This is a genomic window from Saccharopolyspora oryzae (assembly GCF_027853915.1).
GTDB lineage: Bacteria > Actinomycetota > Actinomycetes > Mycobacteriales > Pseudonocardiaceae > Saccharopolyspora > Saccharopolyspora oryzae.
Genome location: NZ_JAQGLA010000052.1, coordinates 1 through 50,375, shown reverse-complemented (window position 1 = coordinate 50,375; position 50,375 = coordinate 1). Strand labels below are relative to the sequence as shown.

Annotated in this window: 42 protein-coding genes and 1 pseudogene; 26 read left to right on the top strand and 17 right to left on the bottom strand. The window is 71.3% G+C overall.

Annotated features, from left to right (window positions below):
- Positions 1–240: pseudogene (locus OU415_RS25365) on the bottom strand (hypothetical protein); the annotation flags it as partial.
- A 282-nt stretch (positions 241–522) separates the two neighbouring features.
- On the opposite strand from OU415_RS25365, the gene OU415_RS25360 reads away from it, so the two are divergent.
- Positions 523–1,689, top strand: a complete 1,167-nt coding sequence (locus OU415_RS25360) for a fumarylacetoacetate hydrolase family protein (protein ID WP_270951704.1) — start codon at positions 523–525, stop codon at positions 1,687–1,689.
- Positions 1,690–1,743: 54 nt separating this feature from the next.
- Here OU415_RS25360 and OU415_RS25355 read toward each other — a convergent pair whose 3' ends face one another.
- Complete coding sequence (locus OU415_RS25355; RefSeq protein ID WP_270951703.1) at positions 1,744–1,920, bottom strand: hypothetical protein; 177 nt, start codon at positions 1,918–1,920, stop codon at positions 1,744–1,746.
- Positions 1,921–2,090: 170 nt separating this feature from the next.
- Between OU415_RS25355 and OU415_RS25350 the strand changes: the two genes are divergently transcribed.
- The 8 genes from OU415_RS25350 (at position 2,091) to OU415_RS25315 (ending at position 11,792) form a co-directional block, all read left to right on the top strand.
- Positions 2,091–2,474 carry a DUF5313 family protein gene (locus tag OU415_RS25350; protein ID WP_270951702.1) on the top strand — a complete coding sequence of 128 codons (384 nt, stop codon included), beginning with the start codon at positions 2,091–2,093 and terminating at the stop codon, positions 2,472–2,474.
- A 6-nt stretch (positions 2,475–2,480) separates the two neighbouring features.
- On the top strand, positions 2,481–3,878 hold the full coding sequence (locus OU415_RS25345; RefSeq protein ID WP_270951701.1) for an NAD(P)/FAD-dependent oxidoreductase: 1,398 nt from the start codon (positions 2,481–2,483) through the stop codon (positions 3,876–3,878).
- Between the two features lie 41 nt (positions 3,879–3,919).
- Complete coding sequence (locus OU415_RS25340; RefSeq protein WP_270951700.1) at positions 3,920–5,401, top strand: amidase; 1,482 nt, start codon at positions 3,920–3,922, stop codon at positions 5,399–5,401.
- A gap of 334 nt (positions 5,402–5,735) precedes the next feature.
- Positions 5,736–6,578 carry a nitrilase-related carbon-nitrogen hydrolase gene (locus OU415_RS25335; RefSeq protein ID WP_270951699.1) on the top strand — a complete coding sequence of 281 codons (843 nt, stop codon included), beginning with the start codon at positions 5,736–5,738 and terminating at the stop codon, positions 6,576–6,578.
- Between the two features lie 10 nt (positions 6,579–6,588).
- On the top strand, positions 6,589–7,887 hold the full coding sequence (locus OU415_RS25330; protein ID WP_270951698.1) for an aspartate aminotransferase family protein: 1,299 nt from the start codon (positions 6,589–6,591) through the stop codon (positions 7,885–7,887).
- On the top strand, positions 7,884–9,284 hold the full coding sequence (gene hydA / locus OU415_RS25325; RefSeq protein ID WP_270951697.1) for a dihydropyrimidinase: 1,401 nt from the start codon (positions 7,884–7,886) through the stop codon (positions 9,282–9,284). The genes OU415_RS25330 and hydA overlap by 4 nt, the downstream gene beginning before the upstream one ends.
- Before the next feature lie 19 nt (positions 9,285–9,303).
- Positions 9,304–10,302 (top strand): TIGR03842 family LLM class F420-dependent oxidoreductase, encoded by a 999-nt coding sequence (locus tag OU415_RS25320; RefSeq protein ID WP_270951696.1) that lies wholly within the window; start codon positions 9,304–9,306, stop codon positions 10,300–10,302.
- A gap of 134 nt (positions 10,303–10,436) precedes the next feature.
- Positions 10,437–11,792, top strand: coding sequence for a uracil-xanthine permease family protein (locus tag OU415_RS25315; protein ID WP_270951695.1), 1,356 nt, complete (start codon positions 10,437–10,439; stop codon positions 11,790–11,792).
- Here OU415_RS25315 and OU415_RS25310 read toward each other — a convergent pair.
- On the bottom strand, positions 11,777–12,433 hold the full coding sequence (locus OU415_RS25310) for a TetR/AcrR family transcriptional regulator (protein ID WP_270951694.1): 657 nt from the start codon (positions 12,431–12,433) through the stop codon (positions 11,777–11,779). The genes OU415_RS25315 and OU415_RS25310 overlap by 16 nt on opposite strands.
- Before the next feature lie 139 nt (positions 12,434–12,572).
- Here OU415_RS25310 and OU415_RS25305 point away from each other — a divergent pair, with 139 nt between their 5' ends.
- The 3 genes from OU415_RS25305 (at position 12,573) to OU415_RS25295 (ending at position 14,885) form a co-directional block, all read left to right on the top strand.
- Positions 12,573–13,769 carry a cytochrome P450 gene (locus OU415_RS25305; protein WP_270951693.1) on the top strand — a complete coding sequence of 399 codons (1,197 nt, stop codon included), beginning with the start codon at positions 12,573–12,575 and terminating at the stop codon, positions 13,767–13,769.
- 11 nt (positions 13,770–13,780) lie between these two features.
- Positions 13,781–13,978: a ferredoxin gene (locus OU415_RS25300; protein WP_270951692.1), complete on the top strand. Its 198-nt coding sequence runs from the start codon at positions 13,781–13,783 to the stop codon at positions 13,976–13,978.
- A gap of 88 nt (positions 13,979–14,066) precedes the next feature.
- Positions 14,067–14,885 (top strand): SAM-dependent methyltransferase, encoded by an 819-nt coding sequence (locus tag OU415_RS25295; protein WP_270951691.1) that lies wholly within the window; start codon positions 14,067–14,069, stop codon positions 14,883–14,885.
- A gap of 117 nt (positions 14,886–15,002) precedes the next feature.
- Here the strand turns inward: OU415_RS25295 and OU415_RS25290 are convergent, their stop codons facing one another.
- A complete protein-coding gene (locus OU415_RS25290) occupies positions 15,003–16,058 on the bottom strand; it encodes an NAD(P)-binding domain-containing protein (protein WP_270951690.1) in 1,056 nt (351 codons plus the stop codon).
- A 265-nt stretch (positions 16,059–16,323) separates the two neighbouring features.
- On the opposite strand from OU415_RS25290, the gene OU415_RS25285 reads away from it, so the two are divergent.
- The 3 genes from OU415_RS25285 (at position 16,324) to OU415_RS25275 (ending at position 18,641) form a co-directional block, all read left to right on the top strand.
- Positions 16,324–16,473, top strand: a complete 150-nt coding sequence (locus OU415_RS25285; protein ID WP_270951689.1) for a hypothetical protein — start codon at positions 16,324–16,326, stop codon at positions 16,471–16,473.
- Between the two features lie 416 nt (positions 16,474–16,889).
- On the top strand, positions 16,890–17,447 hold the full coding sequence (locus OU415_RS25280) for a class I SAM-dependent methyltransferase (protein WP_270951708.1): 558 nt from the start codon (positions 16,890–16,892) through the stop codon (positions 17,445–17,447).
- 225 nt (positions 17,448–17,672) lie between these two features.
- Positions 17,673–18,641, top strand: a complete 969-nt coding sequence (locus tag OU415_RS25275) for a hypothetical protein (RefSeq protein ID WP_270951688.1) — start codon at positions 17,673–17,675, stop codon at positions 18,639–18,641.
- A 153-nt stretch (positions 18,642–18,794) separates the two neighbouring features.
- Here the strand turns inward: OU415_RS25275 and acnA are convergent, their stop codons facing one another.
- Positions 18,795–21,611, bottom strand: a complete 2,817-nt coding sequence (gene acnA, locus OU415_RS25270; RefSeq protein ID WP_270951687.1) for an aconitate hydratase AcnA — start codon at positions 21,609–21,611, stop codon at positions 18,795–18,797.
- Between the two features lie 252 nt (positions 21,612–21,863).
- On the opposite strand from acnA, the gene OU415_RS25265 reads away from it, so the two are divergent.
- Entirely contained in the window at positions 21,864–22,802 is a 939-nt protein-coding gene (locus tag OU415_RS25265) for an EamA family transporter (RefSeq protein WP_270951686.1), read from the top strand.
- A gap of 22 nt (positions 22,803–22,824) precedes the next feature.
- Here OU415_RS25265 and OU415_RS25260 read toward each other — a convergent pair whose 3' ends face one another.
- From OU415_RS25260 to OU415_RS25215, 10 genes are all read right to left on the bottom strand, one after another.
- Complete coding sequence (locus OU415_RS25260) at positions 22,825–22,983, bottom strand: hypothetical protein (protein WP_270951685.1); 159 nt, start codon at positions 22,981–22,983, stop codon at positions 22,825–22,827.
- A 297-nt stretch (positions 22,984–23,280) separates the two neighbouring features.
- Positions 23,281–27,594: a cation-translocating P-type ATPase gene (locus OU415_RS25255; protein WP_270951684.1), complete on the bottom strand. Its 4,314-nt coding sequence runs from the start codon at positions 27,592–27,594 to the stop codon at positions 23,281–23,283.
- 16 nt (positions 27,595–27,610) lie between these two features.
- A complete protein-coding gene (locus OU415_RS25250) occupies positions 27,611–27,937 on the bottom strand; it encodes a hypothetical protein (protein WP_270951683.1) in 327 nt (108 codons plus the stop codon).
- Positions 27,938–28,049: 112 nt separating this feature from the next.
- Entirely contained in the window at positions 28,050–28,730 is a 681-nt protein-coding gene (locus OU415_RS25245; RefSeq protein WP_270951682.1) for a sirohydrochlorin chelatase, read from the bottom strand.
- A complete protein-coding gene (locus OU415_RS25240) occupies positions 28,715–29,851 on the bottom strand; it encodes a uroporphyrinogen-III synthase (RefSeq protein ID WP_270951681.1) in 1,137 nt (378 codons plus the stop codon). Before OU415_RS25240 ends, OU415_RS25245 begins: the two co-directional genes overlap by 16 nt.
- Positions 29,848–30,174 carry a nitrite reductase small subunit NirD gene (gene nirD / locus OU415_RS25235; protein WP_270951680.1) on the bottom strand — a complete coding sequence of 109 codons (327 nt, stop codon included), beginning with the start codon at positions 30,172–30,174 and terminating at the stop codon, positions 29,848–29,850. Before nirD ends, OU415_RS25240 begins: the two co-directional genes overlap by 4 nt.
- Entirely contained in the window at positions 30,171–32,684 is a 2,514-nt protein-coding gene (gene nirB, locus OU415_RS25230; protein ID WP_270951679.1) for a nitrite reductase large subunit NirB, read from the bottom strand. Before nirB ends, nirD begins: the two co-directional genes overlap by 4 nt.
- Before the next feature lie 135 nt (positions 32,685–32,819).
- Positions 32,820–34,187 (bottom strand): FAD-dependent oxidoreductase, encoded by a 1,368-nt coding sequence (locus OU415_RS25225; protein WP_270951678.1) that lies wholly within the window; start codon positions 34,185–34,187, stop codon positions 32,820–32,822.
- Positions 34,184–36,250 (bottom strand): molybdopterin oxidoreductase family protein, encoded by a 2,067-nt coding sequence (locus OU415_RS25220; protein WP_270951707.1) that lies wholly within the window; start codon positions 36,248–36,250, stop codon positions 34,184–34,186. The genes OU415_RS25225 and OU415_RS25220 overlap by 4 nt, the downstream gene beginning before the upstream one ends.
- A gap of 1 nt (position 36,251) precedes the next feature.
- Entirely contained in the window at positions 36,252–37,646 is a 1,395-nt protein-coding gene (locus OU415_RS25215) for a nitrate/nitrite transporter (RefSeq protein ID WP_270951677.1), read from the bottom strand.
- Positions 37,647–37,832: 186 nt separating this feature from the next.
- On the opposite strand from OU415_RS25215, the gene OU415_RS25210 reads away from it, so the two are divergent.
- From OU415_RS25210 to OU415_RS25175, 8 genes are all read left to right on the top strand, one after another.
- Positions 37,833–38,639, top strand: coding sequence for an SIR2 family NAD-dependent protein deacylase (locus OU415_RS25210; protein WP_270951706.1), 807 nt, complete (start codon positions 37,833–37,835; stop codon positions 38,637–38,639).
- A 191-nt stretch (positions 38,640–38,830) separates the two neighbouring features.
- Positions 38,831–40,156, top strand: a complete 1,326-nt coding sequence (locus tag OU415_RS25205) for an NlpC/P60 family protein (protein WP_270951676.1) — start codon at positions 38,831–38,833, stop codon at positions 40,154–40,156.
- Between the two features lie 102 nt (positions 40,157–40,258).
- The gene (gene mobA, locus OU415_RS25200) at positions 40,259–40,831 is read left to right on the top strand and encodes a molybdenum cofactor guanylyltransferase (RefSeq protein ID WP_270951675.1); all 573 of its coding nucleotides are present in this window, start codon (positions 40,259–40,261) and stop codon (positions 40,829–40,831) included.
- Positions 40,832–41,057: 226 nt separating this feature from the next.
- The gene (locus tag OU415_RS25195; protein WP_270951674.1) at positions 41,058–42,173 is read left to right on the top strand and encodes an AAA family ATPase; all 1,116 of its coding nucleotides are present in this window, start codon (positions 41,058–41,060) and stop codon (positions 42,171–42,173) included.
- A gap of 11 nt (positions 42,174–42,184) precedes the next feature.
- The gene (locus tag OU415_RS25190) at positions 42,185–43,138 is read left to right on the top strand and encodes a DUF58 domain-containing protein (RefSeq protein ID WP_270951673.1); all 954 of its coding nucleotides are present in this window, start codon (positions 42,185–42,187) and stop codon (positions 43,136–43,138) included.
- Positions 43,139–43,140: 2 nt separating this feature from the next.
- Positions 43,141–44,121 (top strand): VWA domain-containing protein, encoded by a 981-nt coding sequence (locus tag OU415_RS25185; protein ID WP_270951705.1) that lies wholly within the window; start codon positions 43,141–43,143, stop codon positions 44,119–44,121.
- Between the two features lie 104 nt (positions 44,122–44,225).
- Positions 44,226–44,807, top strand: coding sequence for a class I SAM-dependent methyltransferase (locus OU415_RS25180; protein ID WP_270951672.1), 582 nt, complete (start codon positions 44,226–44,228; stop codon positions 44,805–44,807).
- Positions 44,808–44,836: 29 nt separating this feature from the next.
- Positions 44,837–45,562 (top strand): MgtC/SapB family protein, encoded by a 726-nt coding sequence (locus OU415_RS25175; RefSeq protein ID WP_270951671.1) that lies wholly within the window; start codon positions 44,837–44,839, stop codon positions 45,560–45,562.
- Positions 45,563–45,641: 79 nt separating this feature from the next.
- On the opposite strand, the gene trxA is transcribed toward OU415_RS25175, so the two are convergent.
- The gene (gene trxA, locus OU415_RS25170; RefSeq protein WP_270951670.1) at positions 45,642–46,001 is read right to left on the bottom strand and encodes a thioredoxin; all 360 of its coding nucleotides are present in this window, start codon (positions 45,999–46,001) and stop codon (positions 45,642–45,644) included.
- Positions 46,002–46,080: 79 nt separating this feature from the next.
- Complete coding sequence (locus tag OU415_RS25165; protein ID WP_270951669.1) at positions 46,081–48,942, bottom strand: FAD-binding and (Fe-S)-binding domain-containing protein; 2,862 nt, start codon at positions 48,940–48,942, stop codon at positions 46,081–46,083.
- A 175-nt stretch (positions 48,943–49,117) separates the two neighbouring features.
- Here OU415_RS25165 and fabG point away from each other — a divergent pair, with 175 nt between their 5' ends.
- A complete protein-coding gene (fabG, locus tag OU415_RS25160) occupies positions 49,118–49,822 on the top strand; it encodes a 3-oxoacyl-ACP reductase FabG (protein WP_270951668.1) in 705 nt (234 codons plus the stop codon).
- Positions 49,823–49,916: 94 nt separating this feature from the next.
- A partial coding sequence (locus tag OU415_RS25155) for an SDR family oxidoreductase (protein WP_270951667.1) occupies positions 49,917–50,375 on the top strand: 459 nt, incomplete at its 3' end.

The window sequence follows — 50,375 nt, the reverse complement described above, 5'->3', positions numbered from 1 at the left end:
GGCGGTGCGCGTGGGCCGGCTGGTGGTCTCCGGAGCGTGCGGCTCGGCTTCGACGGTTGCGACCGGTTCGGGCTCCGCGATGTGCAGCTTCGGCGCGGTCGAGGTGGCCTCGGCGGGCAGGAACTGGGCAGCCGGGGCTGGGGCCGGGGCAGGTGCTGCGACCGGGGCGGCGGCGGTGCCGTGGTGCGCGCTGCTGACCGCGATCGCGGTCACGAACACCGCGACGGCGTAGCCGAGCAAGCGCGGGGGAGTCCTGCGGTACCACGTCTTGGGTTGCGCCCGCCGGTGACGTCCTCGCCCGCGGATCGGAGGCAACGACGAACTGCCCACTGGTTGTCACCCCAACTGGTCGGTCGACACGGTTCCGCCGCATCACTCGAACGGGTGATGCGGTCGGTCGCACCCTACGTGACCGCTGATCGGCGTCGCCAGCCCCCGGGCAAGATCATCACTGGTCAGCGGATCGGAAGGGCGCGTTCGGCCGGGTATGTTGCCGATCATCGACGACCGTGAGGGGTGCGCGTGGAACTGCTCGAAAACGCCCTCGACGTCCTGCCCGCCGACCGCACCGCGGCCACGCTGGTCGGACGGCTGCACGATCCCGACGAGGGCGGACCCGCCGTGGTCGCGGTCCGGGGCGACCAACTCGTGGATCTCACCGCCGTGGCCCCGGCCCTCTCCGACCTGCTGGAACGGCCCGACGCGGTGGGCCTGGCCCGATCGGCGCCGGGCCGCAAGAGCTGGCCGCTGGCGCCGGTGCTCGCCGAAACCCTCGGCGGTGGCAGCGGGGCGCGACTGCTGGCGCCTGCCGACCTGCAGGTCCTCAAAGCGGCCGGGGTGACCTTCGTCAAGAGCATGCTGGAACGGGTCATCGAAGAGCGCGCCGGTGGTGATGCCGCGCGTGCGGCCGAAACCCGGGTCCAGGTCGAGCGGGCCATCGGCGGTGCGCTCGCCGCGGTGGTGCCCGGCTCCGAGGAGGCGCGAGCGGTCAAGGAGGTGCTGGTCCGCGACGGGCTGTGGTCGCAGTACCTGGAGGTCGGCCTCGGCCCGGACCCGGAGATCTTCACCAAGGCGCCGCTGCTGGCCGCGGTCGGCGTCGGCGCCGAGGTCGGCATCGCGGGCGGATCGGAGTGGAACAACCCCGAGCCCGAGGTGGCGCTGGCGATCCGCTCCGACGGCCGGATCGTCGGCGCAACGCTCGGCAACGACGTCAACCTCCGCGACGTGGAGGGACGCAGCGCGCTGCTGCTGCCCAAGGCCAAGGACAACAACGCCTCGGCCGCTCTCGGACCGTTCCTGCGGCTGTTCGACGGCTCGTTCGGGCTCGACGACGTGCGCGCCCTGGAGGTGCGCCTGGAAGTCGTCGGCGAGGACGGCTTCGTGCTGGACGGGGCCAGTTCGATGCGCGAGATCAGCCGCGACCCGGAGCAGCTGGCCCGCGCTGCGGTCGGCCCCCATCACCAGTACCCGGACGGCCTGATCCTCTACACCGGCACGATGTTCGCGCCCACCGAGGACCGCGGCGCGCCCGGCGCGGGATTCACCCACCGCATCGGCGACGTGGTCCGCATCTCGGCTCCCGGGCTGGGCACCCTGGTCAACCGGGTGGCCCGCTCCGAGGACTGTCCGCAGTGGACGTTCGGGGTGCGGGCGCTGATCGCCGACCTCGCCCGGCGCGGCCTGCTGTGACGGCGAAGGCCCGGCCGGGAGCACCCGGCCGGGCCTTCGTCCACTTCGGACGTCTCAGCGATGGCTGGGAGTCCGCACCGCCCGCTTCAGCTGGGCCACCACGTCCTTGAAGTTCCGGCGCTCGGCCGAACCCTTCCCGTCGAACGCGTCGGTGAACATCACCGCACCCAAGATCACGACCAACAGCAGCGCCACCACGACCACGAACACGTCACTCACCCCTTCTGCCATGAACATCGGTCCCCGACCGCTTTCGTTACCGGTGTGACGCACTTCGGCGCCAGGTGTGACGCGGAGCCGATCGCCGGGTGCGGGAAGCGAGGTGTCTAGGATTCGGCGGCGAGGGCGGAGCCGCGAAACGGCGGATCCGGTCGAACCCCGCGAAGACTAGCCTGGAGACCATGGCGACCAATCGACCCAATCCAGCGCAATGGGTCTGGTACGCCTTCGGTGGCAGGCTTCCGGACCGCTGCGCCGAGTGGGTGCTGCACGACGTCACCTGCCGCACCTGGGTGCTGCGCCACGTCCTGCGCGCGCTGACCCAGCTGGCGCCGTTCTGCTTGCTGGTGCTGCTGCCCGGCCCGCTGGACATCCGGGTGAGCGCGATCGCGCTCGGTCTGATGGTCGGCCTGTTCTACTCGCTCTGCTACATGGGGGAGACCGCCGAGCACCGGTCGATCAAGCACGGGTTCCCGCCGGGAGTGGCGCGCGAAACCCGGGAACTGCGCCGGGACGTCCAGCGCGCGGCCCGGCACGGCATCGGTTACCGCCCCTGGTGGGAGTAGCGCCGGATGCGCGAAGCACCACTCGAGGCCGCGCTGGCCGAGGCCGAGGTCGCCGTGCACTGGACCGATCGTGCCGATCGACCGTCGCCGCGCGAACCCCTGACCGGTGACGCTCGCGCGGACCTGGTGGTCGTCGGCGGCGGGTTCACCGGGCTGTGGGCGGCGATCGAGGCCAAGCAGCGGCGCCCCGAGCTGGACGTGCTGCTGCTGGAAGCCCACCGGCTCGGACATGGTGGCAGCGGCCGCAACGGCGGATTCCTGTCCGAGTCCCTGACCCACGGCCTCGCCCACGGCGCGCTGCACTGGCCGTCCGAGCTCGACCGGCTGGTCGAGCTGGGACGGGAGAACCTGCTGGCGATCGAGGAGTTCGTCCGGGAGCAGGGCATCGACGCCGATCTGAGGCTGTGCGGCAAGACCAGCGTCGCCATCGAGCCGCACGAGGTCACCGAGCTCAGCGAGGAAGCCGAGCTGTACCGGGAGCACGGGATGACCGCGCGCTTCCTGGGTGCCGGGGGAGTCCGCGCGGACGTCGACTCGCCGACCTACCGCGCGGGGATCCGGCTGCCCGACGCCGGCGGTCTGGTCGACCCGGCGCGCCTGACCTGGGGCCTGGCCGATGCAGCGCAACGCCTCGGCGTGCGCGTGCACGAGAGCAGCCCGGTGCGCGGCGTGCGCGAGCGCGGCGGCGAGGTCCGGCTGCGAACGCCCCGAGCAGAGGTCCGCGCCAACGGTGTCGTGCTGGGCACCAACGCATTCCGCGCCCCGCTGCGCACGATCCGCAGGCGCGTGCTGCCGATCTGGGACTACGTGCTGGTGACCGAACCGCTGTCCGAGCAGCAGTGGGCGGAGCTGGGCTGGCGCGACCGCCAAGGCATCACCGACAGCGCGAACCGCTTCCACTACTACCGCCCCACCCCTGACGGCCGGATCCTGTGGGGCGGCTACGACGCGGTGTACTACTTCGGCGGCCGCACCGACCAGTCCCTGGCCGGCCACGACGCGGCGCACCGCCAGCTGGCGCGGAACTTCTTCCGCACCTTCCCGCAGCTGGAGGGCGTGCGGTTCACCCACCGCTGGGGCGGTCCGATCGACTCCACGACCCGGTTCACCCCGCTGATCGGTCGCACCGGCCGGATCGCCTACGCCGTCGGCTACACCGGGCTCGGCGTCGCCGCGTCCCGCTTCGGCGCGCGAACCGCGCTGGACCTGCTGTGGTCCGAGGACACCGAGCGCACCCGCCTGGAGCTGGTGCGGCGCAAGCCGATGCCCTTCCCGCCGGAACCGCTGCGCTGGCCGCTGGTCCAGCTGACGCGCCGGGCCCTGGCGCGCGCCGACGAGAACGCGGGCCGCCGGGGCCGCTGGCTGAGCTTCCTCGACCGCCGCGGCATCGGTCTGGGAAGCTGAAACTGCTTCATAAACAAGATCGTCCGTGCGAGCGTGGGGCCATGGAATACGCGGAATACCGGCGTTTCGACGCCGTGGGGTTGGCCGAACTCGTCAGCAGCGGCGAGGTCGCGCCGGGTGAGCTGCTCGAGACGGCGATCGAGCGCGCCGAGAAGGTCAACGGCCGGATCAACGCTATCGTGCGGCCGATGTTCGACATAGCCCGGGCACGGGCGGCGCAGCCGCTGACGGGCGCGCTCGCCGGGGTCCCGTTCCTGATCAAGGACCTGCACCAGGACTACGCCGGAGTCCGCACCGGCGGCGGATCCCGGTCCACCCGCAACCACACGGCCACCCGCCACAGCGCGACGGTCCAGCGCTGGCTGGACGCCGGTCTGGTGATCTTCGGCCGCACCAACACTCCCGAGCTGGGGGCGAAGGGGATCACCGAACCCGAGGTGAACGGCCCGACCCGCAACCCGTGGCACACCGACCACACGCCCGGTGGCTCGTCCGGCGGCGCGGCCGCCGCGGTCGCGGCCGGGGTGGTGCCGGTGGCCGGGGCCAGCGACGGCGGCGGTTCGATCCGCATCCCGGCGGGCAGCTGCGGACTGTTCGGGTTGAAACCGGGGCGCGGCCTGGTCCCCGCCGGACCGGACCACGCCGAGCTGATGCACGGCGGCGCCACCGACGGAGTGATCTCCCGGACGGTGCGCGACACGGCGGTCATGCTCGACGTCCTGACCGCCCGGCCGGACCCCGGCGGCCCCTACCTCGCCGCCCGGCCGGACCTGCCCTACGCCGAGCTGGCCCGCCGCTCCCCGGGAAAGCTGCAGATCGGGTTCACGTGCCGCTCGCCGCTGGGATTCCCGGTGAGCCCGCACGCGATCGCGGCGGTCGAGAACACCGCGGCCCTGCTGGCCGGGCTCGGCCACGACGTGGAGGAGGCCGAACCCGAGATCGACGGCCGCCAGCTGTCCCGCGACTTCCTCTCCACCTGGTACGTCCAGCTGGCCCAGGGCGTGGAGGCGCTCAAGCGCGAACTCGGCGCGGCGGACGAGGACTTCGAACTCGACACCAGGCTGCTCGCCGCCGGGGGACGCGAGACGAAGGCGACCGAGTACGTCGAGCTGCTCGGCCGGTGGAACGGCTACAGCCGCGCGCTCGCCGACTTCCACGGCCGCTACGACCTGCTGCTGACGCCGACGCTGGGCCACCCGCCCGCGAGGATCGGTGAGCTCGAGATGCCCCCGGCCCTGCGCAAGGCGATCGAGCTGCTGCTGCGGGTTCGGCTGGCGGGCAAGGTGGTGCGCACCAAGGTCGTCAACGACGTGGTGCTGAAGAACCTGGAGAAGGTCCCCTTCACCCAGCTGGCGAACATCACCGGCCGACCGGCCATGAGCGTGCCGCTGCACACGACCCCGGAGGGCCTGCCGCTGGGCGTGCAGTTCGTCGGCGGCCTCGGCAGCGAACCGACGCTGCTGTCCTTGGCCACCCAGCTCGAGTCCGAACACCCGTGGGCCCACCTCGAGCCACCGCTCTGACACCGCATCCACAGTGGATCCTTGGGGGACCGCACAGCGATCGGATTGCTGCCTGGTGCGGTCAGCGGTACCGGCCGTTCGTCCGGGTTACCGGGCGGATGCCTGCCCGACATGCCGACGCTTCGCCTGTTCGAAGGAATTCGGGCGGCGGGGCGTCGGCGCGTTCCCGACATCGGTGCATGCCCGGGGCGTGCGGCGGGCGCCGTTGGTCCGAACGGGAACACTGGGTAATCGTTCGATCATTGCGAGTGCTCAGCGCTGGTCATACCTTCGACGAACGGGCCGATCGGCTCGTCTGGGGGTGTCCTCCCTACCGAAGGGGTGCAGCGCAACCATGTCCAACATCGTTCGTGCGGCGCTGGTCCAGGCGAAGTGGACCGGGCACACCGGCTCGATGGTCGACCAGCACGAGGCGCACGCCCGCGCCGCCGCAGCGCAGGGCGCGAAGATCATCGGCTTCCAGGAGGTCTTCAACGCTCCGTACTTCTGCCAGGTGCAGGAGACCGAGCACTACCGGTGGGCCGAGGCCGTACCGGACGGGCCGACCGTGCAGCGGATGTGCTCGCTGGCGCGGGAACTAGGCATGGTGCTGGTCGTCCCGGTCTACGAGGTCGACGGGCCAGGCTTCTACTACAACACCGCGGCCGTGATCGACGCCGACGGCAGCTACCTCGGCAAGTACCGCAAGCACCACCTGCCGCACCTGCCCGGGTTCTGGGAGAAGTACTACTTCCGCCCCGGCAACCTCGGCTGGCCGGTGTTCGACACCGCGGTCGGCCGGATCGGCGTCTACATCTGCTACGACCGGCACTTCCCGGAGGGCTGGCGGGCGCTCGGGCTGGCCGGTGCGCAGCTGGTCTACAACCCGTCGGCGACCAGCCGCGGGCTGTCGTCCTACCTGTGGAAGCTGGAGCAGCCCGCCGCGGCGGTGGCCAACGAGTACTTCATCGCGGCCATCAACCGGGTCGGCGTCGAGGAGTACGGCGACAACGACTTCTACGGCACCAGCTACTTCGTCGACCCCTACGGCCAGTTCGTCGGCGAACCGGCCAGCGGCACCGACGAAGAACTCGTGGTGCGCGACCTCGACTTCGACCTGATCGAGGAGGTCCGCCAGAAGTGGGCGTTCTACCGCGACCGGCGCCCCGACGCCTACCAACCGCTGACCGAGCCGTGAGGGGGAGCCGATGACGAGCACGCACGCAGAGCTGGCCAAGCGGCACCGCGCGGTGCTGCCGGAGTGGCTGGCGCTGTACTACGACGAACCCATCGACGTCGAGCGCGGCGAGGGCCGGCACGTCTGGGACGCCGAGGGGAACCGGTACCTGGACTTCTTCGGCGGCATCCTCACCACGATGACCGCGCATGCGCTCCCGGAGGTCACCGCCGCGGTCAGCGAGCAGGCGGGCAAGGTCCTGCACACCTCGACGCTCTACCTCAACCGGCCGATGGTCGAGCTGGCCGAACGGGTCGCGGAGCTGTCCGGCATCGACGACCCGCGGGTGTTCCTCACGACCAGCGGCACCGAGGCCAACGACACCGCGCTGCTGCTGGCCACCGGCTACCGCGGCTCAAACCAGGTGCTGGCGCTGCGCAACAGCTACCACGGCCGTTCGTTCTCGTCGATGGCGGTGACCGGCAACCGGACCTGGTCGCCGACGAGCCTGTCGCCCGTCCAGACCGCTTACGTGCACGGCAGCCGCCGGCGCGGCACACCACTCGCCGGCCTGCCCGACGAGGAGTTCACCGCCGCCTGCGTGGCCGACCTGGAGGACGTGCTCGGGCAGCTGCACGGCAACGTGGCGTGCCTGATCGCCGAGCCGATCCAGGGCGTCGGCGGGTTCGCAGTGCCACCCGACGGGTTGTTCGCGCAGTTCAAGGAGGTGCTCGACCGGCACGGCATCCTGTGGATCAGCGACGAGGTGCAGACCGGCTGGGGCCGCACCGGCGAGCACTTCTGGGGCTGGCAGGCGCACGACGCGGCCGGCCCGCCGGACATCGTCACCTTCGCCAAGGGCATCGGGAACGGCCTGTCGATCGGTGGCGTCATCGCCCGCGCCGAGGTCATGAACAGCGTCCGGGCCAATTCGATCTCGACCTTCGGCGGCAGCCCGATCACCGCGGCAGGCGCGCTGGCCAACCTCGACCACCTGATCGCGAACGACCTCCAGGGCAACGCCGCGCGCATCGGCGCGGTCCTTCGCGGCGAGCTCGACGGTGCGGTGGGGCGGATCCCCGCCGTGGCGGAGGTGCGGGGCAAGGGACTGATGATCGGCATCGAGCTCGTGCACACCGACGGCACACCTGCTCCGGAGCTGGCGGGTGAAGTGCTCGAGGAAGCGCGCCGCGGCGGTGTGCTGATCGGCAAGGGCGGGCTGGACGGCAACGTGCTGCGCATCGCGCCGCCGCTGAGCCTCACCGAACAAGAGGCGCGGGAAGGCGCCCGGATCCTGCTGGCAGCACTGGAGAAAGCGGGGCAGCGATGAGCCGGACGGTCATCCGCGGTGGCCTGGTGATCACCGCGACCGAGGAGATCCGCGCGGACGTGCTGGTCGAGGGCGAACAGGTCGCCGCGATCGCTGCGCCCGAGGTCGCCGAGCAGTGGGTGCCGGACGCCGACACCGTGCTCGACGCCGACGGCCACTACGTGATCCCGGGCGGGGTCGACGGGCACACCCACATGCAGATGCCCTTCGGTGGCACCTTCGCCTCGGACACCTTCGAAACGGGGACCAGAGCGGCGGCGTGGGGCGGCACCACCACCATCGTGGACTTCGCGATCCAGCCGGTGGGCGGATCGCTGCGCGAGGGGCTCGACGCCTGGCACGCCAAGGCCGATGGCCAGTGCGCCATCGACTACGGCTTCCACATGATCCTCTCCGACGTCGGCGACGACGCGCTCAAGGAGATGGACGCACTGGTCGCCGAGGGGATCACCAGCTTCAAGATGTTCATGGCCTATCCCGGCGTGTTCTACAGCGACGACGGGCAGATCCTGCGCGCCATGCAGCAGGCCGCCGACAACGGCGCGCTGACCATGATGCACGCCGAGAACGGCATCGCCATCGACGTGCTGGTGCAGCAGGCGCTGGCCGCAGGCCGCACCGATCCGAAGCACCACGGCCAGGTCCGCCACCCGCTGCTGGAAGCCGAAGCCACCCACCGGGCGATCCAGCTGTCCAAGGTGGCCGGTGCACCGCTCTACGTCGTGCACGTCTCGGCCGCTGAAGCGGTCGCCGAACTCTCCCGGGCAAGGGACGACGGGCTCAACGTCTTCGGCGAAACCTGCCCGCAGTACCTGTTCCTCAGCTTCGACGACCTGGCCCGGCCGGAGTTCGAGGGCGCGAAGTACGTCTGCTCGACACCGCTGCGTCCCGTCGAGCACCAGGCCGACCTGTGGCGGGCGCTGCGCACCAACGACCTGTCGGTGGTCTCCACCGACCACTGCCCGTTCTGCTTCAAAGACCAGAAGGAGCTCGGGCTCGGCGACTTCTCCAAGATCCCCAACGGGATACCGGGCGTGGAGAACCGGGTCGACCTGCTGCACCAGGCGGTGGTCGACGGCCACATCAGCCGCCGCCGGTGGATCGAGCTCGCCTGCACCACCCCGGCGCGGATGTTCGGCCTGCACCCCCGCAAGGGGACCATCGCGCCCGGCGCCGACGCCGACATCGTCATCTACGACCCGAACCGCGAGCAGGTCCTGTCGGCGCAGACCCACCACATGAACGTCGACTACAACGCCTACGAGGGCAAGCCGGTCACCGGTGCGGTGCGCACGGTGCTGTCCCGCGGCCGCGTCGTCGTCGACGGCGGCGAGTACCTCGGGCAGGCCGGTCACGGCCGGTTCCAGCGCCGCGACACCTGCCAGTACCTGATCTGAGCCCGGAAAGGGGTCCACGATGGACTTCGGTCTCGTCCTGCAGACAGATCCGCCCGCCTGGTCGGTCGTGGACCGGATGCGCCGGGCCGAGGAGCTCGGCTTCAGCCACGGCTGGACCTTCGACTCCTGCGTGCTGTGGCAGGAGCCGTTCGTCATCCACAGCCAGATCCTGTCCGCCACCGAGCAGCTGCGGGTCGGCACGATGGTGACCAACCCGATCACCCGGGACTGGACGGTCACGGCCTCGGCATTCGCCACGCTCAACGACATGTTCGGGCCGCGCACGGTGTGCGGCATCGGCCGCGGCGACTCGGCGGTGCGGGTGACCGGCGGGCACCCGACCACGCTGGCCAACCTGGAACACGCCATGCACGTGATCAAGGAGCTCGCCGAGGGGCGCGAGGCGCAGGTCGACGGCACTTCGGTGCGGCTGCCGTGGGTGCGCGACGGGCAGCTGCCGATCTGGATGGGCGCCTACGGCCCCAAGGCGCTGGAACTGGTCGGACGCCAGGCGGACGGGTTCATCCTGCAACTGGCCGACCCGTACCTGACCCGCTGGATGGTCGACCACGTCCGGCAGGCGGCGCGCGACGCGGGACGTGATCCGGCGTCGATCACCGTGTGCGTGGCGGCCCCGGCCTACGTCGGCGACGACCTCGCGCACGCGCGCGAGCAGTGCCGCTGGTTCGGCGGCATGGTCGGCAACCACGTGGCCGACCTGGTCGCCCGCTACGGCGACACCGCAGCGGCGGTGCCGACCGCGCTGACCGACTACATCAAGGGGCGGGAGGGCTACGACTACTCGCACCACGGTCGAGCCGGCAACCGCAGCACCGAGTTCGTGCCCGACGAGATCGTGGACCGGTTCTGCCTGCTCGGCCCACCCGACCAGCACGTCGCGAAGCTGCACGAACTCCGCGAAGCCGGAGTCGACCAGCTGGCGATCTACGCGATGCACGACGCCATCGACACCACGATGGACGCCTACGGCGAGCAGATCATCCCAGCCGTGAACTGAGCCGCTGCGGTCCGTTACCCCTGGTCAACTCCTGGTGACATCGCCGTTGCGATGCCGGTCACAGCGCATCGGCTTTGTAGAGTTCCGCGCGACACGACGGGCCCGCGCGGCGGGGTGGAGCAGGAAGGCACGCCATGCGGCAGGGACTCGGCGCCAAGCTCGGCATCGGCTGGCGGCTGCACGGAGACGGCAGCACCCCACGACCCGGAGAGGCGGTGGCCCCGGACGAGCGGTTGTCGTGGGGACGCACGATCGGGCTCGGCGCCCAGCACGTCGTCGCGATGTTCGGTGCCACGTTCGTGTTCCCGGTGCTGATGGGCCTGGACCCCAACCTGGCGATCATGATCTCCGGGGTGGCCACGATCCTGTTCCTGCTGATCGTGCAGGGCAAGATCCCCAGCTACCTGGGCAGCAGCGCTTCCTTCGTCGGCGTGGTCACGGTCATCCGCGCCGGGGGAGGGGACAGTTCGACGGTCACCGGCGCGCTGCTGGTGCTCGCCCTGGTGCTCTCGGCCGTGGGGCTGCTGATCCACTTCGTCGGCGCGCAGCTGGTGCACCGGATGCTGCCGCCCGCCGTCTCCGGCGCCGTGGTGATGCTGATCGGCTTCAACCTCGCCCCGGTGGTCGCCTCCACCTACTGGCCGCAGGACCAGTGGATCGCACTGCTGACGATGCTGGTCGTGCTCGGCTGCAGCACGCTGCTGCGCGGGTTCTGGTCGCGCATCGCGGTGTTCATCGGGCTGGTCTTCGGCTACGTCCTGTCCTGGCTGTTCGACCTGGGCTTCGGTCCGATCACCGCGCCGAACGCCAGCGGCGAGGTCAGTACGCACCCGCGGGTCGACCTCAGCGCGGTCGCGGACGCGCCCTGGTTCGGGCTGCCCACGCTGCACGGTCCGACGTTCGACCTGGCCGCCGTCATCGTGGTGCTGCCGGTGGTGATCGCGCTGATCGCCGAGAACGCCGGCCACGTCAAGGCGGTCGAGGAGATGACGGGCGCCAAGCTGGACGGCAGCATGGGCCGCGCGATCTTCGCCGACGGCTTCGCCAGCACCCTGTCCACCGCCGTCGGCGGTCCGCCCACCACCACCTACGCGGAGAACATCGGCGTCATGGCGGCCACCCGCGTGTACTCCACCGCGGCGTACTGGGTGGCGGCGTTCGTGGCGATCCTGTTCGGGCTGTGCCCCAAGTTCGGCGTGGTCATCGCGGCGACCCCGGGCGGTGTGCTCGGCGGCATCACCGTGGTGCTCTACGGCATGATCGGCCTGCTGGGCGCCAAGATCTGGGTGGAGAACAAGGTGGACTTCGGCAACCCGGTCAACCTGCTGCCGCTGGCCGCCGGTCTGGTGATGGGCATCGGGGGAGTGTCGCTGAAGATCACCCCGCAGTTCAGCCTCAACGGCATCGCGCTGGGCACCATCGTGACGCTGGTCGGCTACCACGTGCTGCGACTGCTGGTGCCGAAGCAGCACGATCAGTCGGCGGTGTAGACCCGCGCCATCGAAATGTCCTCGGCGGTGACCGGGCGCCCCGGGAGCGGGGTGCCCGGTCGTGCCTGCAGGCCGTCGAGCACCAGCGTCAGATAGCGGGCCGGAGCTTCGCGGCGGACGTCGTCGGGGACGTCGCGCACGCCCTGCAGCACGATCGACAGGATCATCGCGATGTCGCCGCTGCTGACGTCCGCGCGCAGCGCACCGGACTCCTGCGCGGCCCGCACCATCGAATCCAGGATGGACAGCAGCTCGCCGCGGACCTGGGTCAGCTCCGGGTCGGCGCCGAGGACTTCGCGAGCGCGCGGTGAGTGCATCGACAGCCGCAGCACGGTGTGCATGTCGGTGGCGGTCAGCAGGAACTCCGTCAGCGCGCGCCACGGATCGGATTCCCGCGCGGCGATGGCCCGCGCTTCGTCGAGGACCCGGCCGAAGACGTGCTGTCCGACCGCTCGGATCAGCGAGTCGCGGTCCGGGAAGCGCCGGTAGAGGGTGCCGGTGCCGACTCCCGCTGCCCGCGCGATCTCCTCCATCGGCACTTCGGGGCCGCGCTCGGCGAACACGACCCGCGCGGCGTTGATGATCCGGTCGCGGTTGCGGCGCGCGTCGGCCCGGAGTTGCGGCGTGGCGTCGGTGCTCATGGTCCTCGCTCGTGGTGCCGGCGGCTGTTCGGGCGGATTGTCGCATGGTCGTCCGAGAACTATCTGGACGAATTCCTTCCGGTTCACTATAACTGGAGGAGAAGCTTCCATTTGTTCGCTCGGTGATCAGGGGGTCACGATGACCGAACCAACCGCCTACCCGAAGCCCCGCACCTGCCCGTTCTCCGTCGATCCGGACTACGCCCGGCTGCGCGAGGAGCGACCCGTCGAGAAGGTCCCGATGATGGGTGGCGACCACGCCTGGCTGGTCACCCGCCACGACCTGGTCCGCCAAGTGCTCGGCGACCCGCGGCTGAGCTCGGACCGCCGCCGACCGGGATTCCCGCAGTTCTCGGCGAACCAGCAGAGCGTCTTCCGGGACCTGCCGCCGGCGATGATCGGCATGGACGCGCCGGAGCACACGGCTGCTCGGCGAGCCGTGCTCGGCGAGTTCACCGTGCGCCGCATCGAGGCGATGCGGCCGCGGATCCAGCAGATCGTCGACGAGTGCATCGACGGGATCCTCGCCGGGCCCAGGCCGGTCGACCTGGTGTCGACGCTGTCGCTGCCGGTGCCGTCGCTGGTGATCTGCGAACTGCTCGGCGTGCCCTACGCCGACCACGACTTCTTCCAGCAGCGCAGCTCTCGGCTGGTGCACCGCACCACACCGCTCGAGCAGCGGATCAGCTCCGCCCGGGAACTGCGGGCGTACTTGGAAGAACTGGTGTCGGCCAAGGAGCGGGACCTGCCGGACGACCTGCTCGGCAGGCAGGCCCGCAAGCAGCGAGAATCCGGCGAGATCGACCACTCGGCCCTGGTCAGCTCGGCGTTCCTGCTGCTGGTCGCCGGGCACGAGACGACCGCGAACATGATCTCGCTGAGCACCCTCGCCCTGATCGAGAATCCCGAGCAGCGCGCGGAGATCGTCGCGGATCCGGCCAAGACGCTGCCCGCGGTCGAAGAGCTGTTGCGCTACTTCAGCATCGTCGAGGGCGCGACCTCGCGGGTCGCGGTGGCGGACGTGGAGATCGGCGGCGTCCTGATCCGCGCGGGGGAGGGCGTGATGGCGCTGACGTCGGCGGCCAACCGCGACCCGGAGGCGTTCGAGCGCCCCGACGAGCTCGACATCGACCGGAAGGCCCGCCACCACGTGGCTTTCGGCTTCGGCCCGCACCAGTGCCTCGGGCAGAACCTGGCGCGGATGGAGCTGCAGATCGTCGTCGACGCGCTGTTCCGGCGGGTGCCGAACCTGCGGTTGGCCGTCCCGGTCGAGGACCTGCCGGTGAAGTCCGAGGCGAGCGTGTTCGGCCTCTACGAACTGCCGGTGACGTGGTGAGGGGAGTGGCCGTGCGGATCGAAGCGGACCTGGACCGCTGCGCCGGAGCCGGGCAGTGCGTGCTGAGCGCGCCGACGTGGTTCGACCAGGACGAGGAGGACGGCCGGGTGATCGTGCTGGCCGCCGAAGTGGACGGGAGCGGCGCTGAGGAGGTGCGCGAGGCCGTCCGGTTGTGCCCGGCGCAGGCACTCGCTCTGGTTGACCAATGAGGTATCACCAGTAGTAATCGATCAAAGCCTTGCGATCGCGATGTTCATCCGGTGTGGTGTAGCAAAACGCCACTGATGGAGGTACTTCGTGGACACGCAGTCGTGGTGGGCGAAGGGCGTGGACATCGGCCAACCGAGCTCGGCTCGTGTCTACGACGTGCACCTGGGCGGCTCGCACAACTTCCAGGTGGACCGGGATCTGGCCGAGAAGGCCGCGCAGATGATGCCGACGCTGCCCGCGGTGCTGCGCGCCAACCGGTCGTTCCTGCGGCGGGCGGTGCAGCACCTCGCCGAGCGCGGGGTGCGCCAGTTCCTGGACCTGGGTTCGGGCATCCCGACCGTCGGCAACGTGCACGAGATCGCCCAGCGGGTCGATCCGGACAGCCGGGTCGTCTACGTCGACCGCGATCTGGTCGCGGTGGCGCACAGCCAGGCGATCCTGCGCGACAACGACCGGGCGGTGGCGGTCCGCGCCGACTTCCGCGACGTCGACGAGGTGCTCGCCACCGACGAGGTCCGCTCGATGCTGGACTTCGACGAGCCGATCGCGGTGCTGTTCTTCGCCGTGCTGCACTTCGTGCCGGACAGCGACGACCCGGCGGGCATCGTGGCCCGCTACACCGAGCAGCTGTGCTCGGGCAGCTACGTGGCGATCTCGCACGCGGGCAGCGACGGCGTCGACGAGCCGCGCAAGCAGGCGTCAGAGCTCTACAGCGAACGCATCGGCGGGTTCTTCCTGCGCTCCCACGCCGAAGTCGCCCCGATGTTCGCCGGCCTGGAGCTGATCGAACCCGGCCTGGTCGACCTGCTCGACTGGCACCCGGATCCGGGGGGAGCCGTGGCACGGCGAGCCGGACACCACCGGCCCCGGCGGCGTGGGCCGCAAGCCCTGACCGCACGCGTGTAGAAGCGGCGCCACCTCCCCCTCTCCTGGAGATGGCGCCGCTTCGGCGCGTTGACTCGCCACCGTGCAGCTTGCTGGTCGAGGCGCGCGGTTCACAGGGGATTTGGTCCCTGGACAGGGTCACTTAAGCCAATCTTGATCTCCGGCCCGGAGCAGCGCGCGCACTTCGCGGGCAGCGGCCCGGCCCGCGCGGTTGGCGCCGATCGTGCTCGCCGACGGCCCGTACCCGACCAGGTGCAGCCGCGGCTCGCGGACCGCGCGAGTGCCGTCCAGCCGGATGCCGCCGCCGGGGCCGCGCAGGTTCAGCGGTGCCAGGTGCGCGATCGCCGGCCGGAAACCGGTGGCCCACAGGATCGCGTCGGCGCGCTGCTCGCTGCCGTCGTCCCAAGCGACCCCACCGGCGGTGATCCGCTGGAACATCGGCAACCGGTCGAGCACACCGCTCTCGCGCGCCGCGATCACCGCCGGGCTGTTGGGCAGCCCGGTCGCGCTGACCACGCTGCCGGGCGGCAGGCCCTCCCGGACCCGGCGCTCGACCTCGGCGACTGCGGCGCGACCGTCCTCCGGCGTGAACGCGGCGTCGGTGAAGTGCGGAGGTCGCCGCGTCACCCACGTCGTCCCGGCGACCTCGGAGATCTCCAGCAGGTGCTCCACCGCGGAGATGCCGCCGCCGACCACGACGACGTGCTGACCGCGGAACTCCTCCGGGCCGCGGTAGTCGGCAGTGTGCAGCTGGCGCCCGGTGAACAGGTGCTGGCCGGGGTAGTGCGGCCAGAAGGGGTTCTCCCAGGTGCCGGTCGCGTTGATCACCGCGCGCGCCGCCCACGTCCCCGCCGAGCTCTCCACCACGAGCCGCTCGCCGCCATCGCGGACCGCATCGACCTTCACCGGCCGCAGCACCGGAAGCTCGAGCTCCTGCTCGTAGCGGCCGAAGTACTCCGAGACGACCTCCGAGGCGGGGCGCGCGCCGTCGGTCGCCGGCAGCGCACTGCCCGGCAGGGAGTGGATGCCGTGCACGCCGCCGAGGCGCAGCGACGGCCAGCGATCCCGCCAAGCGCCACCCGGGCCGGTGCCGCGGTCGAGCAGGACGTGGTCGGTTCCGCTCCGCTGCAGGTGGTACGAGGCGGTCAGCCCGGCCTGACCGGCTCCGATCACCACGACGTCGATGAGCTCCACATCCGGCAGAACAGCTCGCGAGCCGGATTCTTCCCGCTGCCGGAGTGGTCTGGGCCACCCATTAGCACTTTTGGCGGATACGTCCAAGAGGGGGAGACGCAAGACACCCCGGGGTCCCTTTAATTCCACCGAAACAAAGGCCTACGATTGTTGGTGCAAGCACGGTTCCCCAAACCTTCTTCCGTTCGTCCTGCCCGCTGTTGCGGTCGGGTGCTCTTGCGCGCGCGTGCGGAAGACGGGGAGGTTCGCAGAAGGGAGGCAAGAAGTGACAACGGTGTGGGTGGCCCTGGCGGCTGAGGCGGTTGTTCTGCTGGCGGTGGCGGGAGCGATGGTCAGGTGGGTGAGCCGGCCTCAGGCGGGTGCCCCTGACCAGGCGATCGAGCCGGTCGGCCCGGTGGCCGAGCAGATCGCCTGAGCGGACGCGCGCGCGGGCTCGGCGGTCGGTTCCGCTCGGGCCCGTAGTCCTTCGGACCGGTGGTCGGCGGAAACTGTTCCAATCGTCGGCCAGCCGGTTTTCGTTACACAATTCCTCGCGGATTTTTCGCGTTATTCGGCACGTTCCCCTTTCCCGTTTTCGGGCATGATCCATTCGTTCCGTAATGGTTCGGTCGCGGACGGTGTCGAAGCGATCGGCATGTGATGCGGCACATGCCCGAGCTCCGCGCCGAGCTGCCCGATAAGGTGACCTGAACGAGGTTGAACCACCTATCGGGAAGGGCATCCGTGACTCCAGCCGAACAGACCCGCGGTCGGCAGCGGAGCGCTGCGGCGCTGTCCCGGGCCGGCGCCGGATCGACGCTGGCCAACTACCGGGCCTTCATCGAACGCGCGGTGCGCAAGCCCAACCTGGTGGGTGCGGTCGCCCCCAGCTCGCCGAGCCTCGCCCGCGAGATGGCGTCCGTGGTGCCGACGTCGGGCACGCCGGTGGTGGTGGAGCTCGGACCGGGCACCGGAGCGCTCAGCGGCGCGATCGCCGAGCGGCTCCCCGAAGGCGGCCGCCAGGTCGCCATCGAGCTGGACGGCGGCATGGTCGAGTACCTGCGCGCCGAGCTGCCGTGGCTGGAAGTCGTCCAAGGCGACGCGGCCCGGCTCGGCGATCTGCTCGGCGAGATCGGCATCGACAAGGTCGACGCGGTGGTGAGCGGCCTCCCGTGGTCGATCTTCCCCGCGGAGCTGCAGCGCGACATCCTGAACCAGGTCGGTTCGGTGCTCGCCCCCGGCGGCGCCTTCACGACCTTCGCCTACGTGCATGCCCTGGGCATGACGGGAGCCCGCCAGTTCCGCCGCCGCCTGGACCTGGCCTTCGACGAAGTCCTGACGACCCACACGGTCTGGCGAAACGTCCCCCCAGCCCGAATCTACGTCTGCCGCCGCCCCAACCAGAACTGACGACCTCGAAGGCTCCGACGTGGGGCCATCAGTCGTGCGTACTTTGGGGTGCCATCACGCCCCAAAGTGCTCACGAAACCTGCGCAGCCCTGGCGACCGGTGATGTTTGCTCTGCGCCACTTGCGGTCAGTCGACTGCCGTTCCTCGTGCGCACTTTGAGGTGCTATTGCGCCCCAAAGTGCGCACGACTGTATCCATATCGCTGGTTCGCGTCTCTACAAGTACATGAGTCTTGTTATCAGCGAACCAGATCTGGCGGAGTGGGAGCTGCTGAACCGCGCGCAACACGCCGTCTTTACCCGCGAGCAACTGAGGAAGTTCGGGATCAGTCACGACGCTGTGCGGGCCAACATCAGGGCGAAGCGCTGGCAGCGTGTCCATCGTGGAGTGATCGCCTTGTTCAGCGGTCCGCTCTCGCGCGCCGCCAGAATCAGCGCCGCGCTGCTGTACGCCGATCTACCTGCCTCGCTCAGTCATCGGACTGCTGCGCAGGAGTGGGGATGGCTGAGGAAGGACGGCGGTCCGATCCACGTCACGGTGCCCTATGGGACTTCTGCGGTGCCGCAGGAGGGTGTTGTGATCCACCGCAGCCGCGCTTTCCGGCACATCGTCGTTGCCCGTGATCCACCACGAACCTCACGCGCGGACACTGTCATCGATCTGGCTGTTGCGGAACCCGACGAGAGGTCAGCTGAGCGAACTCTGCTGACCGTGGCCTCTGCGAACGGAGTAGCCGCCGACGAGATCAAAGCTCAGCTGGCCGCAAGACCCGCATACCGCTACCGGACCGCGCTGGATCGCGCTGTTCGGTTGCTGGGCGAAGGCCTCACTTCGATGCTGGAGACCAGGTACTTCCTCGACGTCGAGCGGGCGCACGGCATTCCTCGGGCGCTGCGCCAGGTGCCGGTTTCGGTGTTCGGGCGAAAACTCTTGGAGGACTGCAGTTACGAGAGCGTCGGGGTCCCGCTGATCGTCAGGCTGGACGGGCGGGCGTATCACAGCGATGCCGAGACGGCCTTCCGAGATCGGAGGAGGGACAACTCCGCTGAGCTCAGCGGAATGGCGCGACTCGTCTACGGGTGGCAGGACGTCGATAGCAACCCTTGCGCGGTCGCACGGGAGGTCACGACAGTGCTGCGCAGGGAAGGGTGGCAGGGACCGATGAAGAGGTGCCGCAAGTGCCTGGGAACGTGAGTGTTTTGGGGCGCTAGAGCACCCCAAAACACTCACGACCTCACCGCACCAACCGCAGCGGTGCATGCTTGGTGTGTGCCGATGGGAACGGGCCCGGTGCGCTTGTGGCGCACCGGGCCCGTTCGGTACTGCACCCGCCGGATCGGCAGGGGATCAGGAGCGGATCATCTTGCGGAGGACGTACTGCAGGATGCCGCCGTTGCGGAAGTAGTCCGCTTCACCGGGGGTGTCGATGCGGACCTTGGCGTCGAACTCCACCTTGGAGCCGTCGGCCTTGGTCGCGGTGACCTTGACCGTCTCCGGGGTCTCACCGTCGTTGAGCTTGGTGATGCCCGCGATGTCGAAGGTCTCGGTGCCGTCCAGGCCCAGCGACTTGGCCGACTCGCCCTCCGGGAACTGCAGCGGGATGACGCCCATGCCGATCAGGTTCGAGCGGTGGATGCGCTCGAAGGACTCGGTGATAACGGCGCGGACCCCGAGCAGGCTGGTGCCCTTGGCCGCCCAGTCGCGCGAGGAACCGGAGCCGTACTCCTTGCCGCCGAGCACCACCAGCGGGGTGCCCTGCGCGGCGTAGTTCTGCGCGGCGTCGTAGATGTACGCCTGCGGGGCGCCTTCCTGGGTGAAGTCCCGGGTGTAGCCGCCCTGCACGTCGTCCAGCAGCAGGTTGCGCAGCCGGATGTTGGCGAAGGTGCCCCGGATCATCACCTCGTGGTTGCCGCGGCGGGAACCGTAGGAGTTGAAGTCCTTGCGGTCGATGCCGTGCTCGGTGAGGTACTGGCCCGCGGGCGAGTCCGGCTTGATCGCACCGGCCGGCGAGATGTGGTCGGTGGTGACCGAGTCGCCGAGCAGCGCCAGCACGCGAGCACCGGAGATGTCGGTGACCGGCGCCGGGTCCATCGCCATGCCCTCGAAGTACGGGGGCTTGCGCACGTAGGTGGACTCCGCGTCCCACTCGAAGGTCTGACCCTCCGGGGTGGGCAGCGAACGCCAGCGCTCGTCGCCCTTGAAGACGTCCTCGTAGGACTTGGCGAACATCTCGTTGGTGATCGCCGAGTCGATGGTCTGCTGGACCTCCTGCGGCGACGGCCAGATGTCGCGCAGGTAGACCGGCTTGCCCTCGGGGTCGGTGCCCAGCGGGTCGTTCTCGAAGTCGAAGTCCATCGAACCCGCGAGCGCGTAGGCGATGACCAGCGGCGGCGAGGCCAGGTAGTTCATCTTGACGTCGGGGTTGATCCGGCCCTCGAAGTTCCGGTTGCCCGACAGCACCGAGACGACCGACAGGTCGTTGTCCTGCACCGCGGCGGAGATCTCCTCCGGCAGCGGGCCGGAGTTGCCGATGCAGGTGGTGCAGCCGTAGCCGACCAGGTGGAAGCCCAGCTTCTCCAGGTACGGCCAGAGACCGGCCTTCTCGTAGTAGTCGGTGACGACCTGCGAGCCAGGGGCCATCGAGGTCTTCACCCACGGCTTGCGGGTCAGGCCCTTGTCCACCGCGTTGCGGGCCAGCAGCGCCGCGCCCAGCATCACCGACGGGTTCGAGGTGTTGGTGCAGGAGGTGATCGAGGCGATCACCACGGCACCGTGGTCGAGCTCGAACTCGCCCAGCTCGTCGGAGGACACCGTGACCGGCTTGGAGATCCGGCCGTGCGAGCCGTTGGCGGCCGAGACGACGGCCGGCGCGGACTCGTGGTGGGTGACCGCCGGGGCGTCGCTGGCCGGGAAGGACTCCTCGCCGGCCTCGTCCACGGCGCGGTCGTCAGCGGTCTCGACCTTGACGTAGTCGGTCAGCGTGTTGCGGAACGACTGCTTGGCCTCGGAGACCACGATCCGGTCCTGCGGGCGCTTCGGGCCGGCGATGGACGGGACCACGGTGGACAGATCCAGCTCGAGGTACTCGGAGTACTCCGGCTCGTGGCTCGGGTCGTGCCACAGGCCCTGCTCCTTGGCGTAGGTCTCGACCAGGGCGACCTGGTCGGCCGGACGGCCGGTGAGCTTGAGGTAGCGGACGGTCTCCTCGTCGATCGGGAAGATCGCCGCGGTGGAGCCGAACTCCGGGCTCATGTTGCCGATGGTGGCGCGGTTGGCCAGCGGGACCGAAGCCACGCCGGAGCCGTAGAACTCGACGAACTTGCCGACGACGCCGTGCTTGCGCAGCATCTCGGTGATCGTGAGGACCACGTCGGTGGCGGTGGCACCGGCCGGGATCTCGCCGGTCAGCTTGAAGCCGACCACGCGCGGGATCAGCATCGACACCGGCTGGCCGAGCATCGCGGCCTCGGCCTCGATGCCGCCGACGCCCCAGCCCAGCACGCCCAGGCCGTTGACCATGGTGGTGTGCGAGTCGGTGCCGACGCAGCTGTCCGGGTAGGCCTGGCCGTTGCGGGCCATGACGGTGCGGGCCAGGTGCTCGATGTTGACCTGGTGCACGATGCCGGTGCCCGGGGGGACGACCTTGAACTCGTCGAAGGCGCCCTGGCCCCAGCGCAGGAACTGGTAGCGCTCCTTGTTGCGGCCGTACTCGAACTCGACGTTGCGCTCGAAGGCGTCCGGCTTGCCGAACACGTCGATGATCACCGAGTGGTCGATGACCAGCTCGGCCGGAGCCAGCGGGTTGACCTTGGAGGTGTCGCCGCCGAGATCGGCGACGGCCTCGCGCATGGTGGCGAGGTCGACCACGCACGGCACACCGGTGAAGTCCTGCATGATCACCCGGGCCGGGGTGAACTGGATCTCGGTGGACGGCTCGGCCTTGGCGTCCCAGTTGGCCAGCGCGCGCACGTGGTCGGCGGTGATGTTCGCGCCGTCCTCGGTTCGCAGCAGGTTTTCCAGGAGGATCTTGAGGCTGTAGGGCAGCCGCTGGGCCCCGTCGACCGCGCTGAGCCGGAACACCTCGTAAGAGGCGTCGCCGACGTTCAGCGTGCCGCGGGCGCTGAAGCTGTCCTTGCTCGCAGGTGCAGTCACGTTCAACTCCATCTCGCGACGGGCGCAAGTTCGGGAACGATTGCGAGTCTCGCGCACGTCGGCCGAGCGTGCGCGCAGAACCCGCTCTCTTCGACGCTAACAGTACGCTTGTCCTGCAATGGCTCTCAACTAAGGGTTGGCAAACTCTCGATCACATGTACCACTCCGTGCAAAACCGCTGTTTTTCCGGGGGTTCCCACGGATTGGGACGTCGGTACCGGAATCGGGTTCAGGACGGTCGGGGACGCGTGCTTCGATGGGTGGGTGCGCAACCTGACCAGCAATGCGAAGTCCGCCGGGGTGGCGGTCGCGATCGCCTCCGCGTTCTGCTTCGGCGGATCCGGACCGTTCGCCAAACCTCTCATCACCGCGGGGTTCAGCCCGCTGCAGGTGGCGTGGTTGCGGTTGGCCGGTGGCGCGCTGCTGATGCTGCCGTTCGCGCTCCGGCACGCGGCGGCCGCGAAGCAGGTGCCCAAGCTGCTCATCGCGTACGGGTTGTTCGCCATCGCCGGTGTCCAGGTCTTCTACTTCGCGGCGATCGCCAGCGTGCCGGTCGGGGTCGCGCTGCTGATCGAGTTCCTCGGACCGGTGCTGGTGCTGGGCTGGATCCGGTTCGTGCGGCGCAGCCCGGTGAGCCGCTCGGCGGCGATCGGCGTGGCGATCGCGCTGGTCGGGCTGGCGTGCGTGGTGGAGCTGTGGTCCGGGCTGAGCTTCGACCCGATCGGCCTGCTGCTGGCGCTGGGCGCCGCGGGCTGCCAGATGGCCTACTTCCTGCTCTCCGACAGCGGTCCCGAGGTGGACCCGTTCGCCCTCGCCGGCTTCGGCCTGCTGCTCGGGGCTGTCGTCGTGACCTTGATCGCGCAGCCGTGGGACATGGACTGGTCGATGCTGCTCGGCGACGTCGAACTGGCCGGCAGCCAGTTCCCGGCGCTGGTGGCGGTGGCCTGGATCGTCGTGGTCAGCACGGTGGCGGCGTACCTGACCGGCATCATCGCGGTCCGCCGGTTGTCGCCGCAGGTGGCCGGAGCCGTCGCGTTCCTGGAACCGGTGGTGGCCACCCTGCTGGCCTGGGCGCTGCTGTCCGAGGCGCTGGGGCCGATCCAGCTGCTCGGCGGAGCGCTGATCCTCGCCGGTGCCTACGTCGCCCAGCGCTCCGCTCCGGCGAAGGTCCAGGAGGCGGAGCTCGCCGGGGTGCGGTCCTGATCCGCCAGCACCGCCTCGCTGTTCAGCGGAACCGCAGTTCGGCCGCGGTGATGGTGTTGAGGTGCAGCAGGATGTCGTAGGACCTGCCGAGGGCCACCGGGTATTCGCCGGCTCCTGGCTTGGCGGGGTTGGAATGACCGCCCATGTACTGCTCGAGGCTCGTGCCGGGTTCGGGCGCCATTCCGGCGTAGCGCTCGGTGAACTCGCCGGCCGGCCCGCGGAGCTGATCGGGGTGTCCTGCACCGATCTGCGGGCTTCGGGATCAGCGGGCTGCGCGCAGAGCGGAGCCGACCAGGTTGACCAGAAGCTTCTCGAGGAGGGCGATGGCCACGCCGGTCAGGACGGTGGTGAGGAACTGGGGCATCGTGCAGGTTCTCCCGGTATCGCTGGTGCGTTCAGGTCCGACTGTCCGCCGGCCGGGTTAGCCGGGCTCCAGCCGGAGGTGTCGAAGAGGTGAACCGGGGCGTAACAGTGCAGGTCAGACGGTTTTCCGCGACCACTTCTGCCACACCAGCACCGCCAGTGTCGCAGCGATCGACGTGGCCGCCGCGATGCCCCAGTGGTGCGGGAGCAGAGGACTGCTGCCGAAGAACTGGCTGACGCCGGGCAGCTGCACGAGGCCGAACAGCACCACCAGCGATCCCGCTCCCGCGGCGAGGACCAGCGGGGTGCGGCCCCGCACCGCGAGGGTCTGCGCCAACTGCGCGGAGACCAGCGCGACCAGGCCGGTGGTGCGGGCTTGCGCGGCGGTGGACAGCGGCCGGGCGAGCTGCCAGGCGCGTCCGGCCGCACCGGCCGTGGCCGCGGCGCGGGCGTAGACGTCGTGCGCCAGCGCCGTGCCGAGCGAAGCCTCCGGTCCCTCGGCGAGCAGCTTCTCCGGGGTGGCGTGCGGCGGTGGCCGCACCGCGATCGCGATGGCGGGCATGATGTCGGTGAGCAGGTTGACCACCAGCAGCTGGCGGGCGTTGAGCCCGGCCGCGGGGCTGATCAGCCCGGTGCTCAGCGCGTAGCCGATCTCGCCGAGGTTGCCGCCGAGCAGGATCGACAGCGCGTCGCGCACCGACGTCCACATCCCGCGGCCTTCGACGATGCCATCGGTCAACGTCTCGATGCGGTCCTCGGCGACGACCAGGTCCGCGGCCTCGCGCGCGGCCGGGGTGGCCCGGGAGCCGAACGCGATCCCCACCTGGGCCAGGTTGATCGCCGGGACGTCGTTGGCGCCGTCGCCGGTCATCGCCACCACCCGGCCGCCGGCCCGCATCCGGCGCACGATGCGCGCCTTCTGCGCCGGGCTGACCCGGGCGAACACCGAGATCTTCGGCAGCTCGCCGGTCAGCTGCTCGTCGTCGAGCTGGTCCAGCTCGGCTCCGGTGAACACCCGCTTCTCGCCGAGCATGCCGAGCTCGGCGGCGATCGACTCGGCGGTGCTGGGGTGATCGCCGGTGATCATGATCACGTCGACGCCCGAGCGGCTCAGCTGCGAAACCGCTTCGGCCGCGGCCGGGTGCACCGGATCGGCCAGGCCCAGCAGGCCGACGAGCTCCAGGTCGTCCACATCGGACTCGGCCAGATCGGTCGCGGCGGAGGGAGCGGCGCGCTCGGCCACCGCGAGCAGCCGGTAGCCGTCCATCGCCAGCCGCTCGACCTCGTTCTCGACCTCCGCCCGCGCTTCGGCGTCGAACACCTCGCTGCCCTCCGGGCGCCGCCAGCTGACGCACCGTTCGAGCACGACCTCCGGGGCGCCCTTGACCGACAGCAGGCCGTCGGTGCGCACCGCGTGGAAACCCCGCGACGGTTCGAAAGGCAGCTCCGCCAGCACGATTCCGTCCGCAGCGACACCAGCGGCGCGCGCCCCGTCGAGCACCGCCTGGTCGGTGAGGTGGGGGAGCGGGTGCTCGTCGGTCGGCCGGGGCGTGGCCCGCACTCCAGCCGCCACGACCTCCCGGTGCTGTTCGTCGAGGTCCGAAGTGGACTGAGCGGTGCGGCCGTCGGAGACCTGCCCGAGCGCGATCCGGCCCTGGGTGAGGGTGCCGGTCTTGTCGAAGCACAGCGCGTCGACCCGGCCCAGCGCCTCGATGGTGGCGGGACTGCGCACCAGCACGCCGCGGCCGGCCAGGCGCCGGGCCGCCGCGAGCTCGGCGAGCGTGGCGACGAAGGGCACCCCTTCGGGGACGGCGGCCACCGCGAGCCCGACGGAGCGGGCGACGGTCCGGCCCAGCGGCACACCGCGCAGCAGGTCGGCGGCGAACAGCGCACCGCCCGCTCCGATGGAGACGGGCAGGATCTTCTTCGTCAGCTCGCCGAGCCGGGCCTCGACGCCGTTGCCGGTCTCCGGTGCGCTGGTCTGGGCGGTGCGCCCGAGCTCGGTGCGCGTGCCGACCGCGACGACGACGGCGGTGCCGGTCCCGCTGGCGACGGCCGTTCCCTGGTAGAGCATGCAGGTGCGGTCGGCGACCACGGGTGCGGTGGTGGCGGCGATGTCCTTGACGACCAGCTGGGACTCGCCGGTGAGGCTGGACTCGTCGACCTCCAGGCCGTCGACGGACAGCAGCCGGGCGTCGGCGGGCACCCCGTCGCCGGCGCGCAGCTCGATGACGTCGCCGGGCACGAGCTGGTCGGCCGGGACCACGTCGGTGGTGCCTTCGCGCTTGCGCCGCGCGGGCATCTGCCCGGCATCGAGCAGCCGGGTCAGCTCCCGGTCGGTGGTGACCCGCTGGACGCCGTCGACCAGCGCGCTGGCCAGCAGAACCCCGACGATCAGCGCCGCGTCGACCACCGATCCGAGACCGGCGGAGATGACCGCACCGGCGCCCAGCACCGGCGTGATCGGGGTGATCAGGCCTTCCACGGTCGCCCGGGCCACTCCGGGCCGCGGGCGGTCCCGTTCGCGGTCCTGGCGCCGGCTGGCGGCGATCGACTCGCTCAGCCCCCGTTCCGAACTGGCCAATGTGGACAGAGCTGCGTCCGGGGGCATGGCGTGCCAAGGCGTTCGCTCCTGCGGGACCGGGGGAGCGCGGTTGGCCGCGCACATCCCGGCCCAGGTGCCGGTGATCAGCGCCGACAAGGTCGCCGCTTGCACCGGCATCGAAGCGCGCCCCGGCGCCCCGAGTGCAGGGCCGAAGGCGGCGAACAGCGCTCCCAGGCAGGCACCGGCGACCGACAGCAGGACCGCGTTGCGGCTGGCCGAGCGGGCGTTCTCGGTGGCGGCCAGCAGCAGGTGGACGACGTCGGCTCGCGGGCACAGCACATCAGCGCCCCAAGGGGCGTGGTCCGGTGTGGACAGTCCGAGGCCGACGTCTGCCGCGGCCAACGCGGCGTTTGCCCGGGCCGAGACGACCGCGACCACCGCGCCGTCGGCCTGCAGCCGCCGCACCGAACCGGCCAGCCGGTTCCCCCCGGCCACGACCTGGTCGAACGGAAGCCGGTGGTCCAGGCGGCTGCTGATTCCGGCCACCACCGCCGCCCCGTTCTCCCGGGCCGTTTCGACCAGCGCTTCGGCGAGCGGATCGAGCTCTTCGACGACGTTGGCCAGGGCCACGACCTCGCCGCGGTGGCGCAGCACCACCGCCGAACCGCGCGCGGACGCTTCCGCGGCGGCGCCGCGAGCGGCGTCCGGGAGGTGTTCCGGTACGGGGCCGGTCGACCAGTCGCCGAGAACCTGCTCGGCCGTCGGGTCCTGCAGATCGATGAGTCGGCTCGCGCGGGCGAAAAGCTCCGCGACGTCGGCCTCCGAGTCCAGCGGGACGACGACGTCGAGCGAGCGACGGCCGGTGAGCAGCGCAGGGGCGTCGAACACGACGGTGTCGACGCGGTCGAGCCGCCGCAGCGCGTCGGGCTCCAGGACGAGCCCACCGCGGGCCGAGACCGCGGTGGACAGGTGGGTGGCGAAGCCCTCGCGCCCGGACTTGGCCGGACGCGGCACTCCGGCCAGCAGCATGGCCAGCGCGCGCTGCGGGTTGCGCGTGGCGGCGAGCACGGTGCCGTAAGCGGCCAGGGCTGTTCCACCGGAGACGCTCGCGACCCGCTCGACAGGTCCGCTCGGAACCGGTTGCGGGCGCGGCTCGACGACCACCGGATCGCACCGGTGCACCGAACTCCGCTCCCACTCGTGCCAGGCCTGCTGCCGGGCGAGCGTCTCGCGCGAGGCGCAGAACCGGCCGCACAAGTGGGTGAACACGCCGAGCGGGTTCCGGGACAACCCGTGCGAGACGGCGCCACCGAGCACGAGCAAGCTGTCCGCCGGTGCTCGGCCGAGCTTGCGCTCCAGACCGTTGCGCAGCCACGGCACGGAGTCGACCAGCGAGATCACGGCGGGGAACAGCGGTGGCACCGTGCGCACCGGCAGCAGCGAGGCCGCTGCGGAGTAGCCGAGCCCGGCCAGGCTGATGACCAGCGCTGCCGCGTCGCGGAGCACCGGTTCGGTGTTGGCCGGGTGGGCGGTGCTGCGCGGGGACATCACCGCGTCGTCCAGACCGTGCTCGTGCTCGGCCTCGGAGATCAGCCGCGACAGCTCCGCGATGTCCACCACGTCGGGATCGTGCTCGACGACCACGCGTCCGAGCACGCTGTTGACCTCGGCGCTGCGCACGCCGTCGGCGGCGAGGACCCGGGCTTCGATTTCGCGCGCGGCGGCCTCGGAGCCGGGTTCGTGCACGCCCCGGATCTCCAGGTGGCTGCGGCGTCGGCCGGCCCAGACCCGTCGACCGGTGGGAGCGGCCGCCTTGGTGCGGGCTGCGTGCAGCACCGGTGCGGCGACCTCGGCTGCTTTGGTGAGCAGCCAGCCCAGTGGCATCGGCGGTTCCTCGCGATCAGCCCTCGCCGCGCTCCTTGTGCACGCTGCGCTGGACGAGTGCGTTCCCGATGCCGATCGCCGCCGCCACCGGCCATTCGATGACGCTGAAGGCAGCGGCCGCGGTCAACCCGCCGTAGAACAGCAGCTGGTCCGCGGAGGGCAGCTGACCGCGCACGGTGTCGACGGCGGAGGAGACCTCCTTGCCGCCGGGCAGCGGGATCTTGGCGGTGTGCAGCTCCGCCGTCACGTAGGGCACGGGGATCGTCGGACCGGCCTGGCCGCTCTTGCTCGAGGGCTGTCGACGGGTCCGGTGGGCGGTGCTGGAACTGGTGGTGCTGGACATCTGGAGAACCCCCTCGACACACCCGCGACCGAGCGCGGTCGCGGCCTCGTACGCGATCCCGTTGCAGTTGGGGTACCCCGTCGCGGCCGCCGGAATCACCCGGCGGCCAGTTTCACGCGGCGAGCGCCTGCCGCCGGGCCTGCCGGTAGCGGCGCGTGATCAGTTCCACCACGGCCGGGTGGTCGCCGATCGGCTGGGCGACACCGGCGACCGGCAGCTCCGCCAGGCGCCGGTGGAACAGCCCCGGGGCCAGCAGGTACGGGGCGATGAAGTCGGCGGGGCCGCAGACCTCGGCGGTGGCGGGAGCCGCTGTGGTGACGTAGCTCGGGGTCAGCCACTGCCCGCAGCGGCGGCCCAGCAGCTGCGCCGCCGCGCGCACGTCGGCCAGCGCGTGTTCGTCGGACGACCCGGCGGCGGAGAACGCTATGCGAGCACCGGGCTGCCACCCGGCGGTGATCAGCCGCTCCCGCATCGCTTCGACGAGTTCCGGGGCAGGCCCCAGCGCCCGGCAGACCACGACGCCGGTCCGGTCGCTGGCGGCGATCTGCGCAGGGAGATCGGTGCGCACGTGGTACCCGGAGGCCAGGAAAGCGGGCAGCACGACCACCGGGCCGTCGAGGTCGCGCAGCACTTCGACCGCGGTCGGCCCGATGACGTCGACGTAGCCGACGTGCACCGGCACGTCCAGGCGTTCGGCCGCCGCTGCTGCGAGGCGCTCGACCACCCGGGGCCCGGCCGGGTCGCGCGTGCCGTGGGCGACCAGCAGCAGCGGTGGGTTCACGGTTGCGCGCATCGCGGAGCGCCTCCCATCGGTTCCAGCGGAAGTCGGTATCCGCGTTTGATCACGGTCTGCACCAGCTGCGCAGCGCCCAGCGCCGCCCGCAAGCGCGCCACCGCCTGCTCCACGGCGTGTTCGTCGGCCGGGCTCCCGGAGCGGCGCAGCGCCTCGGCGAGGTCCTGGCGCGACACCACCCGCCCCGGCCGCTCGGCCAGCACGCCCAGCAGCGTTCTGCCCTGCGGGGAAAGCGGTCTGACCACTCCGTCCACCACGGCGGCGTGCCCCCGCACCTGCAGCTCCCGGCCACCCACCGGCAGCGTCGGCGCCCTGTCGGGCAGCGCCTCGCACAGCGAACGCACCAGTGCGCCGAGGCGGAACCGCCGGGGGATCACCGCGGGAACGTCGTGGTCGGCCAGCGGCGCGTGCGTCACCGGCCCGACGCAGGCCACCAGCACCGGACCGCGCAGCGCGGCCAGCAGCTCCTCCTCGCAGCGCAGTCTCGCCGCCAGCGACAGCAGGCCTGCCGCGGCGGGCGCGCTGGTGAAGGTCACCGCGTCGATCTCCCGCGCGCACACCGACCGCAGCAGGTTCTCCAACGCGGTGGTGTCCGCCGGTGCGGTCCAGCGGTAGACCGGCACCTCGACGACCTCCGCACCGGCGCAGCGCAGCGCCTCGGCGAAGTCCGGCAGCGGCTGCCCGTGCAGCTGCACCGCGATCCGAACCCCGGCCAACTCCTGTTCGAGCAGGTGGGACAGCAGTTCAGCGGACGACTCCGACGCAGGCGACCACGGATCGGGCAGCCCGGCGGCACGCACCGCTCCGCGCGCCTTCGGCCCGCGCGCCAGCAGCTGCGCCGGGCGCAAGGCGTCGAGCAGCTCCGCACCGATGCCCCACCCGTCGGCGGCCTCGATCCAGCCGCGGAAACCGATGCCGGTCGTGGCCACCACCACGTCGGGAGGCGCGTCCAGGCAGCGCAGGCTGACCCGCCGGAGCTCGGCGTCGTCGGACAGCGGGAGGATCCGCAGCGCCGGGCCGTGCATGACCCGCGCGCCGCGGTTCTCCAGCAGGGTTCCCAGCTCGTCGGCCCGTCGCGCCGCGGTCACCGCGACGGTGTAACCAGCGAGTTCGTCGGTCAAGGAAGAGCGACCTCCACCACGTCGTCGGCGCGGCGGCGGACCGGGTAGATCGGCAGCTGCGCCGCCGGGTCGTCCAGGCACTGCCCGGTGCGCAGCGAGAAGACCTGCTTGAGCATCGGGGAGGCGACGGTGGGCTCGCCGCCGCGGTCGCCGACGATGCCGCGGCTGATCACGCCGGCCCCGCAGAACGGGTCGACGTTGCCCACCGCGTACAGCTCGTCGTCGCGGGTGCGGAACACCGCCACCGGCTGGTCGTGGACCAGCGCGGGCACCCCGTACTCGGGCAGCAGCAGGTCGAGTTCGCAGATCCGTTGCCAGGTCATCCGGACACCTCCTGGGTTGCGAGAGCGGGCATCGGCAGCGCCACCGGACCGGGCCGGATCTGACCGCGCTCCTGGACGAAGCGGATGGTCGGGTCCGGTGCTTCCGGGGCGTTGACGAAGGAGACGAAGCGGGCCAGCTTGGCCGGATCGGCCAGCACCCCGGCCCACTCGTCGGTGTAGTCCTCGACGTGGCGCCGCATCGCCGCTTCCAGCTCGTCGGCGATGCCCAGCGAGTCCTCGACGACGACCTCGCGCAGGTGCTCCAAGCCGCCGTCCAGCGACTCCAGCCAGGCCGAGGTGCGCTGCAGCCGGTCGGCGGTGCGCACGTAGAACATCAGGAACCGGTCGACGAGCTTGATCAGCTGCTCGTCGTCGAGGTCGGCGGCCAGCAGTTCGGCGTGGCGCGGGGTGAACCCGCCGTTGCCGCCGACGTAGAGGTTCCAGCCGCGGTCGGTGGCGATCACGCCGAAGTCCTTGCCGCGCGCTTCAGCGCACTCCCGGGCGCAGCCGGACACCCCGGCCTTGATCTTGTGCGGTGCCCGCAGCCCCCGGTAGCGCAGCTCGAGCCGGATGGCCATGCTCACCGAGTCCTGCACGCCGTAGCGGCACCAGTCGTCGCCGACGCAGGACTTCACGGTGCGCAGCGCCTTGCCGTAGGCGTGGCCGGATTCGAACCCGGCGTCGACCAGCCGCCGCCAGATCAGCGGCAGCTGCTCCACCCGCGCGCCGAACAGGTCGATGCGCTGCCCGCCGGTGATCTTGGTGTACAGGCCGAACTCCTTGGCCACCTCGCCCAGCACGATCAGCTTGTCCGGGGTGATCTCCCCGCCGGGCACCCGGGGCACCACCGAGTAGGTGCCGTTGCGCTGCATGTTGGCCAGGAACCGGTCGTTGGTGTCCTGCAGCGCGGCCTGCTCGCCGTCGAGGATGTGGCCGTGGCCGAGGCTGGCCAGGATGGAGGCGACCGCGGGCTTGCAGATGTCGCAGCCGTGCCCGTTGCCGTGCTTGCCGATCAGCTCGGAGAACGAGTCGACGTCGGTGGCCCGGACCACCTCGAACAGCTCGCTGCGCGACTGCGGGAAGTGCTCGCACAGCGCCTTGGAGGTGACGACTCCGCACTCGCCGAGCAGGTTCTTCAGCATCGGCACGCACGAACCGCAGCTGGTGCCGGCCTTCGTGCAGGCCTTGACGCCCGGTACGTCGGTGAGCTGCTGCGCGGCGATGGCGGAGGTGATGTCCTGCTTGGTCACGTTGTTGCAGGAGCACACCGTGGCGTCCGCGGGCAGGGTCCCGGCGTCCACACCGGACCCGGCGGGCAGCAGCAGCTGCTCGGGCGGTGCGGGCAGCTCGCGGTCCACCAGCGGCCGCAGCACGGAGTACGCACTGGCGTCGCCGACGAGCACACCGCCGAGCAGCACTCGCGCGTCGTCGCTGAGCACCAGCTTGGCGTAGGTGCCCGCGGCGTTGTTGGCGTAGACGACCTCCAAAGCGCCCTCCGCCCGCGCGTGCGCATCGCCGAAGCTCGCGACGTCGACGCCGAGCAGCTTGAGCTTGGTGGACAGGTCGGCCCCGGGGAAAGCGCCGTCGCCCAGCTCCAGCAGCTGCTCGGCGACGCCTTCCGCCATGCTGTAGCCGGGCGCGACCAGCCCGTAGCAGCTGCCCTGCACCGCGGCGCATTCGCCGATGGCCCAGATGTTCTCGTCCCCGGTGCGGCAGAACTCGTCGACCAGGATCCCGCCGCGCTCGGCCCGGTCCAGCCCGGCGACCTCGGCCAGCTCGTCGCGCGGCCGCACCCCGGCGGAGAACACCACGAGCTCGGTGTCGATCACCGTGCCGTCGGCCAGCGAAACACCGCGGACTCGGCCGTCGCCGTCGATGGACTTCGTCGCCGCACCGCAGTGCACCGCCAACCCGAGGTCGCCGACCAGACGGCCGAGGACCTGGCCACCGCCCTCGTCGACCTGCAACGGCATCAGCCGCGGCGCCATCTCGACGACGTGCGCGCGCATCCCCAGCAGCCGCAGGGCGTTCGCCGCCTCGAGGCCGAGCAGGCCACCGCCGATGACCACGCCGTTCGCGCCCTCGGTCGCGGCGTCGCGGATGGCGTCGAGGTCGTCGATGGTGCGGTAGGTGAAGCAGCCGTCGAGGTCGTGGCCGGGCACCGGCGGCACGAACGGCCGCGACCCGGTGGCCAGCACCAGCGCGTCGTAGCCCAGCACCGAACCGTCCGATGTGGACACCGTGCGGGCGGCGCGGTCGATGCCGGTCACCGCGGTGTTCAACCGCAGTTCGACCAGCGGATCCTCCAGCAGCTCGTGGTCGGCCAGGCTCAGGTCCTCGGCGCTCTTGCCGTCCAGGTAGGACGACAGCGCCACCCGGTCGTAGGCAGGCCGGGATTCCTCGCCCAGCACGACGATCCGCCAGGTACCGGTCGCATCGCGCTCCCGGAGCGACTCCACGAGCCGGTGCCCGACCATCCCGTGGCCGACGACGATGAGCGTGCGGGTCATGCGCAGTCCGCCTCTCCGCGTTTTTCAGTGGTGGTTGCGTCCGGGATCGATCTCGCGTTCCGCGGTTTCTCGTGGCTGGGTTGCATCACGGTCCCCTAAGGTGCGGTTGAGCAGGACTCCGGTTGGCACAAGGCGTCATGCGACGCCCTTCTTCTGGTGTTCAGTGCGGTGGGCCAGTGCTGCGCAGAGGCGTGCGACGTCGTCGGCGCAGCCTCCGCAGCCCGTGGTCGCCCGCGTTGCCCTGGCCAGCTCGCGGACCGAGCGAGCACCGCCGTGCCAGGCGGCGGTCAGGGACTTCTCGGTGACGTTGTTGCAGCGGCAGAGCACCGCGTCGTCGGACGGTTCGACGCGGGCGGACGTGGTGGCGGGGTTGCCCAGCAGCAGCGCGAGGCGATCGGCGGGCACCGGCAGGTCGCGGTCGTGCAGCTGCGTGACCGATGCGATCGCCTGCGAGAAGCCGATGACCACCGCACCGGAGATCCGTTCCTCCCGCAGCGCCAACTTGGCGTAGCGGCCGCGAGCGGGGTCCGAGAGCGTGACGATCTCGGCCTCCGCGCTGGCCAGGGACTCCACCGCGCCGACCGAGACCAGCTCGATACCGCGCGCGTTGAGCCGGGTGACCGCGCGGGTGCCGCGGTAGCGGCGCTCGCCGCCGCACAGCAGGTCGGCGAGCGCGTCGGCCTGCTCCCACGCCGAGTCGATCCGCCCGGGCGTGCTGCCGTCGTGCTCGGCGCAGTCGCCGATGGCGTGGATGTGCGGATCGCTGGTGCGCAACCGGTCGTCCACCACGATCCCGTGCCGCACCGCCAACCCGGCCCGCACCGCCAGCGCGGTTTCCGGCGTCACTCCGGTGCAGGAGACCACCAGCTCGGCCGGAATCGCTTCGCCGCTGTCCAGGAGCAGTCGACCGCGCCGGTGCTCGACCGCCCGGCGCTCCAACCGCAGCGCGAGCCCGAGCCCGCGGAGCCGGTCGGCGAGCAGCCGACCACCGGCCGGGTCCACCTGGCTGTCCATCAGGTGCGGCTGGGGGTGCACCAAGGTCACGTCGTGGCCGCGGGCCAGGAGCGCCTGCGCTGCTTCGACCCCGAGCACCCCGCCACCCAGCACGGCCACCGGACCTGCGACGCCGTCGATGCGTTCGCAGTCGCTCAACGTGCGAAGCGGCTGGATCCCGCGGATCCCGGGCGACCGCGGGCGGGAACCGGTGGCCAGCACCAGGACGTCGTAGGCGAGCTCTTCGCCGTCGCCGGTGCGCACTTTCCGCCGGCTGCGGTCGATTCGCGTGGCGGTCGTCCCCAGCCGGACCTCGGCGTCCACATCGGGCAGTCGCACAGCTGCGGGCGACAGCTCCCGCGCCAGCACCGAGCCCAGCAGCACCCGGTTGTAGGCGGGGTGCCGTTCAGCGCCCAGCACCGTGATCCGACCGGTGTGCCCCTGCGCCCGCAGCCGCTCGACCAGCCGGTGGGCGGCCGGGCCGTTGCCGACGACGACGATCCGGGTCATCCGGGCACCACCTCCCGGGCCGGTTCGATGCGCACCGCGCTGACCTTGAACTCCGGCATCCGGCTGCGCGGATCGAGCGCGTCGCCGGTGAGCAGGTTCGCCCGGCCGGTGCCGGGGAAGTGGAACGGCAGGAACACCGTGTCGGTGCGCATGGTGCCCACCACCCGAACCCGGGCGACCGCGCTGCCGCGCGCCGACGTCACCCGGGCCAGCTCGCCGTCGGTGAGACCGGCGCGGTCGGCGGTGTCCGGGTGGATCTCCACGAACGGTTCGGGCGCGGCCTCGTTGAGCTCGTCCACCCGCCTGGTCTGCGCCCCGGACTGGTACTGCGCGAGCACGCGGCCGGTGGTGGCGGTCAGCGGGAAGGTCCGCTGCGGGGTCTCGGCGGGATCGCGGTGTTCGACCGCGGCGAATCGGGCCAGCCCGTCGGGGTGGGCGAAGGAGTCCAGGAACAGCCGCGGTGTTCCGGGGTGCTCGGTGTCCGGGCAAGGCCAGTGCAGGGCTTGTCCGGCGTCGAGCCGCTCGTAGCTGATCCCGGAGTAGTCGGCCTTGCCGCCGGCCGAAGCGCGGCGCAACTCCTCGAAGACCTCCCGCGGCCGGGTCGGGTAGCGGTGGCCCGGTTCGCCCAGCCGCACCGCCAGGCCATGCAGGACCTCCAGATCGCTGCGCGCGTGACCGGGCGGCACCTGCAGCCGGCGCCGGCGCAGGACCCGGCCTTCGAGGTTGGTCATGGTGCCCTCCTCTTCGGCCCACTGCGTGACCGGCAGCACCACGTCCGCCGACTGCGCGGTCTCCGACGGCACGAAGTCAGCCACCACCAGCAGGTCCAATGCGGACAGCCGCCGTGCCACGTGCGCGGCGTTGGGAGCCGAGACCACCGGGTTGGAACCGAAGACCAGCAGCGCTCGCGGCCCGTTCGCGGTGCCCAGCGCGTCCAGCAGCTCGTACGCGCTGCGTCCCGGCCCCGGCAGCGTCTCGGGCGCAACGCCCCAGACCCCGGCCACGTGCTCCCGGGCGTCCGGGTCGTCGATCATCCGGTAGCCGGGCAGCTGGTCGGCCTTCTGGCCGTGCTCGCGACCGCCCTGCCCGTTGCCCTGCCCGGTCAGGCAGCCGTACCCGCGACCGGGGCGCCCCGGCAGTCCGAGTGCGAGGGCCAGGTCGATGAATCCCGCGACGGTGTCCGCGCCGTTGCTGTGCTGCTCCGCGCCTCGACCGGTCAGCACGTACGCGCTCCCCGCCTCGGCGAGCATCCGCACCGCCTGCCGCTGCGCGGTCACCGGAACCCCGGTGACGCGCTCTACGCGTTCCGGCCACCAGGTCATCGCCCGCTGCCGGGCCGCTGCGAACCCGGTGGTGCGGGTGTCGACGTAGTCGTCGTCCACCCAGCCGTCGACGACCGCGATGTGCAGCAGACCCAGCGCCAGCGCCAGATCGGTGCCGGGCGCGGGCTGCAGGTGCAGCGCGGCGCGCTCGGCCGTGGCGGTGCGGCGCGGGTCGATCACCACCAGCCGCGCCGACCGCAGGTGCTGCATCAGCGGCGGCATGGTCTCGGCCGGGTTGGCCCCGGCCAGCAGGACCACGTCGGCCCCGCCGAGGTCGGTGACCGGGAACGGCAACCCGCGGTCCACCCCGAACGCGGCGTTGCCCGCTGCCGCGGCCGAGGACATGCAGAACCGGCCGTTGTAGTCGATCTGGCTGGTGCCCAGCGCGAGCCGGGCGAACTTGCCGAGCAGGTAGGCCTTCTCGTTCGTCAGCCCGCCACCGCCGAACACCCCGACGGCGTCCGGCCCGTGCTCGCCGCGGATGCGTTGCAGACCGTCGGCGACGACGCGCAGCGCGGTGTCCCAATCGACCGGGACGAGCTCGCCGTTCCGGCGCACCAGCGGGTGCTGCAACCGGTCCGCCACGTCGAGCAGGGCGGGTGCGGTCCAGCCCTTCTGGCACAACCCACCGCGGTTGACCGGGAAATCCGTCGGCCGCACCGACACGCCGCGCCGTTCGCGCGTCAGCCGGGTCCCGCACTGCAAGGCGCAGTAGGGGCAGTGCGTGGCCACGGTCCGCAACTCAGGCACGGGTGGCCTCCGCCTTCGACCGCGCCTCGACGGACTGCGGGCCAGCAGCGCTCCCGCGGGATCCCCGGAGGTAAACGGCCCAGGTGACGAGCGCGCAGAGCACGTAGTAGCAGAGGAAGACCAGCAGTGCCGCGTCGCCGTTGGCCGCCTCGCCGCCGTAGGAGGCGCGGAACGCCAGGTTGATGCCCACACCGCCGAGCGCGCCGACGGCACCGGCGATGCCGATGACGGCGCCGGACAACCGGCGGGCGCGGGAGAAGGCCGCGACGGCCTCGCCGCCGTCGGTGACCGCGTCCTCGGCCTCCTTCGCGAAGATCGCCGGGATCATCTTGTAGGTCGAACCGTTGCCGACCCCGGTCAGCACGAACAGCGCGATGAACGCCACCAGGTACATCGCGAAGGAGCCCCGCGACGAGGCGAACAGCAGCGCCCCGGTGCCGGCGGTCATCCCGGCGAACGCCCACAACGTCACCCGGCCACCGCCGAAGCGGTCGGACAGCCAACCGCCGACCGGGCGGGAGACCGAACCCAGCAGCGGGCCGAGGAAGGTCCAGCTGGCCGCCTGCAGCGGCGTGAACCCGAACTCGGTCTGCAGCACCAGGCCGAAGGCGAAGCCGTAGCCGATGAACGAGCCGAAGGTCCCGATGTAGAGCACCGAGATCCACCAGGTGTGCTTGTTCGCGGCGGCCTCGCGCAGCGCCCCGGGACGGGCCCGAACCGCGTCCACGTTGTCCATGAACAGCGCCGCGCACAGGGCGGCGACCACGATCAGCGGCAGGTAGATCGCGGCCACGTAGGCCGGGTTGGTGCCACCGGCGACGGCGATCACCAGGAGGCCGACGACCTGCACCGCCGCCACGCCGAGGTTGCCGCCCCCGGCGTTGAGCCCCAGCGCCCAGCCCTGGTGGCGCTGCGGGAAGAAGGTGGTGATGTTGGTCATCGACGAGGAGAAGTTCCCGCCGCCCAGGCCCGCGGTCGCGCCGACGAGCATGAACACCCACAGCGGGGTGCCGGGCTGCTGCACGAAGTAGCAGGCCAGTCCGGCGGGCACCAGCAGCACCGCCGAGCTGAAGATCGTCCAGTTCCGCCCGCCGAAGCGGGTCACCGCCGCGGAGTAGGGCAGCCGCAGCACGGCGCCCACCAGGTTCGGCGTGACCACCAGCAGGAACTTCTCGGATGCGGTGAACGGCAGGCCGATCTCCGGTGACATGAACAGCACCAGCACCGACCAGATGCTCCAGACGGAGAAGCCGATGTGCTCCGAGACGATCGAGAAGATCAGGTTCCGCCGCGCCACGTGCTTGCCGGTGGATTCCCAGAACTGCTCGTCCTCCGGGTTCCACCCCTCGATCCAGCGGGCCCGGCCGGCGGGTGCTCTCGCGGTCACCTGGACTCCTTCCGTTGGTTGGACCGAACGTAGGAACCGGGTGTTTCCGCCGGGCTCGTTCCGCGTTACCCCGCTGCAAACCTGCCTTCACGAACCCGGGCCCGGCCGGTGTGAGCAGGCAGACGGTGGGCGATGCCGCATCGGACGCGGGGTTCGTGGGACCGTGTAGTCGTGGTGCAACGAGGCATGGGCGACTGGCAGCAGGCCCGAGAGCTGTTCGGCGGAGCGCGCCGGGTCACCGCCCTGACCGGGGCCGGGGTGTCGACGTCGTCGGGCATCCCCGACTTCCGCGGGCCCAACGGGCTGTGGACCAAGAACCCCGCGGCCCAGCGCCTCAGCGACATCGACAGCTACGTCGCCGACCCGCAGGTGCGCGAGCAGGCCTGGCGCAGCCGCGCCGAGCACCCGGCCTGGAAGGCCGAGCCCAGTGCGGCGCACCGCGCTTTCGTCGACCTCGACCGCTCGGAGCGGCTCCGCTCGTTGCTGACCCAGAACATCGACGAGCTGCACCAGCGCGCCGGCCTGGCCCGGGACCGGGTGCTGGAGCTGCACGGCACGATCTACCGGACGGTGTGCCTGGACTGCGGTGCGACCGGTCCGATGAGCGCGGTGCTGGAGCGGGTGGCGGCGGGGGAGTCCGATCCGCCGTGCCGTTCCTGCGGCGGCATCTTGAAGTCCGCCACCGTCTCCTTCGGACAGCCCCTGGACCCCGACGTGATCCGGGAGGCGCAGCGGGCCGCGCTGGACTGCGACCTGTTCCTCGCGGCGGGGACTTCGCTGACGGTGCACCCGGCAGCGGGCCTGGCCGAGCTGGCCGTCAAGGCAGGTGCCGCGCTGATCATCTGCAACGCCGAGCCGACGCCCTACGACGAGCTGGCCGCCGCGGTCGTGCGCGATCCGCTGGACGAGGTGCTGCCGGACCTGGTCGGCGCCCCGCTCACCGAACCGACCCGCCCGCTGAACACCTGGGGCGACCCGAGCACCTGGTCCTGATCGCGCGGCTCGCACCCCCCGGGTATCCCATTGGTTGGGAACCATGTGACCCGTGTGGTTGATGTTGCGCGTGTCGTGCTTGAGATCAGTGGTGCGTTCGGGACGAAAGTGGCAAGATCCCAATCCGTCGTATGACTCCATTCAGTCCAAAGCATGACCGCTGAATGGGCGTATCAGCGGAGGTGACGGTCGTGCCGGGAAGTCGTGGCGTGCGTAGGACCGCCGCTATCACGCTGCTCGTCGCCATCGGCCTGGCCGCGCCGGGGGTCGGTTCGGCCGTGCCCGCGCCGCCGCCGAACCCCAGCGACGCCGAGATCCAGGCCGGTCGCGCCAAGTCGCAGCAGGTGGCCGGGCAGGTCGGTGAACTGGCGAACCAGCTGGCCGAGGCGGAGTCCAAGCTGGTCGACCTGCAGGCGCAGGTCGAGCTCAAGATGGAGGACGCGAACAAGGCGCGCGTCGACCTGGACCGGGCCGAGGGCGCCTACGACGACGCCCGCCGCGTCGCGGACGCGGCCAAGGTCGACTCCGACGTCGCCGGGCAGCGGATCGACCAGCAGCGCCAGCGCCTGGACCGGTTCGTGGCGGGCAGCTACCGGCAGGGCAGCCAGGTCGGTTCGGCCACCGCCTTCGTCGGTTCCAAGAACCCCCAGGACGTGCTCGACCGCGCGCTGTTCCTGGACGTGATCAGCAAGTCCGAGCTCGACGTCATGGACGACCTCGAGCGCGCCCGCGTGGAGAAGGTCAACAAGGACTCGCTGGCCCGGGCGGCGCTCGAGGAAGCCGAGGCCAAGCGGCAAGCCGCCGACGACGCGCGGCGTGCGGCCGAATCGGCCCAGCAGGCGGCGATCGCGGCGCAGAACAGCCAGGCGGACCAGGCGCGGCAGCTGGAATCCGACAAGGCCGGCGTCGAGGCCCAGCTGGCCGAGGCCCGCTCGCACGTGTCGGGTCTGGAGCAGCAGCGCGGGCAGTACGAGGACTGGCTGGACGAGAAGCAGCGCGAAGAGGCCGCCGCCGCGCAAGCCGCTGCGCAGGCTGCGTCGCAGTCGACGTCGGACTCCCGGGAGCCGGTGCAGCAGTCGGCCCCGGCGCCCAGCGGCCGGTCGGTCGAGGTCGTGATCAGCCGGGCGTTGTCCCAGCTGGGCGTGCAGTACGCCTGGGGCGGCGGCAACTCGCGCGGGGCGACGCGCGGCATCCGCGACGGGGGAGTGGCCGACTCCTACGGCGACTACGCCAAGACCGGCTTCGACTGCTCGGGACTGATGCTCTACGCGTTCGCCGGTGCGGGCGTCCAGCTCGACCACTACAGCGGCTACCAGTACCAGTCCGGGCGCCGGGTGCCGCTGTCGCAGATGCGCCGCGGCGACATGCTGTTCTGGCAGAGCGGCGGCAGCATCCACCACGTCGCCCTCTACCTCGGCAACGGCCGGATGGTGGAAGCGCCGTACTCGGGTTCCCGGGTCCGCGTGACCTCGGTCCGCTACGGCGGCATCGCCCCGTACGCGGTCCGCATGCTCTGACCCCCGGCTCCAGCGCCCCTGCCGTGTCCTGCGCGGCAGGGGCGCCGTGCTGTTCGGGGGACTGGTTGGAGCGGGGGAGCGGGCGGCTGGAAGCATTGCGGTGTGGCGGAATTCGCGGCAGTGGTGCTGGCCGGTGGTCGGGCGCGTCGACTCGGCGGGGTGGACAAGGTCCTGCTGCCCGTCGGAGGGCGCACGCTGCTGGACCGCACCCTGGATGCGGTGGCCGAGGCCGACCCGCTGGTCGTGGTCGGCCCGCCGCGCACCACTGCCCGGGCGGTGCGCTGGACCGCGGAAGATCCGCCGGGTGGCGGTCCGCTCGCGGGGCTCCAGGCAGGCCTGGCCCAACTCCCGGCGGAAACCCGCGCGGTCGCGGTCCTCGCGGGCGACCACCCGCACCTGACACCGGCGACGATCGCCCGGCTGCTCGCCGCCCTGCGCGCAACACCCGACTCCGCTGGTGCGGTGCTCGTTGACGCGCAGGACCGTCCACAGTGGTTGGTGGGCGTGTGGGACGTGAGCGCGCTGCGCGGCGCGATGCCCGCTGAGGTCCACAACCGGCCGCTCCGCGCGGCTCTCGCCCCGCTCGCGCCGGTGCACGTCCCGGCGATCGAGTCCGAGGCGTCCGATGTGGACACGCCGGACGACCTCCGGAACGCCCGCACCGCGCAGGAGTAGCGGTTCTCGACCGACTTCATCCGCGAAAACCACCGCATCTCGTCAACATCCTCGATATGTTCAGTGCTGAGTGAAATTAATCCTCGGTCCGGCGGCTTTACCTGGGTCACACCGCGGTTGAGGTTGGGTGGGCTCGGGGTAGTGCCCCCGCGGCGTTGCGCGGTGGGGGCGTGCCAGGATCTTGAGCGGCCGGGTAGGCCGGACCGACGACAGGAGGCTGGGAGAATTGACCGAGGCCGGCAACGGTGAGAGCGGGGGCGCCGCGCGTCCGGCGGACCAGGTGAGCACCCCGGCGCGCGACGCGCAGCTGCTGGAACGCACCGTGTTCGAGGTCAAGCGGGTGATCGTCGGCCAGGACCGGCTCGTGGAGCGGGTGCTGACCGGACTGCTGGCCAAGGGCCACATCCTGCTGGAAGGCGTGCCCGGCGTGGCCAAGACCCTCGCGGTCGAGACCTTCGCGCGGGTCGTCGGCGGCAGCTTCTCGCGGCTCCAGTTCACCCCGGACCTGGTGCCCGCGGACATCCTCGGCACCCGCATCTACCGGCAGGGCAGCGAGCGCTTCGACGTCGAGCTCGGTCCGGTGCTGGCCAACTTCGTGCTGGCCGACGAGATCAACCGCGCTCCGGCGAAGGTCCAGTCGGCGCTGCTGGAGGTGATGGCCGAGCGGCACGTCTCCATCGGCGGCGAGAGCTACCCGATGCCCGCCCCGTTCCTGGTGCTGGCCACCCAGAACCCGATCGAGAACGAGGGCGTCTACCCGCTTCCGGAGGCGCAGCGCGACCGGTTCCTGTTCAAGCTCCCGGTGGAGTACCCCACCGCGGAGGAGGAGCGCGAGATCATCTACCGGATGGGCGTCGCGGCTCCGGAGCCGAACCCGGTGCTCAACCCGGACGAGCTGATCCGGCTGCAGAAGGTCGCCGCCTCGGTGTTCGTGCACCACGCGCTGGTCGACTACGTGGTGCGCCTGGTGGTGGCCACCCGGATGCCCAACGACCACGGGCTGTCCGACATCGCCAGCTGGGTCTCCTACGGCGCCTCGCCGCGTGCCAGCCTGGGCATCATCGCCGCCGCGCGCGCCCTGGCGCTGGTGCGCGGGCGCGACTACGTGTTGCCGCAGGACGTGGTGGACGTGGTTCCGGACGTGCTGCGGCACCGGCTGGTGCTGTCCTACGACGCGCTGGCCGATGGCATCCCGGTGGAGCACATCGTCAACCGGGTGCTGCAGACCGTGCCGCTGCCGCAGGTCTCGGCGCGTCCGCAGGGCGGTCCGCCCGCACCCGCGCCGGTCGGCGGCCCTGCCGGTTACGCGCAGCCGCCGCACGTGCCCAACCCGCACCAGTGAGGGGCGAGGGCGTGCCGGCAACCGATCAACATCCGGACGGGGACCGCCCGAGCTGGGCGCCCCCGTCCCTGGACGCCGGTCGGCTGGAAGCAGCGCTGCGGTCGCTGGAGCTGAGCGTGCGGGGCCGGTTGGACGGCCTGCTGCAGGGCAACCACCTCGGTCTGGTGCCCGGTCCGGGTACCGAGCCGGGGGAGGCGCGGGTCTACCAGCCCGGCGACGACGTGCGGCGGATGGACTGGGCGGTCACCGCCCGGATGTCCGAGCCGCACATCCGGCAGACGGTCGCCGACCGGGAGCTGGAGACGTGGGTCGCGATGGACCTCTCGCCGAGCCTGGACTTCGGTTCGGCGGCCTGCGAGAAGCGTGAACTGGCCGTCGCCGCGCTGGCCGCGGTGGTGTGCCTGACCAGCGGTGGCGGCAACCGGATCGGTGCCGTCCTGGACAACGGCACCGGCCCGGTGCGGGTGCCCGCGCGCGGTGGTGCTGCGCACGCGCGGTCGTTGCTGCGGAAGGCCGCCGGAACTCCGCGTGCGGAAGAAGGAACGCGCGGCGATCTCGGCGGGTTGCTGGAGTCGCTGCGACGTCCGCCGCGGCGGCGCGGGCTGGCGGTGGTGGTCTCGGACTTCCTGGGCCCGACGGACTGGCAGCGCGCGCTGCGGGGCTTGGGCGCCCGGCACTCGCTGCTGGCCATCGAGGTGCTGGACCCGCGCGATGTGGAGTTGCCCGACGTGGGCACGGTGCTGCTGTCGGACCCGGAAACCGGCAAGCAGCGTGAGGTGCACACCAGTCCTGTGCTGCGCAAGGAGTTCGCCGCGGCTGCCGCGGCGCACCGCGAGGAGGTGGCGGCGGTGCTGCGCCGCGCCGGTTGCGCGCACCTGGTGTTGCGGACGGATTCGGACTGGATCGCCGACGTCGTGCGGTTCGTGGTGGCCCGCAAGCGCGGTTGGTCCGGAGGAGCAGCTTGATGTTGAGTTTGTCGGGATTCACCGCGCCGTGGTGGTTCCTGCTGCTGTTGGTGGTCGCCGCGCTGGTCGGCGGCTACCTGTGGGCGATGCGCAAGCGCCGCCAGGACACGATCCGGTTCAGCAACCTGGAGGTGCTGGACCGGGTGGCGGCCAAGCGCCAGGGCTGGTGGAAGCACGTGCCGCCGGCGCTGCTGGGCGTGGCGCTGATCATGCTCACGGTGGCGCTGATGGGCCCCACCGCCGAGCAGCGCATTCCGCGCAACCGGGCCACGGTGATGCTGACCATCGACGTGTCGTTGTCGATGAAGGCCACCGACGTCGAGCCCAGCCGGCTGGAGGCGGCGAAGGTCGCGGCCAAGGAGTTCGCGGACAAGCTCACCCCGGGCATCAACCTGGGGCTGGTGTCGTTCGCGGGCACCGCGACCGTGCTGGTGATGCCCACGACCGATCGGACCGGCGTCAAGCAGGCCATCGACAGCCTGAAGCTGGCCGAGGCCACCGCCACCGGCGACGGGATCAACGCCTCGATGCTGGCGATCGACTCGTTCGGCAAGATGGTCGGCGGTCCGGCCGGGGCGCCGCCCGCGCGGATCGTGCTGATGGCCGACGGCGGCCAGACCATCCCGCGCGACATGGACGCCCCGCGCGGGGCCTACACGAAGGCGAAGGAAGCGCGGCAGGCCGGCGTGCCGATCTCCACGATCTCCTTCGGCACCCGGCACGGCAGCATCGAGATCCAGGGCCAGCAGGAGCTGGTCGAGGTCGATGACGAGGCCATGCAGGAGATCGCGAAGCTCTCCGGCGGCGAGTTCCACAAGGCCGCCAGCGCCGAGCAGCTCCGCGAGGTCTACGACACGCTGGGCGAGCAGATCGGCTACGAGACCAAGCACACCGATGCCAGCAAGCCGTGGCTGGTGCTGGGCACGCTGACCGCGATCGTCGCGGCCGGGATCTCGATGTTCACCGGGCGCAGGCTCCCGTGAGGAAGTGTTGGCGCGCCGTTGCGGAGCTGGTCACCTAGCGGATCACCGGCTCCGGGATCCTGACCGGGCACGCGAGGCTCGGGAGGCGATCGGGAGTGGCGCAGGTGGGCACGGGTTTTCTGCGGGAGTTCGTCAAGTCGCCGACCACGACCGCAGCGGTCGGGCCCAGTTCGCGGGCGCTGGCCGAGCAGATGGTGGCGCCGATCCCGCACCGCGGTGACCCGGTGGTGGTCGAGCTCGGTCCGGGGACCGGGGCGTTCACCGAGCTGATCCAGCGCCGACTCGGCGGGCGCGGGCACCACCTGGCGCTGGAGCTCAACTCGCGGTGGGCCGCGCAGCTGGGGGAGCGGTTCCCGGGTGCGGAGTCGGTGTGCGCCGACGCCCGGGAGCTCCCGGAGCTGTTGCGGGAGCGGGGGCTGCGCGCTGATGTCGTCGTCAGCGGGTTGCCGTGGGCGGCGCACTCGCCGGTCGACGGGGTGCCGCTGGTCCGGCTGGTCGCCGAATCGCTGGTGCCGGGCGGGGCGTTCACGCAGTTCGCCTACACCTGGACGCGGTGGGCGCCACCGGCCCGTCGTCAGCTGGCGGACCTGCGCGCGGAGTTCGAGGAGACGGTGATCAGCCGGACGGTGTGGCGCAACCTGCCGCCCGCGGTGGCCTACCTGGCGCGGCGGCCACGCCGATCGTGACCTGATCGGGGCGGTGCTACGTTCGAGCGGTGTCGTCGGATGCGGTGGTAACCGGTCTCCGCGAGCTTCCGCTGCTGGTCGAGCTGGGCACGGCGCTGCTGTTCTCCAGCTTGATCGGGTTGGAGCGCGAGGTCCGCGCGAAGAGCGCCGGGATGCGCACGCACGCCCTGGTAGGGGTCGGTGCGGCGCTGTTCATGCTGGTGTCGAAGTACGGTTTCGGCGATCTGCTGGCCTTCGATCGGGTGTCGTTCGACCCGTCGCGGGTGGCCGCGCAGATCGTCTCCGGCATCGGGTTCATCGGCGGCGGGTTGATCTTCGTGCGCCGCGACGCGGTGCGCGGTCTGACCACGGCGGCCACGGTGTGGGTGGTGGCCGCGGTGGGGATGGCCTGCGGCAGCGGTCTGGTGGTGCTGGCCGCCGCGACCACGGCGGTGCACTTCCTGGTGGTGCTGGGCTATCCGTGGCTGCTGCGGACCCTGCGCAGGTCGCTGCGGGAACCGCAGGTGATGCGGATCGGCTACCTCGACGGCTTCGGCGTTCTGCGCAGCGTGCTGACGCTGTGCACCAGTCGCGGCTGGACGGTGATGGACCTCGAGGTGGAGCGCGAGGACACCGACGACGAGCAGCAGCGCACCGCCGTCGTCGCCCTGCGCCTGCGCGGAAAAACCCCGGTGGCATCGCTGGTAGAGGAGATCAGCGCACTCCCCGGAGTCCTGCACGCCGCAGTCGGCGAAGCGATGGAACCGGGCTTCTAGAGCGCACCCGCGGTGCGGTGCGCCGCAAATTCCATTGAAATCGCACGTCCGATTTCAATGGAATTTGCGTGGTGGTCGGTCAGCCGGCCTGCTGGGCTTCCTTGCGGACCTCGTCCATGTCGAGTTCTCGGGCCTGGCGGATCACGTCGTCGAGGACGTTCTCCGGGAGCGCGCCCGGCTGCTGGAAGATCAGCACGTTGTCGCGGATGACGGCCAGCGTCGGGATCGATTTGACGTCGAACGCGCCGGCCAGTTCCTGCTGGGCCTCGGTGTCGACCTTGGCGAAGACGATGTCCTCGTTCTTCTCGGAGACGCGGTCGAAGACCGGCGCGAACTGCCGGCACGGGCCGCACCAGGACGCCCAGAAGTCGATGATGACGAAGTCCTGGTCGGAGACGACCTCGTCGAAGTTGTCCTTGGTCAGCTCGACCGTTGCCATGGGAGATCCCTTCTCGTGGCGGTTACCGGGACAACGCGGTGCGCCCGCTCCGGCATTCCGCCGGTGGTTGTCGGGTTCATCACCGCTGCGTCCCGTCCAGGGCGCGAGCGACGAGGGTAGCCAGGTGGACGGGCTCGACGTCGGAGGCCTGGCGCAGCTGGGTCCGGCAGCTGAAGCCGTCGGCGACGACATCGGTTCCGGGTTCGGCGGCGCGCACGGCCGGGAGCAGGCCCTGCTCGGCGCAGGCCATCGAGACCTCGTGGTGTCCGCGTTCGAAGCCGAAGTTGCCCGCCAGTCCGCAACATCCCGCGTCCAGCACGCGGGCCCGCGTGCCGGTGGCGTCCAATGTGGCCTGATCGGCGGCGAACCCCAGCTCGGCGTGCTGGTGGCAGTGGACCTGCACCAGGGCCTGCCGGTCCTGCGCGGGCTGCTGCCACTGCTCGCGGGTCGGCTCGACCCACTCGGCGAAGGTCCGGGTCGCCGCGGCCAGGGCGGCGACGTCGAGGTCGTCCGGGGCGAGTTCCACCGCGTCGTTGCGCAGGAACGCCGTACAGCTGGGTTCCAGGCCGATCACCGGCAGCCCGCGGTCGAGCTGCGGGCGCAGCAGGCGGGCGGTGCGGCGGACCGCGCGGCGGGCGGTGCCGAGCTGACCGGTGGAGTGCCAGGTCAGTCCACAGCAGACCGGTTCGCGCGGGATTTCCACGGCGTGGCCGAGGGCTTCGAGCGCGGTGACCGCGTCGCGCCCGATGTGCGGGTCGAAGTGGTTGGTGAAGGTGTCCGGGAAGAGCAGCACCCGTGCGGAGTCGCGGCGTCGCGGATGCTGCTCGGACCACCACGCCTGTAGTGACTCGGTGGCCAGCTCCGGCACGTCCCGTCGAGCGTCGATCCCGCCGAGCCGTTTGAACACCGGTGCCAGCGGGCCGGAGAGGACCCGGTTGACCAGCCGGGGCGCGCGTTGCCCGGCCTTCAGCCACAGCGGCAGGAAGCCCATCGAGTAGTGCGCGGCCGGGCGCAGCCGGTGCCGGTAGTGCTGGTGCAGGAACTCCGCCTTGTAGGTCGCCATGTCGACGTCGACCGGGCAGTCGGACTTGCACCCCTTGCAGGACAGGCACAGGTCGAGCGCTTCGCGGACCTCCCGGGACCGCCAGCCGTGCTTGATGACCCGGCCGGCGAGCATCTCGAACAGCAGGTGGGCCCTACCCCGGGTGGAGTGCTTCTCCTCCCGGGTGACCCGGTAGCTCGGGCACATCACCCCGCCCGTGGTGTTCAGGCACTTGCCCATGCCGACGCAGCGGCGGGTCGCGGCGGCGAGGTCGCCGGAGTCGGCGTGCAGCGCCAGCGCGGTGCGCGTCGGGATCTTGGGCGGGGCGACCAGCGGGCGGACGTCGGAGTCGACCGGTCGCGGGTGGACGATCTGCCCGGGGTTGAGCAGTCCCTCCGGGTCGAAGGCCGCTTTGAACCGCTCGAACGCCTGGATCACCTCGGGCGGGTACATCCGGGACAGCAGCGCGGAGCGGGCTTGGCCGTCGCCGTGCTCGCCGGAGACCGAGCCGCCGTGCGAGACCACGAGGTCCGCCGCGGCCTCCAGGAACGAGCGGTACTCCGCCGTGCCGGGCCCGGACAGCAGGTCGAAATCGATGCGGACGTGGATGCAGCCGTCGCCGTAGTGGCCGTAGGTGACGCCGCGGCGGCCGAACCGCGCCAGCAGGGCGTCGAACTCCCGCAGGTAGGAGCCCAGCTGTTCGGGCGGGACGGCGGCGTCCTCCCACCCCGACCAGCGCTCCGAACCGGCCATCCGGGTCGAGTACCCGGAGCCTTCCTCGCGGATCTTCCACAGCGCCGCGATCCGGGCCGGATCGGTGTGCACGACGCTATCCGCGCGCTCACCCATCGCCCGGACGATGTCCCGGGCCGCGGACTCGGCCTCGCCGAGATCGGAGCCGCCGGTCTCCACCAGCAGCCAGCTGCGCCCGCCGGGCAGCAGCGGCAAGGCGGGTGAGGCGGGGTTGCGCTGCCGCACCACGTCGACCAGCTCGGAGCTGAGCCCTTCGATGGCCAGCGCCCCGAGGCCCCGGAGCCGGGGTACCTCGTCCGCGGCGGCGTAGGTGTCGGGGAACCCGAGCACGGTCAGCGCTCGCACCGCGGGTGAGGACACCAGCTGGACCGTCGCCCCCAGCACCACCGCGCAGCTGCCCTCGGAGCCGACCAGGGCTCGGGCCAGGTGGAAGCCGTTCTCCGGCAGCAGCTGGTCGAGGTTGTACCCCGACACCCGGCGGGCCAGGTCGGGGAAGGAGCGGCGGACCAGATCGGCGGCGTCGTCCCGCAGCCTCCTCAGGTCCTGGTGCAGGCGCCCGACGCGATCGCCGCGCGCGCACAGCGCGTCCAGCTGCTCCGGGGAGGTCGCGCCGACCTCGAGCCGGGTGCCGTCGGAGAGCAGCACGTCCAGCGAGTGCACGTTGTCGACGGTCTTGCCCCAGGCGACCGAATGCGTGCCGCAGGCGTTGTTGCCGATCATCCCGCCGAGCGTGCAGCGGCTGTGCGTGGAGGGATCGGGGCCGAAGGTCAACCCGTGCCCGGCCACCGCCGAGCGCAGCGAGTCCAGCACCACGCCGGGCTGCACGCGGGCCAGCCGGCGGTCCACGTCGACGTCGACGATCCGGTTCAGGTGGCGGGCGAATTCGAGCACCAGCCCGGTGCCGATGGCGTTGCCCGCGATGCTGGTGCCTGCCCCGCGCGTGGTGATCGGCACGCCGTGGCGCCGCGCGATGGCCACGGTCGCGGCCACGTCGTCCTCGTCGCGGGGGAAGACCACTCCGGTCGGCACCTGCCGGTAGTTGGACGCGTCGGTCGAGTAGAGCGCTCGGGTGCCGGGGTCGAAGCGCGCCGGCCCGGACAGCGCGGCGCGCAGCTCGGCGACGAGGTCAGCGGGCGGGTTGGCCATCGGAGCGCCTCCCTGGTCGGTGGTGATCAGCCGCATAGCGCAGTCTGCCTGCCCGCGCGGGTGTAGGCGCACCACGACACGGTGACCCTTTTTCTGTATGGAGGCGACGAGCGGTGGGCGTCCTCGAACGGATAATGTCGCGGCTGAACCGAATCTTGCGGAGGGGAGATCCACAGTGGCACGGTCCGTACTGGTGACCGGCGGTAACCGCGGCATCGGCTTGGCCATCGCGAAGGCGTTCCAGGCCGCCGGGGACAAGGTCGCGGTCACGCACCGCGGATCGGGTGCACCGGAAGGGCTGTTCGGGGTGCAGTGCGACGTCACCGACCCGGAGCAGGTCGCGGCGGCCTTCGACGAGGTCGAGGCCGCGCACGGCCGGGTCGAGGTGCTGGTGGCCAACGCCGGCATCACCGACGACACCCTGCTGCTGCGGATGGGCGAGGACCAGTTCAGCCGGGTCATCGACGCCAACCTCGCCGGTTCCTACCGGGTGGCCAAGCGCGCGGCCAGCAGCATGCTGCGCAACCGCAAGGGCCGGATGATCTTCATCTCGTCGGTGGTCGGGCTCTCCGGCGGTGCCGGGCAGGCCAACTACGCGGCGAGCAAGGCGGGCCTGGTCGGCCTGGCCCGCTCGATCGCCCGCGAACTGGGCTCGCGCAGCATCACCGCGAACGTGGTCGCCCCCGGCTTCGTCACCACGGACATGACCGACGCGCTGTCCGAGGAGCGCAAGAAGGAGATCTTCGGCCAGATCCCGCTGGCCCGGTTCGCCGCCCCCGAGGAGGTCGCGGGCACCGTGCAGTGGCTGGCCTCCGACTCCGCCGCCTACGTCACCGGCGCGGTGATCCCGGTCGACGGCGGTCTCGGGATGGGCCACTGAAGCACGGTTCGAACCGCGCGCCCGGCAGCGGCTGCGCGCGGCGTTGGTCCCAGGTGCCTGCGCACCTGGTGGATAAGCACAGCGGAGGATTTTCGTGAGCGGTTTGCTCGAAGGCAAGCGGATTCTGATCACCGGCGTGATCACCGACGCGTCGATCGCGTTCCACGCGGCCAAGGTCGCCCAGGAGCAGGGCGCCGAGGTGGTGCTCACCGGGTTCGGCCGGATGAGCCTGGTGCAGCGAATCGCGGGCCGGCTGCCGAAGCCGGCGCCGGTGATCGAGCTGGACGTGACCAGCACCGAGCACCTGGACGGCCTGGCCGATCGGGTCCGCGAGCACGTCGACGGCCTCGACGGCGTCCTGCACTCCATCGGCTTCGCCCCGGCGTCGTGCCTGGGCGGCGACTTCCTGGCCGCGCCGTGGGAGGACGTCTCCACCGCGCTGGAGGTCTCGGCGTACTCGCTGAAGTCGCTGGCCACCGCGACCCTCCCGCTGATGGGCGAGGGCGGTTCGGTCGTCGGCATGGACTTCGACGCCCGCGTCGCCTGGCCGGCC

Coding starts and splice junctions, on each gene's coding strand:
- OU415_RS25355 (WP_270951703.1), bottom strand. CDS start 1,920: ATGGCAGAAGGGGTGAGTGACGTGTTCGTGGTCGTGGTGGCGCTGCTG.
- OU415_RS25305 (WP_270951693.1), top strand. CDS start 12,573: ATGACCGAACCAACCGCCTACCCGAAGCCCCGCACCTGCCCGTTCTCC.
- OU415_RS25335 (WP_270951699.1), top strand. CDS start 5,736: ATGTCCAACATCGTTCGTGCGGCGCTGGTCCAGGCGAAGTGGACCGGG.
- OU415_RS25250 (WP_270951683.1), bottom strand. CDS start 27,937: ATGTCCAGCACCACCAGTTCCAGCACCGCCCACCGGACCCGTCGACAG.
- OU415_RS25320 (WP_270951696.1), top strand. CDS start 9,304: ATGGACTTCGGTCTCGTCCTGCAGACAGATCCGCCCGCCTGGTCGGTC.
- OU415_RS25275 (WP_270951688.1), top strand. CDS start 17,673: ATGAGTCTTGTTATCAGCGAACCAGATCTGGCGGAGTGGGAGCTGCTG.
- nirB (WP_270951679.1), bottom strand. CDS start 32,684: ATGACCCGCACGCTCATCGTCGTCGGCCACGGGATGGTCGGGCACCGG.
- OU415_RS25330 (WP_270951698.1), top strand. CDS start 6,589: ATGACGAGCACGCACGCAGAGCTGGCCAAGCGGCACCGCGCGGTGCTG.
- OU415_RS25210 (WP_270951706.1), top strand. CDS start 37,833: ATGGGCGACTGGCAGCAGGCCCGAGAGCTGTTCGGCGGAGCGCGCCGG.
- OU415_RS25225 (WP_270951678.1), bottom strand. CDS start 34,187: ATGACCCGGATCGTCGTCGTCGGCAACGGCCCGGCCGCCCACCGGCTG.
- OU415_RS25350 (WP_270951702.1), top strand. CDS start 2,091: ATGGCGACCAATCGACCCAATCCAGCGCAATGGGTCTGGTACGCCTTC.
- nirD (WP_270951680.1), bottom strand. CDS start 30,174: ATGACCTGGCAACGGATCTGCGAACTCGACCTGCTGCTGCCCGAGTAC.
- OU415_RS25260 (WP_270951685.1), bottom strand. CDS start 22,983: ATGGCGCCCGAACCCGGCACGAGCCTCGAGCAGTACATGGGCGGTCAT.
- OU415_RS25245 (WP_270951682.1), bottom strand. CDS start 28,730: ATGCGCGCAACCGTGAACCCACCGCTGCTGCTGGTCGCCCACGGCACG.
- trxA (WP_270951670.1), bottom strand. CDS start 46,001: ATGGCAACGGTCGAGCTGACCAAGGACAACTTCGACGAGGTCGTCTCC.
- acnA (WP_270951687.1), bottom strand. CDS start 21,611: ATGGAGTTGAACGTGACTGCACCTGCGAGCAAGGACAGCTTCAGCGCC.
- OU415_RS25310 (WP_270951694.1), bottom strand. CDS start 12,433: ATGAGCACCGACGCCACGCCGCAACTCCGGGCCGACGCGCGCCGCAAC.
- OU415_RS25315 (WP_270951695.1), top strand. CDS start 10,437: ATGCGGCAGGGACTCGGCGCCAAGCTCGGCATCGGCTGGCGGCTGCAC.
- OU415_RS25340 (WP_270951700.1), top strand. CDS start 3,920: ATGGAATACGCGGAATACCGGCGTTTCGACGCCGTGGGGTTGGCCGAA.
- OU415_RS25165 (WP_270951669.1), bottom strand. CDS start 48,942: ATGGCCAACCCGCCCGCTGACCTCGTCGCCGAGCTGCGCGCCGCGCTG.
- OU415_RS25345 (WP_270951701.1), top strand. CDS start 2,481: ATGCGCGAAGCACCACTCGAGGCCGCGCTGGCCGAGGCCGAGGTCGCC.
- OU415_RS25255 (WP_270951684.1), bottom strand. CDS start 27,594: ATGCCACTGGGCTGGCTGCTCACCAAAGCAGCCGAGGTCGCCGCACCG.
- hydA (WP_270951697.1), top strand. CDS start 7,884: ATGAGCCGGACGGTCATCCGCGGTGGCCTGGTGATCACCGCGACCGAG.